This is a genomic window from Streptomyces lateritius (assembly GCF_014649715.1).
Lineage (GTDB): Bacteria > Actinomycetota > Actinomycetes > Streptomycetales > Streptomycetaceae > Streptomyces > Streptomyces lateritius.
This window is the reverse complement of the sequence record NZ_BMTO01000001.1, coordinates 515,678-572,342: the sequence shown is the minus strand read 5'-3', so window position 1 is coordinate 572,342 and position 56,665 is coordinate 515,678. Positions and strand designations below refer to the sequence as shown.

Below are 56,665 nucleotides of genomic sequence, written 5' to 3'. Positions count from 1 at the left end.
CGCCGTCCCGAAGGCCCCGATGGTGTCGAGCCTCGGCTTCTCTCCCACCCAGAGCGTCAGCGTGTGCATCACCAGCAGGTGGACCATGTAGAAGGCGAACGACCACTCGCCCAGTTTCACGAGGCTCGGCCGGCGCCACATCGACGGCTGTCCGTTCACATCGGCCACGGCGCCCGCCGCGATCAGGCAGGTGAGCCCGATGAGAGGGGTCCAGGTGAGCCCCGAGCGTACGAGCGGGGCCGCGAAGTAGCCGATCAGCGTCAGGGCCATGGCTCCTTCGAGGCCGGGGCCGCGCCACCTGCCGAGCTGGACGATACGGCCCACGGCGACCCCGAGGACGAACTCGGGTAGCCGCGCGAGGGGGAAACTGTAGAGGAACACGTCGACGTGCAGCGCCTTGTACACGTACGGCTGGACCATCACCGTGAGGACGCAGAGGGCGGCCACCCCGGTCAGCCCCCGCGGCCCGGGGCGGCGCAGCGCCCAGTGGAGCAGCGGGAAGCAGGCGTAGAAGAACACCTCGCAGACCAGGGACCAGCTGACCGGATTCCCCGTCTGCCACCACTCGAACTTCCAGGAGCTCACCAGCAGCAGGTTCGCCGTGACCGCCTTGAGTCCGTCCCGCTCGCCCTCCCGCAACCAGGGGAGCGCGGTGAAGGCGAGTGCGAGGGCGGCAGCCGCCGTGACCAGGTGGAGGGGGTAGACCCGGGCGAGCCGGCGGCGCATGAAGGACAGGTACCGGTCTCCCGGACGGGCCGACCACGCCAGGACGAACCCGGAGAGGACGAAGAAGAACATGACCCCGGCGCTGCCCGACCGTGCGGCCCAGCTCACCAGTTTCTCGTCCTCGGGGCCGTAGTAGCCGAACTTGTACGTGTGGAAGGCGAAGACCAGGAACGCGGCGGCCCAGCGCATGCCCGTCAGCGAGGGCAGCCTGCCTCTGGCGTGTCTCTCCGCCGCGGGGGTAGGGGCAAGGGCGAGGGTCTCGGGCAGGGCGGCCTCGCGTGTCAGCGTGCGCAAGGAAGGACTCCGTTCGACATGGCAGGAAGCGCGCCGCCGCACGCCGTCATCATCACCCTGGCTCAGCCGCGCGTCTTACGCGTCTCCACTCCGGCGTCTCTCACACCCGTCGGTTTCAGAAAGGGTGCGAGCAGGTCCGGCACCGCCTCCGCGGCGAACGCCAGCCCCTCGCCCTCGCCGGCGTCGTGGATGTCGTACGCGCCCTCCCCCGCCGCGGTCGTCGCGGTCAGGGTCAGCACCCCGGCCCGGCGCTGGAAGGAGGACTGCTTGACGGTCCAGCCGATGACGCCACCGCGCTGGAGGGCGACGGTGGTCCTGCGGACGGTGCCGGAGCGGGTCACGAGGTAGTCGCCCGTGATGCCGTGACCCAGGTTGCGGTACGCGTCGAGGGCGAGGAGCACGGCGAGCGGGACCAGGACGAGGGCGCAGCCGGCGGCGGCGTACAGCAGCACGGGGGTGAGGGCGGCGCCCAGGACGGCGAGGACCGCGACGGGGGCGAGCGCGCTCCCCAGCGCCCAGCGCAGGCGGCGGGTGCGGGCGGCGCGGGGGTGGGCGGTGAGCGGGGCTCCGGTGGGGGCCTCGGATTCCCGCAGGACCTGGGCGGCGACCCGGTCGGCGAGGTCGCGGGGCGCGGGCGGCAGCAGGGTCTTGTGGTCGGCGTGCTTGTCCTCGTCGTCCTTGACGAGTCCGGTGGCGACGGCGTCGACGCGGGCCGCCCGGCACATCCGTACGCCCAGCGGCTCGACCAGTTCGACGCCGCGCAGCCGCCGCTCCTCGATGGAGATCGAGCGGGCGGTGAACAGTCCGCGGCGGACCCGCAGCGTGCCGCCCGGCTCGCGCTCCAGGCGATAGTTCCACCACATCTCGACCCAGAGGCCGAGCGCGCCGACGGTGCCGGCGAGGAGCGCGAGCAGGACGAGGACGACGATCATCCCGAGGACGGAGGTGTCCTGGAAGCGGTCGCCTATCCACTCGATCACTTCGCCCTGGGCCCCGAACCACTCGCTGACCTGCATCACGGCGCCGGCCGCCGCGCCTCCGAGGAGCGGGGCGACGAAGGAGGCGGGGGCGTAGCGGATCCAGCCCGGGTCGAGGACGGCGAGCGCGCCGTCGTGCGGGCTGTCCGGGGCGTCGGGGCGCACGCGGTCGAGGAGTTCACGGCGGAGCCGCTCGCCCTCGGCCTTGGTGACCGGGTCGAGTTCCAGGGTGGATTCACCGCCGGCGTTCTCGCCCGTGCCGATACGGACCTTGACCAGCCCGAGGACGCGCAGCAGCGGATGGGCCGTCAGGTCGACGCTGCGGATGCGCTCGCGGGCCAGTGAGCGTCGTTTGACCAGCAGGAGTCCGGTGCGCAGCTCGGCGCGTTCGGCTCCGACGCGGTAGCGGGTACGTCGCCAGCGGACGTAGTCGGCGGCCGCGCCGCCCCCGACGAGGAGGGCGGCGCCGGCCAGCACCCAGGTCACGGCCCGCCACAGCGGCATGGCGCCGGCCAGGCCGAGGACGGTGGGCAGGCCGGCCCCGCCTGCGACGCCCGTGAGGACGGCGGCGGTGACCAGGACCGTACGGCGGTCCAGGCGCCGCCACTCCTCGGACGGATCCGGGACCGGCGTCATGTCGCGTCCCCGGGGGTGTCCTGGGTGATCCGGGTCAGCCGTTCGGCGAGATCCGCGGCGAGCTGGTGGTCCAGGCCCTCGATCCGGATCGCGCCCTTGGAGGACGCGGTGGTCACGGTGACCGTGGAGAGCCGGAAGAACTGCTCCAGCGGCCCGCGCACGGTGTCCACGGTCTGGATCCGGGACATCGGGGCGATCCGCCACTCCTGCCAGAAGGCCCCGGTGCGGACGTAGACGGCGTCCTCGGTGACCTCCCAGCGGTGCACCCGGAACCACCAGGCGGGGAAGAACGCGGTGGCGGCGAGACCCGCGACCGCCACGGCTCCGGCGGTGAGCAGCAGCCAGAAGCGGGCCGGCTGGAGAAGGGCGCCGAGCACTCCGAGGACCACCACGGGCACGGTCGTCGTCAGCAGCAGCTGGGTCCGCCACCAGGTGACGGCCCGCTCGTCCACGGCGTTCCTCGGCGGTCGCAGCCGGACCTCGTCCCGTATCGCGTTCTCCCCCGTCATCGTCTCTACCTTCCGCGCAGCGAGCGGTAGGCGGCGACGAGGGCGGCGGTCGAGCCGTCCAGCTGCTCTCCGCCCTCGCCCCGGCCTTGGTCCCGGTCCTCGGTCAGCACCGGCTCGATCCTCTTGGCGAGGACCTTGCCGAGCTCGACGCCCCACTGGTCGAAGGAGTCGATGTTCCAGATCGCGCCCTGGACGAAGACCTTGTGCTCGTACAGCGCGATGAGCTGGCCGAGGACGGAGGGGGTGAGCGCCTTGGCGAGGATGGTGGTCGTGGGGTGGTTGCCCTGGAAGGTCTTGTGCGGGACCAGTTCCTCGGCCACGCCCTCGGCCCGTACCTCGTCGGGGGTCTTGCCGAAGGCGAGCGCCTGGGTCTGGGCGAAGAAGTTGGCCATCAGCAGGTCGTGCTGGGCCGCGAGGCCGGGGAGCAGGTCGGCGACGGGCTCGGCGAAGCCGATGAAGTCGGCCGGGACGAACTTGGTGCCCTGGTGGATCAACTGGTAGTAGGCGTGCTGCCCGTTGGTGCCGGGTGTGCCCCAGACGACCGGTCCGGTCTGCCAGTCGACCGGCCTGCCGTCACGGTCGACGGACTTGCCGTTGGACTCCATGTCGAGCTGCTGGAGGTACGCGGTGAACTTCGACAGGTAGTGGGAGTACGGCAGCACGGCGTGCGACTGGGCGTCGAAGAACGCGCCGTACCAGACGCCGAGGAGACCGAGCAGCAGCGGCGCGTTCACCTCGGCGGGTGCGGTGCGGAAGTGCTCGTCGACGAGGTGGAAGCCGTCGAGCATCTCGCGGAAGCGGTCCGGGCCGATGGCGATCATCAGGGAGAGCCCGATGGCCGAGTCGTACGAGTAGCGGCCGCCGACCCAGTCCCAGAACTCGAACATGTTGGCCGTGTCGATGCCGAACTCCTCGACCTTCTCGGCATTGGTCGACAGGGCCACGAAGTGCCGGGCGACGGCTTCCTGGCCGGCCCGCAGTTCGGTGAGGAGCCAGTCGCGGGCGGAGGTGGCGTTGGTGATCGTCTCGATGGTGGTGAAGGTCTTCGAGGCGACGATGAAGAGCGTCTCGGCCGGGTCGAGGTCGCGGACGGCCTCGTGGAGGTCGGCTCCGTCGACGTTGGAGACGAAACGGAACGTCAGGTCACGCCGGGTGTAGGAGCGCAGGGCCTCGAAGGCCATGGCGGGGCCGAGGTCGGAGCCGCCGATGCCGATGTTCACGATGTTCTTGACCGGCTTGCCGGTGTGGCCGGTCCACTCTCCCGCGCGGACCTTGTCGGCGAACGCGCTCATCCTGTCGAGGACGGCGTGGACGGCCGGCACGACGTTCTCGCCGTCGACCTCGATCACGGCCTCGCGCGGGGCGCGCAGCGCCGTGTGCAGCACCGCCCGGTCCTCGGTGGTGTTGATCCGCTCGCCGCGGAACATGGCGTCACGCAGCTCGGCCACGCCGGTCGCGGCGGCCAGCTCGCGCAGCAGCGCCAGCGTCTCGTCGGTCACCAGGTGCTTGGAGTAGTCCAGATAGAGGTCGCCGACCCGCAGGGCGTACCCGGTGCCGCGGTCCGGATCGGCGGCGAACAGCTCGCGCAGGGTGGTCCCGCCCACCTGCTCGTGGTGCTTGCCGAGGGCGGCCCATTCGGGCAGCTGGTTGAGCCTCATAGAGCCTTCGGTCTTCATCTCGGACATCGCCTACTTCTTCTCTTCCTGCCTGCTTGCCCCGCTGCCCCTCCAACCTAATTGATCGCTGCGACCGAGCGTGCTTTCCGGCCCGCGCGACTGGCCGGGCTAAAGTGATCACTTCTGACCAACTGGTCTTTTACTTTGGGGGATTTCTTGCGTTTCAAGCACACCGTGGCCGCCTGCGCGGCGGCGCTGGCCGCCCTGCTCGTCCCGCTGACCGCCACGCCCGCCGCCGCTGCCACACCGACCACCTCGGACACCGTGACGGCGACGGACTGGTCGTACGAGGGCCGCGTGGACATCGGGTGGCGAAGCCCGACGAAGCTGGACCCCATCACGATCCGGGCGACCGACATGCGGACCGACGGCTACGCAGTCGGCATCCGCCTGATCACGAACGGCGAGAACGGCCGGATCGTGTGGCGGATGCGGACCGTTCCGACGGGCCAGAACACCGCCACCTGGACGACGTACGCGGCCCCGGGCGGTCACATCAGCTACGCCTACTTCGAGGTCTGCCAGATCAAGGCGAGCACCGGAGCCATCTGGTCCTGCGGGGCCTCGAAGGTGATGCACGCGCCGTTCGACGACTCCTCGATCTGAGCACCGCGCACGGCGGATTCACGCGAACGGGCCCTGCCCGCGAACTCGGTTCGCGGGCAGGGCCCGTTCGTCACACCTTCACACCACACTCAGATCTCGCCGCGCAGCTTGGCGAGCGCCTCCGCGAGGATCGCCTCCCCGTCCGCGTCGCTGCGCCGCTCGCGCACGTACGCGAGGTGCGTCTTGTACGGCTCGGTGCGGGGCGGGTCCGGCGGGTTGTCCCGGTCCTGGCCCGCCGGGAAGCCGCAGCGCGGGCAGTCCCACGTGTCCGGGACCTGCGCGTCACTGGCGAAGCTCGGCTGCGTCTCGTGCCCGTTCGAGCACCAGAAGGAGATGCGGAGGCGCGGTGCCGACTCGCCCCGCTCGGCCTCCCCCATCGGCCCCGCTCCGACCCGGCTTCCCCGGATCGCGTTGCCACTTGCCACGGTCGTAACTCCCTGCGTGATGGTGCTCGAAGATGCCCCAGTCTACGTAAGGCCCAACGCGCGTCCAGTGATTGGAGTTACAAACTGCCGCGCTCAGCCGTCCAGCTTCACCAGAAGAGCAAGTACGACAATGCACGCGAACCACAGCACACCGATCACGACGGTGATCCGGTCCAGGTTGCGCTCGGCGACCGAGGAGCCACCGACGGACGACTGCATACCGCCGCCGAACATGTCGGAGAGACCGCCGCCCTTCCCCTTGTGCATCAGCACGAGCAGCATCAGCAGCGCGCTGAAGACGATCAGGGCGATCGAGAACCCCATAACCACGGCTGGACCCTACTTCCTGGCATTTCCCGGATGGAGACGAACAACGGGGGCCGACAGGCGCTGCACGCCTGCTCGGCCCCCGCAAGGGTACGACGGATCGTCGCTACGGCATACTCACCGGTCGCCGCACCGGCCGATCACGCCGGATCACTGGTCGCGGAAGCGGACGATCTTGACGAACTCGTCCGCGTCCAGCGCCGCGCCGCCCACCAGGGCGCCGTCCACGTCGGGCTGTGCCATGATCGCGGCCACGTTGGAGGCCTTCACCGAGCCGCCGTACTGGATCCGGACCTTGTCGGCCAGCTCCTGCGAGTACAGCTCCGCGAGACGGCCGCGGATCGCGCCGCAGACCTCCTGCGCGTCCTCGGGCGTGGCGACCTCACCGGTGCCGATGGCCCACACCGGCTCGTAGGCGATCACGACGGACTCGGCCTGCTTGGCCGGGACGTCCTTCAGGCCGCCGTCGAGCTGGCTCAGGGTGTGCTCGACCTGCCGGCCGGCCTTGCGGACGTCCAGGCCCTCGCCGACGCACAGGATCGGGGTCAGGCCGTGCTGGTACGCGGCCTTCACCTTGGCGTTGCAGACCTCGTCGGTCTCGGCGTGGTACTGCCGGCGCTCGGAGTGGCCCACGGCGACGTAGGAGCACTTCAGCTTGGCCAGCATCGCGCCCGAGATCTCGCCGGTGTACGCACCGGACTCGTGCGCCGAGAGATCCTGGGCGCCGTACTTGATCTTGAGCTTGTCACCGTCGATCAGGGTCTGGACGGACCGCAGGTCGGTGAAGGGCGGCAGGACCGCGACCTCGACAGCGTCGTAGTCCTTGTCGGTGAGGGCGAAGGCGAGCTTCTGGACGTGCGCGATGGCCTCGAGGTGGTTGAGGTTCATCTTCCAGTTGCCCGCCATCAGCGGGGTACGCGAACTCACTTTTTCTCAGTCCTCCAGAGCGGCGAGGCCGGGGAGCGTCTTGCCCTCGAGGTACTCGAGGCTGGCGCCGCCGCCGGTCGAAATGTGGCCGAATGCGTTCTCGTCGAAGCCCAGAATCCGGACCGCGGCGGCGCTGTCGCCGCCGCCGACGACGGTGTAGGCGTCACTGTCGACGAGGGCCTGCGCGATGGCGGTGGTACCGCCCGCGTAGTCGGGGTGCTCGAAGACGCCCAGGGGGCCGTTCCAGAACACGGTCTCGGCGTCGGCGATCTTCGACGCGTAGAGCTCACGCGTGCGGGGGCCGATGTCGAGGCCCTCCTTCGTCGACGGGATCTTGTCCGCGTCGACGGTCTCGAAGTCGGCCGGGGCCTTGGTCTTCAGGTCGGGGAAGTCGGAGGAGACCAGCACGTCCACGGGGAGGACGAGCTCGACGCCGTTCTCCTCGGCGCGCTTCATGTACTCCTTGACGACGTCCACCTGGTCCTTCTGGAGCAGGGAGATGCCGACCTCGTAGCCCTTGGCGTAGAGGAAGGTGTACGCCATGCCGCCGCCGATCAGGAGGCGGTCGGCCTTGCCGAGCAGCTCGTCGATCACGGCGAGCTTGTCGGAGACCTTGGCGCCGCCGAGGACGACGACGTACGGGCGCTTGACGTCGGAGGTGAGCTTCTTCAGGACGCCGACCTCGGTGGCGATGAGGTAGCCGGCGGCGTGCGGCAGCCGGGCCGGGAGGTCGAAGACCGAGGCGTGCTTGCGGTGCACGGCGCCGAAGCCGTCGCCGACGTAGAGGTCGGCGAGGGCGGCGAGCCGGTCCGCGAAAGCGCCGCGCTCGGCGTCGTCCTTGGAGGTCTCGCCGGCGTTGAAGCGCAGGTTCTCCAGGACGGCCACCTGGCCGTCGGTGAGACCCGCGACGGTCGCGGTGGCGGAATCGCCGACCGTGTCGGTCGCGAAGGCCACGTCGGCGCCGAGCAGTTCGCCCAGCCGCGCGGCGGCGGGGGCGAGCGAGAACGCCGGGTCCGGAGCGCCCTTGGGGCGGCCCAGGTGGGAGGCGACCACGACGCGGGCGCCGGCCTCGGCGAGCGCCTTGACCGTCGGGAGGACGGCACGGATGCGGCCGTCGTCGGTGATGGTGGTGCCGTCCAGCGGCACATTGAGGTCGGCGCGGACGAATACCCGCTTGCCGGCGACGCCTTCGGCGAGAAGCTCGTCGATCGTCTTCATCTTGTCCTGACTCCTTGGAACGCGGTGGAGCACACGAGACAGGGCTCGTACAGCGCGACGTTACGCTGTCCGAGCCCTGCGCTCACATCAAGGGGTGCCTGCCCTGAGGCCTAGAGCTGACCGCCGACGAAGACGGTGAGGTCGACGAGTCGGTTGGAGTAGCCCCACTCGTTGTCGTACCAGCCGAGGATCTTCACCGAGTTCCCCTCCTGGACCATGGTCAGGGAGGAGTCGAAGGTGCAGGAGGCCGGGTCGCTGACGATGTCCGAGGACACGATCGGGTCCTCGGTGTAGAACAGGATGCCCTTGAGGTCGCCGTCGTCGGCGGCCTTCTTGAACGCGGCGTTGACCTCGTCCTTGGTGACCTCGCGCTGCAGGGTCACGACCAGGTCGGTGGCCGATCCGGTCGGGACCGGGACGCGCATGGCGATGCCGTCCAGCTTGCCCTTGAGCTGCGGAAGGACCAGAGCGGTCGCCTTGGCGGCGCCGGTCGTGGTCGGAATGATGTTCTCCGCGGCGGCGCGGGCGCGGCGCAGGTCGGAGTGCGGGAAGTCCAGGATGCGCTGGTCGTTGGTGTACGCGTGGACCGTGGTCATCAGACCCTTGACGATGCCGAAGTTCTCGTCGAGGACCTTGGCCATCGGCGCCACACAGTTGGTGGTGCAGGAGGCGTTGGAGATGACGTGGTGGTTGGCCGCGTCGTACTTGTCCTGGTTGACGCCCATGACGATGGTGATGTCCTCGTCCTTGGCCGGAGCCGAGATGAGGACCTTCTTGGCGCCACCGGCGATGTGCTTCTCGGCGTCGGCCTTCTTGGTGAAGATGCCGGTCGACTCGATGACGATGTCGACGCCCAGCTCGCCCCAGGGGATGTCGGCCGGGTTGCGCTCGGAGAGCACCTTGATGGTGTGGCCGTCGACGGTGATGGTGTCGGCGGTGTGGGTGACCTCGGCCTTGAGGCGCCCCAGGATCGTGTCGTACTTCAGCAGGTGAGCAGTGGTCGCGGTGTCACCCAGGTCGTTGACAGCCACGATCTCGATGTCGGCACCCTGCTCAAGGAGCGCGCGGAAGTAGTTGCGACCGATGCGGCCAAAGCCGTTGATGCCTACGCGGATCGTCACGAACCGATCTCCTCGTTAGGTACGCCGGTTTCGACGCCGGCGAGTTTCTTTTAGGGATGTCCCCGACCGCTTACGACCCTACCTCTCCCGTCGCCTCAGAGTGACATCCTGTGCAGCCGTAAACCCCGGGAAAGCACCGTGGCCCGTGACTACCGACGGGTTCGAGCCACGGTGCGCCTTTCGTCCCGATCACTGACTGTGATCAAAAGGGCGGGTGGCCGCTCAGCCGTGCAACGCGCCGAGCGCCTTTCTGATCAGTGCCGCGCGCTCCGCCGAGCGCGTGACGTGCTCCAGGCCGAAGCCGAGGAGGACGGTGTCACGGGTGGTGACGGCGGCCTGGGAGTGGAAGAGGCCGGTGGAGCGGGCCCACTCGGCGCCGTTCCCGGGGCTGCCGGCCGGCGGACCCGGTACGGACCAGGCGCCGAGCGCGGTCTCGAAGCCCTCGCCGTCGGCCGCCGCGCCGCCCAGGACGAGCCTGGTGTCGTCGACGAAGGCGCCCGTCCCGCCCGTGCCCGGGTCGGAGACATACGCGATCGACAGCTCGACCTTCTTGCCCGCGTAGGCGCTCAGGTCCATCGAGGCGTGCCGCCAGCCGTTGGACGGGCCCGTGAAGGCGTTCCAGGAGCCGGTGGTCCCGTTGGTGGCGCAGCCGTCCTCGCCCACCGTCAGGTAGCGGCCGAGGAAGGGGTGACCGCGGACGTAATAGCCCTCGCCGCAGTCCGCCGGGGCGGCGGTGGAGGTTCCGCCGTTGGTGTCGGGCAGCGTGGTCCAGTCGTCCTGGCCGACGGTGTGCGCCTCGACGACGAGGTTGTCGTAGCCGGGCTCGGTGTCGTAGCTGACCTGGAAGCTCAGGCTCGGCTCCGCTGAGGCGTCGACGCCGGTGAGGTCGACGGTGCGGGTGAGGCGGCTCCAGGTGTTGTCGGCGTGACGCACGGCGGCGAAGTACGAGCCTTCGTAGGGCTCGAAGGGGGTCCGGACGCCCGGGTAGTCGCCTGCGGACGCGCTGTCGCCGAAGTGCGGGAACCGGTCCGGCTTCAGGGTGTCCGAGGTGACGGTGTACGCGCCGGCGTTGTCCAGCGGGTTGTCGGCGACGTGCCCGAGGCCGGCCGAGGCACCCCCGAAACGGCCCGAGCCGGCGAAGCCCGGCGGACTCTTCAGGCCGGCCCGGTGGTAGGCGCCGAGGAAGTACTGGGCGAAGTCGTCGGAGTCCGCGCGGCCGATGTCGACGAGGCCGCCGGACTTCTCTCCGGCGTTGACGAGCTTGCCGCCCTCGTTGAGGTAGTCGCGGACGGCGAGCATGACCGGCCCGGAGGGCTGCTCGGCCCCGGTGTACCAGACGACGCTACGGAAGTGGCTGAGGACGCCGAGGGGGTGTGGGGCGCCCTGGGTGGCGACGTCCCAGACGGCGGCCCGGCGGCCGTTGTCGGCGAGCGCCTTCACATAGGCCGCGGTGTGCTTGGCGGCGGCGGTGCCGCCTTCCTCGGCGAGGACGAGGACGTCCCCGCGGGGCCGCTCGGCCACGGTGTACGTGAACGGGGTGGAGGAGGTGGCTCTGCCCTCGCGCGTGCGGGCGGTGAACCAGACCTCGACGGTGTCACCCGGTTCGGCGTCCTCGACCTCGGCCCGGTACCGGTCGAAGTAGAGGTTGTCCTCCCCGCCGTAGGTCTCGCCGCCCTCCCAGGCCTCAAGGCGCTCGGAATGCGTACGGCCGCCGTTGACCCGGTACTTGAGTTCCTTGGAACCCAGGGACTTGCGGGCGGTGACGGACACCTCCTGGTCGCCGCCGCGGGCGTAGGAGGTGGTGAAGACGTCCGGGGTGAAGTCGGGGGCCTCCTGGCCGGTGACGGAGACGGGCCGGTCCGGGTGGGCGGAGCTCTCGGCGACGGCGAGCGCGAACGGGACGTTCTTGGCGAACTCCGCCTGGATCAGCTTCTCGTCGTCGGGGAAGGTGAAGACGGAGGCACAGTCGGCGGCCTCCCACGCGTCGTTCGGATCGACGCGGGAGGCGGTGGCGCAGGTCGACATCTCCGGGGTGAACATCTGCATACCGTTGACGTTGGCGGCGTGTCCGTCGGCCTCGCCGTTGGTGGTGTAGAGCTCGGAGGAGACCTGCGGGCGGTAGCCGGGCACGGCGGACTTCTGCGGGGTGCCGGCGAGCGACTTCAGGGCCACGTCGTCGGGGGTCTCGGTGGCGACCTGCCAGCCGACGCCGTAGAGCAGCAGCTGGGCGGCGGAGTGGTAGTTGATGCCGTACTGGAAGCCGATGCGCCGCTGGAACGCGTCGAGGGCCCTGGTCTCGGGCTCGGACATGGGGCCGGTGCCGCGGTAGGTCTCGTCGGCCGGGTCGGGCGACGATCCCTCGTCGTCGTAGCCCCACTTGTAGGAGAAGTTGCGGTTGAGGTCGACGCCGTCACCCGCCTCGATCCGCCCGTCGCCGTTGTTGTCGCGGAGGTTCTTGCGCCACTGGCGGTGGTCGGGGTCGGCGTGGGTGAAGTCGTAGCCGTCCGGGTTGGCGGAGAGCACGAACCACAGCTCGGTCGTGTCGACGATCCGGGTGACCTGCTCGTCCCTGCCGTAGCCGTCGAGGTAGTGGTGCATCAGCCGCCGGGTCATCTCGGGGGTGATCCACTCGCGGGCGTGCTGGTTGGAGAGGTACAGCGTGGCGGGCCTGGAGCCGTCCTTCGCCTGCTTGGCGCCCTTGCTGAGCTTGAGGGCGAGGATGTCCTGGCCCTTGACCGTCTTTCCGATGGAGACGACCTTGGTGAGGCCGGGGTGGGCCTGTGCGGTGGCCAGGATCTCCTGCTTGAGACCGTTCGGGCCGCCGTACGGGCGGAAGACGCCGTCCCCCGCGCCGGTGACGCGCTTCTCGGCCTGGGGGGAGAGGGTGTGCTCGGCGAGTTCGACTCCCTTGCCGCGCAGCCGGCCCGCCTGCTCGTCGGTGAGGTAGAGCTCGAGGGTGGCCGAGCCCCTGTCGGGCACCTGCTCGGTCAACTCGTGGGCGTCGGTGCCGGCTTCGAGGAGCAGCGGCACCTGCTCCTTGCTGACCGTGGCGCGCCATACGGAGAGGGCGTCGCCGCCGGCTCCCCCGTCCGTACCGTTCGGTTCCGCTCCGGCGACGGGTGCGGCCGCCAGTCCCGCGATCAGCAGTGAAGCCACGGCGAGGATCGATCTCGCTCTGCGTCTCATGAACCCCCCTTGCTGTTGTCTGTCACGACAGTGAACAGACGACAGGCTCACGGGAGGCCATGACCCTGTCAAGGGCGTCTCCGGCGCGTCGGCCGGGGGATGACGAAGCCGCTGCCGGTGCCTCAAGGGGGCACCGGCAGCGGCCGGTTGAGCGGAACGAAGGGTGGAGGGGGGTTCAGCCGACGAGGCTGTCGTCCAGCTCCTCCGTCAGGTTGGACTCGGTCCCCGGGATGCCCAGGTCCTGGGCCCGCTTGTCCGCCATGGCCAGCAGACGGCGGATCCGGCCGGCGACCGCGTCCTTGGTCAGCGGCGGGTCGGCGAGCGCGCCCAGCTCCTCCAGGGAGGCCTGCTTGTGCTCCATGCGCAGCCTGCCGGCGGCGGCGAGGTGCTCCGGCACCTCCTCGCCGAGGATCTCCAGGGCGCGCTGCACCCGGGCGCCCGCGGCGACGGCGGCACGCGCAGAGCGGCGCAGGTTGGCGTCGTCGAAGTTGGCGAGGCGGTTGGCCGTGGCGCGGACCTCGCGACGCATCCGCCGCTCCTCCCAGGCCAGCACCGACTCATGCGCGCCCAGCCGCGTCAGCAGGGCCCCGATCGCGTCCCCGTCGCGGACGACCACCCGGTCCACGCCCCGTACCTCACGGGCCTTCGCCGCGATGGAGAGCCGGCGCGCCGCGCCCACCAGGGCGAGCGCGGCCTCCGGACCGGGGCAGGTCACCTCCAGGGAGGAGGAGCGCCCGGGCTCGGTCAGCGAGCCGTGGGCCAGGAAGGCGCCGCGCCAGGCGGCCTCGGCGTCGCAGGTGGCGCCGGAGACGACCTGCGGGGGCAGCCCGCGGATCGGACGGCCGCGGCCGTCGACCAGGCCGGTCTGCCGGGCCAGCTGATCACCGCCCGCCACCACCCGCACGACGAAGCGGGAGCCGCGCCGCAGACCGCCGGGAGCCATCACGATCAGCTCGGAGCTGTGCCCGAAGATCTCCAGGATGTCCCGCTTGAGCCGCCGCGCCGCCATCGCGGTGTCCAGCTCCGCCTCGATCACGATCCGCCCGCTCACCAGGTGCAGGCCGCCGGCGAACCGCAGGATCGACGAGACCTCCGCCTTCCTGCAGCAGGTCCGGGTGACGGGAAGCCGGGAGATCTCGTCCTTCACCGCTGCCGTCATCGCCATGGGCCGATCCTTCCATGCATCCGAAAAATACGGTCGTACGCGGCGGCCAACAGCTCCGGATCGTGCTTCGGAGCACCGTCGGCCCGAGCCACCGGTGCCAGCTCGAGCGCGGCACCGAGCCGCTTGGCGGCGTCGACGAGGGGCTCCCTGGCTGACACGTCGGGCACGGCGGCCTCGTCGGCAAGCACCACGTCCAGGGCGAGTTTAGGGGCGTGTCGTCCCAAAACCTCCAAATGACGCTGCGGTGAGAACCCTTCGGTTTCTCCGGGTTGCGGTGCGAGGTTGAGGGAGAGGACCCGGCGGGCCTTGGTCTCCACCAGCGCGTCGTGCAGCTCGGGCACCAGCAGATGCGGGATGACCGAGGAGAACCAGGAGCCCGGACCGAGGACCACCCAGTCCGCGTCCCTGACCGCGGCCACGGCCTCCGGCACGGCGGGCGGGTCGTGCGGGACGAGGTGCACGGACTGCACCTCACCGGGGGTGAGCGCCACCGTGGCCTGGCCGCGGACGGTGTCCACGTCCTCCGGGCGCGCCGGATCGTGCCCCTTGACCAGGGCCTGGAGCTCCAGCGGCACGGCGGACATCGGCAGCACCCGGCCGTGCGCGCCGAGCAGCTTGCCGACCAGGTCCAGGGCCAGGACGTGATCGCCGAGCTGCTCCCAGAGGGCCACGATCAGCAGATTTCCGACCGCGTGCTCGTGCAGCTCGCCCTTGGACTGGAAACGGTGCTGGATGACCCGGGCCCAGGTCTGGCCCCAGTCGTCGTCCCCGCAGAGCGCGGCGAGCGCCTTGCGCAGGTCGCCGGGGGGCAGCACGCCCAGCTCCTCCCGGAGCCGGCCGCTGGAGCCGCCGTCGTCGGCGACGGTGACGACGGCGGTGAGGTCGCCGGTGATCCGGCGCAGGGCGGCGAGGGAGGCCGACAGTCCCATGCCGCCGCCCAGCGCGACGACCTTGGGCTGGGCGCCGCGCCTGCGGAGCGTACGCACCGAGAGGGTGGACGTACGCCGGCGGTACGGCTTCACTCGCGCCCCATGTCCCGGTGGACGACGACGGTCTCGACCCCTTCCGAGGCGAGGCGCGCGGCGAGCTTCTCGGACGTGGCGACGGAGCGGTGCTTGCCGCCCGTGCAGCCGACCGCGATGGTCACGTACCGCTTGCCCTCGCGGCGGTAGCCGGCGGCGATCAGCTGGAGCAGCTCGGTGTAGCGGTCGAGGAACTCCTTGGCCCCGGGCTGGTTGAAGACGTACGCCGAGACCTCTTCGTTGAGACCGGTGAAGGGCCGCAGCTCGGGGACCCAGTGGGGGTTGGGCAGGAAGCGCATGTCGACGACGAGGTCGGCGTCGACCGGCAGCCCGTACTTGAACCCGAACGACATGACCGTGGCCCGCAGCTCCGGCTCCTCGTCGCCGGCGAACTGGGCGTCCATCTTGGCGCGCAGTTCGTGGACGTTGAGGCTGGAGGTGTCGATCACCAGGTCGGCGTCGCCGCGCAGCTCGCGCAGCAGGTCGCGCTCGGCGGCGATGCCGTCGGTGATCCGGCCGTCGCCCTGGAGCGGGTGGGGCCTGCGGACCGACTCGAAGCGCCGGACGAGGGCCTCGTCGGAGGACTCCAGGAAGACGATCCGCCGGGTGACCTGCTGGGCGTCGAGGGCGGCGAGGGACTCGCGCAGGGCGTCGAAGAACTGCCGGCCGCGGACGTCCACGACGACCGCGATCCGGGCCACGTTGCCCTGGGAGCGGGCGCCGAGCTCCACCATGGTGGGGATCAGCGCGGGCGGCAGGTTGTCGACGACGAACCAGCCGAGGTCCTCCAGGCACTTCGCCGCGGTGGACCGGCCGGCGCCGGACATGCCGGAGATGATCACCAGCTCGGGGATGGCCGCCGCGTCGGCGGTCTCGCCGGCCTCCTTCGTGCCCGTACTCACGTGTCCTGCTCCGTCTTCTCGGGGGTACTCGTCGTGCTGATCATGCTCGTCGTGCCGGTCGTGCGCGGTCATGCTGTGCTGCCCCCGTCTTCCATGATCTCTCCTGTTGCCGTGTTCACGGCGGGTGCGGCCGGAGCCGCCTGCGCGAGGGCCACCGCCACGGCCTCGGCCGTCTTGCGGCCCATGCCGGGAACCTCGCAGATCTGCTCGATTGTCGCCCGCCTGAGCCGCTTCACCGAGCCGAAATGCTTGATGAGTGCCTGTTTGCGGGTGTCACCGAGGCCGGGGATCGCGTCCAGGGGGCTGCTCCTGACGCGCTTGTTCCGCTTCGAGCGCTGGTAGCGGATGGCGAAGTCGTGAGCCGTGTCACGTACCCGCTGGAGGAGGTAGAGGCCCTCGCTGGAGCGGGGCAGGACCACCGGGTCGTCGTCGCCGGGCAGCCAGACCTCCTCCAGGCGCTTGGCGAGGCCGCAGACCGCGATGTCATCGATGCCGAGCTCGTCCAGCGCCCGCCGGGCGGCCGCGACCTGCGGCTGCCCGCCGTCGACGACGACGAGCTGGGGCGGGTACGCGAAGCGCTTGGGCCGGCCGTCGTCCACGGGCACCTCGCCGGACGCGAGGGGACCGGTGCCGGTGTCGTTGTCGATGCCGGCGCCGGTGCCGTCCACGGGGGTCACGGCGGTCCCGGGAACCGCGTCGGTCCCGGCGGGGCCGGCGTCGACCGCGTCGCCCTCGGGGCCGACGAGGACGCCCTCCTGGCCCCACTCCCCCGTCTTCTCCTTCTCGGCGAGGTAGCGCTTGAAGCGGCGGCTGATCACCTCGTGCATGGAGCGGACGTCGTCCTGGCCCTCGAAGCCCTTGATCTGGAAGCGGCGGTACTCGCTCTTGCGCGGCAGCCCGTCCTCGAAGACGACCATGGAGGCCACGACGTCCTCCCCCTGGAGGTGCGAGATGTCGAAGCACTCGATCCGCAGCGGCGCGGAGTCCAGGTCCAGGGCCTCGGCGATCTCCTCCAGAGCCCGCGAGCGGGTGGTCAGGTCACTGGCGCGCTTGGTCTTGTGCAGTACCAGCGCCTGCTGCGCGTTCCGCGCGACCGTCTCCATGAGGTCCTTCTTGTCGCCGCGCTGCGGGACGCGCAGCGAGACCTGGGAACCGCGGCGGCCCGAGAGCCACTGGGCGACGGCGTCCAGGTCCTCGGGGAGGGTCGGGACGAGGACCTCCTTGGGGACCGCGTCACCGCTCTCCTCGCCGTACAGCTGCTGGAGCGCGTGCTCGACGAGCCCGGCCGTGGACACGGCCTCGACCTTGTCGGTGACCCAGCCGCGCTGGCCGCGCACGCGTCCGCCGCGCACGTGGAAGATCTGGACGGCGGCCTCCAGCTCGTCCTCGGCGAGCGCGATCAGATCGGCGTCGGTGGCGTCGGCGAGGACGACCGCGTTCTTCTCCATCGCGCGCCGCAGCGCCTCTATGTCGTCGCGCAGCCGGGCCGCCCTCTCGTACTCCATCTCCTCGGCCGCCGCCATCATCTGCTTCTCCAGGCGGCGCAGGTACGTGCCGGTGCGGCCGGCCATGAAGTCCGAGAAGTCCTCGGCCAGTTCCCGGTGCTCCTCGGGGGTGACCCGGCCCACACAGGGCGCCGAGCACTTGCCGATGTAGCCGAGGAGACAGGGGCGCCCCGCTGAGGCGGCGTTCCGGAACACACCGGCGGAGCAGGTGCGGACCGGGAAGACACGGAGCATCAGGTCGACCGTCTCGCGGATGGCCCACGCGTGCGCGTACGGACCGAAGTAGCGCACGCCCTTCTTCTTGTGGCCGCGCATGACCTGGACACGGGGGAACTCCTCGTTCATGGTCACGGCGAGGTACGGATAGCTCTTGTCGTCCCGGTACTTGACGTTGAACCGGGGGTCGAACTCCTTGATCCAGGAGTACTCCAGCTGCAGCGCCTCGACCTCGGTCGAGACGACGGTCCACTCCACGGAGGCGGCGGTGGTGACCATCGTGGCCGTGCGCGGGTGCAGGCTCGTCAGCGGCTGGAAGTAGTTGGCCAGCCGCTGACGCAGGGACTTCGCCTTACCGACGTAGATCACCCGGCGGTGCTCGTCGCGGAATTTGTACACCCCGGGCGAGTCGGGGATCTGTCCCGGCTTGGGGCGGTAGCTGGAGGGGTCGGCCATGTTCCCCACCCTACTGTCGGGAACCGACAGTCAGGGATGCCGCACTCGTTGGCGAAGCGGGGCGGAGGGTGCGGGGCCCGGCGGGGGCTCACCCGCCGTGCCCTACCGTGCCCCGCCGTGCCCTACGTGCCCGTGCGGGTCAGGCGGCCGGCTCCTGGCGGGAGGCCGTGCGGCGACGGCGCCACGCGGCCGTGGCGACGAGACCGAGGGCCAGGACCGCGCCCGCGCCGGCCGTGGCGGAGGCGGCTGTGACCAGTGGCTCCTCACGGTCGGGGGGCGGGGCGTCGTAGCCCCCGGCCGCGCCCTTGCGCGCGTAGCCGGAGCCGGGCAGCTTGTCGCCGTACGCCCGGGTCACCCGCTCCCGGTAGGCGGCCAGGCTCGTCCCGTCGCCGCCGACCGCGCGCACCGCGTCCTCGTCGAGCGGGAGCACCTTCGCGCCCTTGTGGACGTACCAGGCGTCGATCTGCGGCTCACGGAACACGACGCCGCCCGGCAGCGTCCGCTCCCCCTGCGCCGCGTAGCGGGTCTCGTCGTCGCCGGTGGCGATGTTCACGACCCGCCAGCCGCCCGCCTGCCGCACGGTCCACAGCGAGGCGGTCTGCCCGTCCGAGGCGACCGCCTTGCTGGCGTGGAACTCGACCCGGGCCACCGGAGCGCCCGCCTTCCCCGCCACGAAGTCCGGGGACAGGACCCGTACCGGCACCGAGGCGCCCTCGATGCGGGGCCGGGCCGCGGAGCGCGCGAGGGCGCCGTCGCGGGAGAAGAAGCGGGAGAGCGTGTCCAGGGTCTCCGGGGCGGAGGCCGCCTGCTCGGGGCCTGCGGCGGGAGGGGCGTCCGCGGCCTCGGCCGGGACGGAACCGAGGGCGACGAGGGCGAGGGCGGCCAGGAGCCCGGCGCTCGCGGCACGTACGTGGGTCATCGTCGTCACGCCCCTATCCGGTAGAGCGAGTGGGTCCAGGAGAAGGAGCCGTTGTTCACGTACCAGGCGTGCGAGGCCCAGTTGTAGCGGTCGCTGGAGGGCCAGGGGTCGCCCCAGTAGACCCAGCTGTTCGCGTCGTCGTAGCCGTAGATCACATGCATGTGGCCGCCGCCGCTCGACCACTGGATCCGCGTCTCGATCGGGCGGTCGGCGTTGATCTCGTTCTGCACGGTCGCGTAGCGCAGCCAGCCGGTCACGTACGAGCCGGGGTTGACGCCCGCCCAGCGCAGTCCGGTCTGGACGTTGCCGAGGGTGGCCTGGTTGTTGGGGCAGTCGTAGCCCTGCTGGCGGTTGAAGGCGGCGTTGCAGAACTGGTTCTGCGTGTAGCCGCGGCCGAACCAGGTGGCGATGGTGTTGCCGCCGGCGGCCCAGCACCAGTTGGTCTTCTGCTGCGCCTGCATGGTGATGTTCAGGCGCTTGTACGCGAGGGCCGACGCGTCCTCGTACGGGGCGGCGGAGGAGGCCGAGGCCGAGGTGGTGGGGACGAGGAAGAGGGCGGCAGCGGCGAGTGCCGCGAAAGACAGCTTTGTTCTGCGCATCGCGTTCCTCCCGAGGCGGGGGGTGTGTGGGGATGTGGGGAGTCGGAGGAGCGCGTCCGGACGCTGTCGAGGAGCATCGAGCGTTGTGGGGCGCGGGTCAACACGCTTCAATGCGGGGTGACGGCGCGCTGTGAACGCTGTGACCCGGGTGTGAACGGGCTCCCGCGCGCCATCTGCGGGCCCGCCGTCGGCGGCACTGTGGTCCGCCACCTTCGTCGTGAACGTTCACTGAGGAGTCCCCGTGGGGCACACCGAGGCCGATCTGGTGCAGTTGCTGCACACCGGACCGTTCCACCTGGCGCTGCGCACGGCGCTCGCGGTGCGTGGCCTGCCGCTCCAGCGGGTGCAGCACCACCTCGCCCATCGGGGCGTCAAGGTCGGCGTGACCAGCCTGAGTTACTGGCAGCAGGGCGCCCGCCGTCCCCAGCGGCCCGAGTCGATGAAGGCCGTGCGCGCGCTCGAGGAGGTCCTCCAGCTGCCCGGGAACTCGCTGATCCGGCTGCTGGCCGAGGGCTCGGCCGTGCGCGCCGACGTGGAGCGTCCGGCGGGGCGCTCGTACCGCTCGCTGGTCGATGCCTCCGGCGTCGTGGAGGAGCTGCTCGCCGAGCTGGAGTCGCCGGTGGACGGCGGGCTCCACACGGTCGGCCACCTCGAGCGGGTACGGATCGGGGCGGCGCGCGAACTGGTGGGGCGCGACTCGCAGCATGTGGTGCGGGCGCACCGGGACGGGATCGACCGCTATCTGGCCATCCACCACGGCGACCCGGGCTGCGACCCGGCGCGGGTGGAGGTGCGGGCGTCGGAGAACTGCCGTACGGGCCGGGTGCGTTGGCACCGCGAGACGGGGGTGCTGGTCGCGGAGCTGCTCTTCGACGCCCGGCTGCGGGCCGGGGAGACGTATCTCTTCTCGTACGGCTTCGAGGACGGGACGGCCGGTCCGAGCGGGGAGTACGTCCGCGGGTTCAGCTTCGCCGGCGGGCAGTACGTGCTCCAGGTGCGGTTCGACGAGGCGGCGCTGCCGGTGCGGTGCCGGCGCTTCGCCCAGGTCTCGGCCGGAGCGCCGCGCGGCGGCCGCGCGGACCTGACGCTCGGCGGGCGGCACCGCACGGTGCACCTGGTGGAGCAGGGGGTACGGCCGGGGCTGCTGGGGATCGACTGGGACTGGGCGTGACGCGTCGTCCCGCGGGCACCCCTCAGGCTTCGGGGCCCGCGACCAGCCGGCCGTTCTCGACCCGGACGGGGACCTCGGGGAGCGGAACGGTCGCCGGGCCCTGGAGGGCCTTGCCGGTGGTCACGTCGAAGCGGCTGCCGTGGCAGGGGCAGTTGCCCTCGTTGTTCTCGATCTTGTCCAGGACGCAGCCGGCGTGGGTGCACTGGGCGCTGAATGCCTTGTACCGGCCCTTGGCCGGGCAGCTCACCAGGACACGCTGCTCGCGGTAGAGCTTGGCGCCGCCGACCGGCACCTCGTCGGGGGCGCCGAGGGTGACCGGGGCGGTCGGGGTCGGGACCTGGGCGTGGCCGAGCTTGGAGTCGGTGGAGCAGGCGGCGGCACCCAGCCCGGCGGCGCCGGCGAGGGCGGCGCCTTTCAGTACGGTGCGGCGAGTGGACTGGCCGGACATGAGCGCTCCACGGTCGGATCGGGGCATGAGGTGACGAACCGACGATACCGGCGCGGGCCCGGGCGGCTTCGCGGGGGCCGGGCGCGGGGCCGCTGGCAGGTGCCGGGCGGCCGCGGGGGCCGGGCGCGGGGCCGCTGGCAGGTGCCGGGCGGCCGCGGGGGGCTGCCGGGCTGTCGTGGCCAGGCGGGCATGGGTTACGTTCACCGGCGTGATCGTCGTCGCCGGTGAGTCCCTGATCGACCTGGTCCCGGCCGGGGCGCCGGGTCCCTTGTCCCCGCTGGTCCCCCGGCCCGGCGGCGGCCCGTACAACACGGCCGTGGCGCTGGGCCGGCTCGGTGCGGACGTCGCCTTCTGCTCCCGGATCTCGACGGACGCCTTCGGTGGGGCGCTGCTCGACGGCCTGCGGGCCTCCGGGGTGGGTGACGGGCTCGTGCAGCGGGGGCCCGAGCCGACGACGCTCGCGGTCGCCTCGGTGGGGCGGGACGGTTCCGCACAGTACGGCTTCTACGTCGAGGGCACGGCCGACCGGCTCTTCGCCCTGCCGGAGCGGCTGCCCGAGGAGGTCCGGGCGCTGGCCTTCGGCACCTGTTCCCTGGCCCTGGAGCCGGGCGCGAGCGCGTACGAGGCGCTGCTGCGCCGCGAGTCGCGGCGCGGCGCCTTCACGCTCCTCGACCCCAACATCCGCCCGGCCCTGATCCCGGATCCGGCCGCCTACCGGGAGCGCTTCACTGCCTGGCTGCCGTACGTCTCCCTCCTGAAGCTCTCGGCGGAGGACGCGGCGTGGCTGGGCGGCACCCCGCGGGAGTGGCTGGCGCGCGGGCCGTCGGCGGTGGTCCTGACCCGGGGCGGGGCGGGCCTGACGGCCTTCACACCGTCGTACGAGGTGTCGGTTCCGGCCGTACGGGTGGCGGTCGCGGACACGATCGGCGCGGGCGACACGGTGAACGCGGCCCTCCTCCACGGCCTGGCGTACCGCCCGCCGGCCTCGCTGGACGCCGGTGCGTGGCGGGAACTGCTGACCTACGCGGCCAGGGCGGCGGCGCTCACCTGCACGCGTCCGGGCGCGGAGCCGCCGTACGGGCACGAACTGAACGCCTGAGAGCCGGCCGGGAGGCGTGAGAGGGCGGGGGCGCGCGCCGCGCCCCCGCCCTCGCCGTCGTCACGCCTTGCGCGCCCGAGCGGTCGCCACCTTCTTCGCCGGCGCCTTGGCGGGTGCCTTGGCCGCGGTCTTCTTCGCCGCGGCCTTCTTCGCGGCCGTCTTCTTCGCCGCGCCGTTGCCGCTGCGCGCCGCCGGGACGGTCGCGTCGCTGATCCGGTCGCCGAGGATCTCGCGGAGGAACTTGCCGGTGTGGCTCGTCGAGACCGAGGCGACCTCCTCCGGGGTGCCCTCGGCGATCACCAGGCCGCCGCCGCTGCCACCCTCGGGACCCATGTCGACGACCCAGTCCGCGGTCTTGATGACATCGAGGTTGTGCTCGATGACGATCACCGAGTTGCCCTTGTCGACCAGACCGGAGAGGACCTTGATCAGCTTGGAGATGTCCTCGAAGTGCAGACCGGTGGTCGGCTCGTCCAGGACGTAGACCGTGCGTCCCGTCGAGCGCTTCTGGAGCTCGGAGGCGAGCTTCACGCGCTGCGCCTCACCGCCCGAGAGCGTCGGCGCGGACTGGCCGAGCCGGACGTACCCGAGGCCCACCTCGTTGAGCGTGCGCAGGTGGCGGGCGATCGTGGGGACGGCCTCGAAGAAGTCGAGGGCCTCCTCGATCGGCATGTTCAGGACCTCGGCGATGGACTTGCCCTTGTAGTGGACCTCCAGGGTCTCCCGGTTGTACCGGTCGCCGTGGCAGACCTCGCACGGGACGTACACGTCCGGGAGGAAGTTCATCTCGATCTTGATCGTGCCGTCGCCGGAGCAGTTCTCGCAGCGTCCGCCCTTGACGTTGAAGGAGAACCGGCCGGGCAGATAACCACGGACCTTCGCCTCCATGGTCTCGGCGAAGAGCTTGCGCACATGGTCGAAGACGCCGGTGTACGTCGCCGGGTTGGACCGCGGGGTCCGCCCGATGGGCGACTGGTCGACGTGGACGACCTTGTCGACGAGGTCGTCGCCGTCCACGCGCGTGTGCCGCCCCGGCACCGACTTGGCGCCGTTCAGCTCGCGGGCCAGGTGGGTGTAGAGGATGTCGTTGACCAGGGTCGACTTGCCGGAGCCGGAGACTCCGGTGACGGCCGTGAGGACGCCCAGCGGGAAGGAGACGTCGATGTCCCGCAGGTTGTTCTCCCGGGCGCCGTGCACGGTGAGACGGCGCGAGGGGTCCACGGGTCGGCGGATGTCCGGAGTCGCGATGGCCTTGCGGCCCGACAGGTACTGCCCGGTCATCGACTCCTCGTTGGTGAGCAGCTCCGCCAGGGAGCCCGAGTGGACGACCTTGCCGCCGTGCTCGCCCGCGCCGGGGCCGATGTCGACGACCCAGTCGGCGACCTTGATGGTGTCCTCGTCGTGCTCGACGACGATGAGCGTGTTGCCCATGTCCCGGAGCCGGACCAGGGTCTCGATGAGCCGGTGGTTGTCACGCTGGTGCAGGCCGATGGACGGCTCGTCCAGGACGTACAGCACGCCGACAAGACCGGAGCCGATCTGGGTGGCGAGCCGGATCCGCTGGGCCTCGCCGCCCGAGAGGGTGCCGGCCGCGCGGTTGAGCGAGAGGTAGTCGAGGCCGACGTCGACGAGGAAGCGCAGCCGCTCGTTGACCTCCTTCAGGACCCGCTCGGCGATCTTCTTGTCGCGGGCGTTGAGCTTCAGACGGCCGAGGAAGTCGGCGCACTCGCTGATCGACATCGCGGCGACCTCGGCGATGGACTTCTCCATGACCGTGACCGCGAGGACGATCGGCTTGAGTCGGGTGCCCTCGCAGGTGGGGCAGGGCACCTCGCGCATGTACCCCTCGAAGCGCTCACGGCTGGAGTCGCTCTCGGCCTCGCTGTGCCGCCGCTTGACGAAGGTGACGGCGCCTTCGAAGGCCGGGGTGGTGTACGCCCGCTCCCGTCCGTACCGGTTGCGGTAGCGGACCTCGACCTGGGTCTTGTGGCCGTACATCAGGGCCTTCTTGGCCCGCGCCGGGAGTCCGGCGTACGGAATGTCCGTACGGAAGCCGAGCGCCTGGGAGAGTCCGCCGATGAGCCGGCCGAAGTACTCCTTGGTGTGGCCGTGCGACCAGGGGTGGATGGCGCCCTCGTCGAGGGACCGGTCCTCGTCCGGGACGATCAGCTCGGGGTCGACCTCCATGCGGGTGCCGATGCCGGTGCAGTCCGGGCAGGCGCCGAAGGGGGAGTTGAAGGAGAAGGAGCGGGGCTCCAGCTCCTCGAAGGACAGGTCGTCGTACGGGCAGTACAGGTGCTCCGAGTACATCCGCTCGCGCTCGGGGTCGTCCTCGGGGAGGTCGACGAAGTCGAGCACGACCATGCCTCCCGAGAGGCCGAGCGCGGTCTCGACGGAGTCGGTGAGCCGGCGCTTGGCGCTGTCCTTGACGGTGAGGCGGTCGACGACCACCTCGATCGTGTGCTTCTCCTGCTTCTTCAGGGTCGGCGGCTCGGTGAGCTGGACGGTCTGCCCGTCCACCCGCGCGCGGCTGTAGCCCTTGGTCTGGAGGTCGGCGAAGAGATCGACGAACTCGCCCTTGCGCTCGCGCACGAGCGGCGAGAGGACCTGGAAGCGGCTGCCCTCGGGCAGCTCCAGGACCTTGTCGACGATGGCCTGCGGCGACTGCCGGGAGATCGGCCGGTGGCACTCGGGACAGTGCGGCTTGCCGATGCGGGCGAAGAGCAGGCGGAGGTAGTCGTAGACCTCGGTGATGGTGCCGACCGTGGAGCGCGGGTTGCGCGAGGTCGACTTCTGGTCGATGGAGACGGCGGGCGAGAGACCTTCGATGAAGTCCACGTCCGGCTTGTCCATCTGGCCGAGGAACTGCCGGGCGTACGACGAGAGCGATTCGACGTACCGGCGCTGGCCCTCGGCGAAGATCGTGTCGAACGCGAGGGAGGACTTGCCCGACCCGGACAGCCCGGTGAAGACGATGAGGGAGTCACGCGGGAGGTCGAGCGAGACGTTCTTGAGATTGTGCTCGCGAGCGCCACGAACGATGAGACGGTCGGCCACGCCGGTCCGCACCTTTCTTGAGAGAGCGGAGGCACAGGAGTGCGGGTCGCAGATATGCCTGGGGATGCCTGGATGTGCCTGAATACCCAACAACCAAGGATGCCGGATGCTTCCACCGAGCCTATAGCACGCACATTCGAATACCGGCCTCGCGGTGACCGCTTCACCCGAACGAGTGGCAGCGCTAGGGTCGGCGCCATGATCGATCCTGTGCGTGACCTGGTCTCTGTACGCGAAGCGACCGAGCGGCTCCTCGACGCTGCCGCCTCATGGGACAACGCGGCCGTCGCCGAGGCGTCACGGCTTCCCGGCTGGACCCGCGGTCATGTCCTCGCTCACATCGCCCGTAACGCCGACGCCCTGGTGAACGTTCTCCAGGGCCGGCCCATGTACCCGGACGCCGCCACCCGCGACGCCGACATCGCGCGCGACGCCCCTCGCCCGCTCGACGTCCAGCTCGCCGACGTCCGCGAGAGCGCCGAGCGCCTCCAGGCCGCGGGCCGCGAGCCCGCCGACTGGGACCGGACCGTGGAACTCCGCAACGGCGTCACGGACCGCGCCGCCCGCATCCCCTTCCGCCGCTGGGTGGAGGTGGCCCTCCACCACGTCGACCTCGGGGTGGGTTACGAGCTGGAGGACCTGCCCCGGGACTTCGTCGAGAGGGAGATCGACTTCCTCGCGGAGCGGTTCACGGGGCACAAGGACGTCCCGCCGACCACGGTCCGGGCCGACGACGGGCGGGTCTGGACGACCGGGGGCGGCTCCGGGGAGGACGTGCTCGTCTCGGGGCCCGCGCCCGAGCTGCTCGGCTGGCTCGCGGGCCGCCGCGACGGCTCGGCCCTCACGGTCGAGGGCGGGCCTCTCCCCGGGCTGCCGCCGCTCTAGCCGCCCCGCCGCAGCCGCCTGCTGTCGGTGCCCGGCGATAGGCTGAGCCCATGACGTACAGCGGAGCTGTGAAGGTCGGCGGAGCGGCCGATGTACACGAACTGACAGACCTGATGGTCTCCAAGGTCGCGGTCGGTCCGATGGACAACAACGCGTATCTGCTGCGCTGCCGGGCGACCGGCGAGCAGCTGCTGATCGACGCGGCCAACGACGCCGCGACACTGCTCACGCTGATCGGTGACGACGGCATCGCGGCCGTCGTCACCACCCACCGGCACGGCGACCACTGGCAGGCGCTCGCCGACGTGGTCGCCGCGACCGGGGCCCGCACGTACGCCGGGGCGTACGACGCCGCGGGCATCCCGGTCCCGACCGACGTCCGGGTCGAGGACGGCGACACCGTCCGGGTGGGCCGGGTCGAGCTGACCGCCCGCCGCCTGGTCGGGCACACGCCCGGCTCGATCGCCCTGATCTACGACGACCCGCACGGCCACCCGCACGTCTTCACCGGCGACTGCCTCTTCCCCGGCGGGGTCGGCAACACCTGGAAGGACCCGGAGGCCTTCGCCAGCCTGATCCAGGACGTGGAGACCAAGCTGTTCGACGTCCTGCCGGACGAGACCTGGGTCTACCCGGGCCACGGCAAGGACACGACGCTCGGGGCCGAGCGCCCGCACCTCCCCGAGTGGCACGCGCGCGGCTGGTGAACGCGGGCCGGGGCCAGGCCCGCGGCGGGTGAACCGGGGCCGGGACGAAGATCCGCGACAGGTGCGGCGCCGGTGAGGCCGAGGCCCGTGGCCGGGGAACCGCCGACGGGGGCCGAGGCGCACGGCTCCGCGGTCTGCGCTTCCGCACGTCCCCGTAACCCGCGCGGACGCCGGGAAGTTGGCGCGGCATGCGCCACAGTCACCCCCCGCAGCTCCCGGACACCCCGTCCACCCCCTCCGTCCCGACGACTCCGTCCGCTCCCTCCATGGGGCGGCTCGCCGCCGCCTCCCTCGTCGGCACCGCGATCGAGTTCTTCGACTTCTTCGTCTACGGAACGGCCGCCGCGCTCGTCCTCGGCCCGCTCTTCTTCCCGACCTTCTCGCCCCTCGCCGGGACCCTGGCCGCCTTCGGCACGTTCGCCGTGGGCTTCGTCGCCCGCCCGCTCGGATCCGCCCTCTTCGGACACATCGGCGACCGCTACGGGCGGCGACCGGTCATGTTCGCCTCGCTGGTGCTGACCGGCTGCGCCACGGTCGCGGTCGGCTGTGTCCCCTCGTACGCGACCCTGGGCATCACCGCTCCCCTGCTCCTGCTCGTCCTGCGCTTCCTCCAGGGGCTCGGTCTGGGCGGCGAGTGGGGCGGCGCCGTGCTCCTGACGGCCGAGCACGCGCCGGAGGGGCGGCGCGCCCTGTGGGCGAGCTTTCCGCAGATCGGCCCGCCGGTCGGCTTTCTCCTGGCGAACGGTGTGATGCTGGCGCTCTCCGCCGGGCTGACCGACGCACAGTTCCGCGAGTGGGGCTGGCGTGTGCCGTTCTGGGCCGCCGGGCTGCTCGCGGCGGGCGGTCTGCTGCTGCGCTCCTCACTGGCGGAGACCCCGCAGTTCGAGCGCCTGGCCGCGGAGGGGCGTCGGGCCGGCGCCCCGCTGGCGGAGGTGGCGCGCGACCACTGGCGTCTCGTGCTGCTGACGGCGGGCGCCCTGGCGGTCGGCTACGCCGTCTTCTACACGGTCTCCACCTGGGCCCTGGCGTACGGCACCGAACAGCTCGGCATCGACCGGACGGTGATGCTGGTCTGCGTCATGGGCGCGGTGGCGATCAGCGGGGTAGTGACCCCGTTCGTCGCGATCCTCGGCGACCGCCACGGCCGGCGGCCCCTCTGCCTCGCGGGCTGCGCCGCCTCCGCGCTCTGGATGTTCCCGATGGTGGGGCTGTTGCACACGGGACGGCCGGTGCTGATGTTCCTCGGCTTCACGGGCGCGCTGCTGGCGTTCATCACGATGTTCGCGGTGGTCGCCGCGTATCTGCCCGAGCTGTACGAACCGAGGGTGCGCTGCACGGGCGCGGCGGTCGGCTACAACCTCGCGGGGGTCCTGGGCGGGGCCCTGACGCCCATCGTCGCGACGGCGGTCTCCAGTGGCGGCACGGGTGCGCCCTGGGGTGTCGCGGCGTATCTGACCGTGGTGGCGCTGGTGAGCCTGGGCTGCTTCGCACTGCTGCCGGAGACCAAGCCGGCCGCGCGGACCGAGTCACCGGAGGGCGTGCCCGCGTAGCCGCGGAGCGCGCCGGAAGGGGCCGGAGCAGGCCGGGAGTCCCGGAAGACGCCGGTGGCCGGTGCGGACGGCTGTGTGCCGTCCGCACCGGCCACGGTGCGTGGATCGGGCGGGGATCAGACCTCGACGCTGTCCTTCTCGGACTTGCCGGACGCCGCCGGCTTGCCGTCGCCGCTCTCGGCCGCCTCGCGCTCCGCCTGCTTCTTGGAGGCGATCAGGCTGGTGATCGTGGTGATGACCAGGACGCCGCAGATGACCGCCAGCGAGAACGGGATCGAGATCTCCGGGACGTGCACCCCGGACTCGTGCAGGGCGTGCAGCACCAGCTTCACACCGATGAATCCGAGGATCACCGACAGGCCGTAGCTGAGGTGGACCAGCTTCTTGAGCAGGCCGCCGATCAGGAAGTACAGCTGCCGCAGACCCATCAGGGCGAAGGCGTTGGCGGTGAAGACGATGTACGGGTCCTGGGTCAGGCCGAAGATCGCCGGGATCGAGTCGAGGGCGAAGAGCACGTCGGTGGTGCCGATGGCGAGCATCACGACCATCAGCGGGGTCATCACCCGCTTGCCGTTCACCTTCAGGAAGAGCTTCGTGCCGTGGTACTTGTCGGCGACGCCGAACTTCTTCTCGACGGACTTGAGGAGGCGGTTCTCCTCGAACTCGTCCTCCTCGTCGTCGGAGCGCGCCTCCTGGATGAGCTTCCAGGCCGTGTAGATCAGGAACGCACCGAAGATGTAGAAGACCCACGAGAAGCTGGCGATGATCGCGGCGCCGGCGGCGATGAAGATCGCGCGCAGGACGAGGGCGATCAGCACACCGATCAGCAGCACACGCTGCTGGAGGTGGGAGGGAACCGAGAACTTCGCCATGATCAGGACGAAGACGAAGAGATTGTCGACACTGAGCGACTTCTCGGTGATGAAGCCGGCGAAGAACTCGCCGGACGCCTGGCTGTTGCCGAAGAACAGCAGTCCCAGGCCGAAGAGCGCGGCGAGGACGATCCAGACGACCGACCAGGTCCCGGCTTCCTTGATCGACACGTCATGGGGCTTGCGCCCGATGAAGAAGTCGATAGCGATCAGGGCGGACAGACCGAGAATGGTCAGCACCCACAGGGTCATTGAAACGTCCACTGCGCCTCCGGCGTCGTACGGCTACTGATCAGCGTCGTCGCTGCCGGAGGTCTCTTCCACCCGGGCACGCCCTAGGGCGAGCCGGGCCGACGCCCCGGGATCGAACCGCTCAGGGTCCGTCCGTATTGACGGGAACGTCGCACATGGGGAGTACTCCCCTCCGCACCGAGAAGACTACCCGAAGAGCCAAGAAAAGGTAAAGGCCAGGGTAAAGAAAGCCCAAGTGACCAGGTCAACGGTCCCATTGGCGTCGCGCCTCGGCCACCTGGGAGAGAACCTGGCGGAGCACCCCGCTGCCGGGCGGGAACATCGGCGGCTCGTACGTCCAGGCATGGCCGACCCACGGATCGGCGAGGTGATCGTCGGCGACCGGGGTGAGACGCAGCAGGGAACGCCACAGCGGGTCCAGGACCGGCCCATACGCGGAGGCGTCCTCCCGGTCCGCGACCATCAGCAGGTGGACGCCGACGGCCGGGCCCTCGTCCGCGAGGTAGCGGAGCTGGGTGACCGCCCGGTCGTCGAAGCCGTGCGGGAAGTCGTGGACGATCAGCAGCTGCTCCGCGGTGTCCATGCCGGGCGGCAGCGCGTCGGGAGCGCCGGCCCGCATCGCCATCTGGATCAGGTCGACGCGCTCGGTGAGCTGGGCGAGGACGGCGGACACCCCGGCCGCGCCGGCTGCCGGCGGTCCGGCCAGCCCGCCCGCCTCGACCAGCGGCGCCAGCGAGCCGGCGCCGGAGCCCGCCGGGTCGACGACATGGACGGCGAACTCGCCGGGCGGGTGGACGGCGAGCAGCCTGGCCGCGTGCGCGACCGCGGTGTCCATGGCGAGACGCCGCAGCTCGGCCTGGTCGAGGAGTCCGGCCGCCTCGGAGCGCCCTCGTCCGCTGTCCACCCACAGCCCGCGCTCCAGGGGGAGGCGGACCAGCATGGGGATGCGCAGATCGGTGCGCTCGGGGAGGTGGAGGTCGCCCAGGCGCACGGCCATCGGGACCTCCATGGGGACGCGGTAGGCCTGCCAGACCGGGTTGTCCCAGCGGGCGAAGGCGGCGGGCAGCGCCGGTTCGACGACCTCGGACTCGGCGGCCAGCTGGGCGAGGTCCCGGTCCAGGGCCTCCTGCGCGCGGGCGACGAGCTCGTCGTGCTTGGCGCGGGCCGCCTCACGGGCGGCGTCCCCGGCGCCGCCTATGCGGCTGCGCGGGTCGGAGAGCGCGCGGTCGAGCTCCTGGTCGAGGCGGGACTCGGCGAAGTCGCAGGCGCTGCGGTACGCGGCGGTGGTGCGCGCCAGGTCCTCGAACATGCCCCACACCTGGTTGTAGAGCCGCTCGTCCATGGACCAGCCGCCGGCGTCCCCGGCCACGGGAGTGGGGTACCCGGTGGGAGGGAGCGCGGGGCCGGGCTCCGGAGGGGGCTGGCGGCGCGGGTGCGCGTAGTCGATGGGCCCGTCGGCGGCGGGGACCGCCGGCGCGTCCTGGTGGTCGGCGGCGACGGGGGCCGTGTGCCGGACGCGCTCCGCGTCGGGGACGCGCGGGGGCGGGGCGGAAACCGAACGGGCCAGGCCCCGGGCGACGGCGTCCAGGATCGACGCGGCGAGTTCGGCGGGGCGCTCCACGCCCTGGTCGCCGAGCATGGCCGCGAGACCGCCTTCGTACCCCTGGCCCATGGCGCGGACCTTCCAGGCGCCCTGGCGGCGGTACAGCTCCAGGGCGACGACTGCGGACTCGCGGTCGAGGCCGGTGATCGTGTAGCTGGCGATCTCGGTGCCGTCGAGGCCGGTGACCGCGACGAAGGGGGCCGCGACGGCGCCGAAGCGGGCCGGGCCGCCCACGCCGGCGGGCAGCGCGAGGAGGACCGAGACGCGGTGCACGGCGGGCGGGAGCGCTCCGAGGTCGACGGCGAGGCGGTGATCGGCGGCGGCCTGCTGCGAGACCTCCACGCCCGGCAGCGAGGGCGAACCCGGGTGGGCGATCCACTCGGCCCCGCCCATCCTGCCCTGCTCGTCGCAGAGGGTGGCGCCGGCGACGACCGGATGGCCGGCCGACACCCGGATCTCCAGTCGGGTGTCGGGCAAGGGGTGGTTCTGCCCCCGGACCAGCTCGGCCGTCATCGACTCTGTCCCCTCGGATGCGTTGATCGCGTGCGTAGATCGGAAGCGTGGATCGGATGCGTGCGTCGGATGCGTGGATCGCTGCGGACCATGTGGGACAGCTCCCGGCGGCCTGCTGCCTCCGGGAGCTGTGGGTGCCGCCGCCGGGTCCGCCTACAGGTGCGGCAGGATCGACGGCATGAGGTCCTGGAACGTCCGGCCGTTGGCCGGGTTGCCCAGGGCGGTCATCTGCCAGCCGGTGCCGGCCCGGTGCACCTTCGCCATGATCTGCGCGGTGTACTGGCCGCCGCCGTCCAGGGTGTAGCGGGCGAGCTCCTGGCCGTTGGTCTCGTCGACGATCCGGCAGAAGGCGTTCTGCACCTCCTGGAACGTCTGTCCGGTGAAGGAGTTCACCGTGAAGACGATCTGGTCGATGTGGACGGGGACCCGCTGGAGGTCGACCAGGATCGACTCGTCGTCGCCGCCCTGACCCGCGCCGCCCACCAGGTTGTCACCGGTGTGCCGGACCGAGCCGTCGTCACTGACCAGGTGGCGGAAGAAGACCACGTCCACCGGCTGCTTGTCGGCGAAGAGCACCGCGGAGGCGTCCAGGTCGACCTCCCGGGTGCGCGAACCGAACAGGCCACGGCGCGGAGCCGCCTGCCAGCCGAGCCCCATCCGTACCGAGGTAAGGGTGCCCCCGCCCTGCTTCTCCAGGCTGATGGCCTGACCCTTGGTCATGTTGACCGTCACGCGCTGTCCCCTCTCCGTCGTTCCCCGCGGCCGTCTCTGCTGTGCGTGCGGTTGTTCAGCACCCTACGCAGGGGCATCGACCGCGCAGCAGACGCGGTCGCGTTTTGTGTCGGTCTTGCAACACACCCGGCGGAGCCGCGGAGCCGCGCGGTCAGGCGAGTCCACCCTCCTTCATCTGGCGCAACTCCTTCTTCAGCTCTCCCACTTCGTCGCGGAGCCGGGCGGCGACCTCGAACTGCAGCTCCGCCGCCGCGGCGCGCATCCGGTCGGTCATCTCCTCGATGATCGCGGCCAGTTCGGTGGCAGGGCGGTCGCCGAGCTCGACCGTGCCGCCCGCCTTGCCGCCCTTGCCCTTGACCGTGGTGGAGTGGGCGGCGAGGGAGGGGACGGGCGTCTTGGCGCCCTTGCCGTCCTTCGCCTGGCGGTAACCGCTGCCGAGCAGCTGCTCGGTGTCGACCTCCTCGCGCGCGATGGTGGCGACGATGTCGTTGATCTTCTTGCGGAGCGGCTGCGGGTCGATGCCGTGGGCCTTGTTGTACGCGATCTGCTTCTCACGGCGCCGGTTGGTCTCGTCGATGGCCTTCGCCATCGCCGGCGTGACCGTGTCGGCGTACATGTGGACCTGACCGGAGACGTTGCGCGCCGCGCGGCCGATGGTCTGGATCAGCGAGGTGCCGGAGCGCAGGAAGCCCTGCTTGTCGGCGTCGAGGATGGCGACGAGCGAGACCTCGGGCAGGTCGAGGCCCTCGCGGAGCAGGTTGATGCCGACCAGGACGTCGTACTCGCCCGCCCGCAGCTCCCTCAGCAGCTCGATACGGCGCAGGGTGTCGACGTCGCTGTGCAGGTAGCGGACCTGGATGCCGAGCTCCAGGAAGTACTCGGTGAGGTCCTCGGCCATCTTCTTGGTGAGGGTGGTGACGAGGACCCGCTCGTCCTTCTCGGTGCGCAGCCGGATCTCGTGGACCAGGTCGTCGATCTGTCCCTCGGTGGGCTTGACGACGACCTCGGGGTCGACCAGACCGGTGGGGCGGATGATCTGCTCCACGAAGCCGTCGCCGCGCGACAGCTCGTAGGTGCCGGGGGTGGCCGAGAGGTAGACCGTCTGGCCGATCCGCTCCTGGAACTCCTCCCACTTCAGCGGGCGGTTGTCGAGCGCGGAAGGCAGCCGGAAGCCGTGGTCGACCAGGGTCCGCTTGCGGGAGGCGTCGCCCTCGTACATCGCGCCGATCTGCGGCACGGTGACGTGCGACTCGTCGATGACGAGGAGGAAGTCCTCGGGGAAGTAGTCGAGGAGCGTGTTGGGCGCGGAGCCGGGCTCGCGGTCGTCGAAGTGCATCGAGTAGTTCTCGATGCCGGAGCAGGAGCCGATCTGGCGCATCATCTCGATGTCGTACGTGGTGCGCATCCGCAGCCGCTGGGACTCCAGCATCTTGCCCTGCTTGTCGAGCTCGGCGAGGCGGCTCTCCAGCTCGCGCTCGATGCCGTTGATCGCCTTCTCCATGCGCTCCGGGCCCGCCACGTAGTGGCTGGCGGGGAAGACGTACAGCTCGCGGTCCTCGCTGATGACCTCGCCGGTGAGCGGGTGGAGCGTGGAGAGCGCCTCGATCTCGTCGCCGAACATCTCGATGCGGACGGCGAGCTCCTCGTAGACCGGGAAGATCTCGATGGTGTCGCCGCGGACCCGGAAGGTCCCGCGGGTGAACGCCAGGTCGTTGCGGGTGTACTGGATGTCGACGAAGCGGCGCAGCAGCTGGTCGCGGTCGATCTCCTCGCCGACCTTGAGCGGGACCATCCGGTCCACGTACTCCTGCGGGGTGCCGAGGCCGTAGATGCACGAGACGGAGGCGACCACGACCACGTCGCGGCGGGTGAGCAGCGAGTTCGTCGCGGAGTGGCGCAGCCGCTCGACCTCCTCGTTGATCGAGGAGTCCTTCTCGATGTAGGTGTCCGACTGGGGGACGTACGCCTCGGGCTGGTAGTAGTCGTAGTACGAGACGAAGTACTCGACGGCGTTGTTCGGCAGGAGCTCGCGGAACTCGTTCGCCAGCTGGGCCGCCAGCGTCTTGTTCGGCGCCATCACCAGGGTGGGGCGCTGCAGCTTCTCGATCATCCACGCGGTGGTCGCCGACTTGCCGGTGCCGGTGGCACCGAGCAGGACGACGTCCTTCTCGCCGGCGCGGACGCGCCGCTCGAGGTCGGCGATGGCCGTCGGCTGGTCACCGCTGGGCTGGTAGGGGCTGACGACCTCGAAAGGCGCCACCGTACGTTCGATCTTGGAAACGGGCCGCATGCAACCACCGTACGACCCGCCACTGACAGTCGGGCGGCGAACGGCCCACCGGCCGGCCCGGGCGCCCTCCCGGACGCCTTCCGGAGCCTCTTCCGGGGCCGTCCGTCACCAGTCCTGGGAACGGTGTCCGCCCCGGTGGTCCCCCTTGCGGGCCCTCCGCCCGGAGGCCGGCCGGGCGGACCAGTTCGCGGGCTCGCCGTAGGCCGGGGCGCGGCGCGGCGCGGGCACCCCGGGCACCCCGGGCCGGTGCGCGCCCGGCGACGCGGGCCGCTGCGGGTCGGGGTCGCCCATCACGAGCAGCGGGTCGAACATGACGACGACGGCGGCCAGGAGGAGGAAGACGGCCGGGCCGACCAGCATGGGCAGGAGGAGCGAGGTGGCGGTGTCGCCGGGGCCGGGCGCGGGGGTGCCGTGGAGATGGACGTTGACCGCCGCCATGGCGGTGTAGTGCATACCACTGACGGCGAGGCCCATCACCAGGCTCGCTCCGAGGCTGGCCAGAAATCCGTGTACCGACACGGCCGCCCAGAGGGCGGTGGTGGCCGCGACGACAGCGATCACGACGGAGAGGGCGACGGTGAGGGTGTCGTAGTCGATGCGTCCCTGGAACCGCATGCCCGCCATCCCGAGGTAGTGCATGGTGGCGATGCCGAGGCCGGTGATGGTGCCGCCGGTGACCAGGGTGAGGGGGGTGGCGCCGCGGTAGCCGACGATGAAGATCCCGATGCCGACCATCACGACGGCGACGCCCAGGCTGGCGAAGGTGAGGGGCCGGTCGTAGCTGATGGGGGCCCGGTGCACGGAGAAGCCCATCATGGCGATGAAGTGCATCGTCCAGATGCCGGTGCCGATGGAGGTGGCGCCGAGGGCGAGCCAGCCGGCCTTGAAGGTGTCCCGGTGGCGCAGCGACCTGGTCGTGCAGCGCAGGCCCAGGGCGCCGCCGAGGCAGGCCATGAGGTAGGCGGCGACCGGGGTGACGAGGCCGTAACTGAATCCGTCGACCGTGCCCTGCATGAGCGTGTGTCCTCCACCCGTGGTGCAACGTCGTCCGAAAACAGTCGGTACCGCTGAGTAAGTGCTACCGGGCCGAGATTATGGCGCGCGGAGGGCCGCACGACCATGTGGTCCGGGAATTGGCACCCGTGAGACCGATACGAGACCGCCTCGTGATGTCGGGCCGGGGTGCGGGCGGCGATGACCCCAGGGCGGCGAGGGCCGGGCGGACCACGTTGTCGGTGGGTGGTCGTACCGTGATCGGTATGGACTCCAAGGTGGAATGGGCGGTCGTGGACAGCGACATCGGCCCGCTGCTGCTGGCCGCGACGGACCGCGGCCTCGTGAGCGTGGTCTTCCACGCGCGCGAGGCGGTGCGGGACCGGGCGCTGGACCGGCTGGCGGCGCAGCTCGGCGCGGACCGGGCGGAGCTGACGGAGAGTGCCTCGGGGCGGCTCGCGGAGCCGATACGGCAGCTCGCGGAGTACTTCTCGGGCGGCCTGCGGGAGTTCGACGTCGCTCTCGACTGGAGGCTGACGGCCGGCTTCAACCGCCAGGTGCTGCGCGAGCTGGCGGACGGCGTGCCGTACGGAGCGGTCGTGGGGTACGGAGACCTGGCGAAGCGGGTCGGGCAGCCGGGGGCGGCGCAGGCGGTCGGGGCGGCGATGGGCGCCAACCCGCTGCCGGTGGTCGTGCCGTGCCATCGGGTGGTGGAGAGCGACGGCGGGCTGGGGGGCTTCGGGGGCGGTCTGGAGACCAAGCGGATCCTGCTGGCCCTGGAGGGCGTGCTCCCCCAGCCGCTCTTCTGAAGACCGCTCCGGCTCTTCCGACGGCCGGGGTCCGTCGCTCCCACCGCGGCTCCGCCCCCGCTCAGGCTTCGCGCACCCCCTGGAAGGTACGCGGAGCGTTCCCCTCCGGCCGTACTGCTGGCACACTCCCGTAAGTGACCAACACCTCCAGCGCCCCTGACGCCACCTCCCCGCCGGAGACGCCCTCCCCCGTCGCGGCCGCCGAACTGCCGGCGCTCCGGCGGCGGATCCAGGCCGTGCTGATCGCCAGCCAGATCCTCGGCGGCCTGGGCATCGCCATCGGCGTCGCCCTGGCCGCCGTGCTGGCCAAGGACGTGAGCGGCACGGAAGCGCTGTCGGGCCTGGCCTCGACGGCCTCGGTCGCCGGGCCCGCGCTGCTCGCCATGCCGCTGGCGTCCCTCATGGGATCTCGCGGGCGGCGGCCCGGGCTCGTGCTTGCCTATCTGGTCGGGGCGCTGGGCGCGGGGGTGGTCGTGCTCGGCGCGGTGGTCGACAACTTCCCGCTGCTCCTCGTGGGCCTGGTCGGCTTCGGCGCGGGGTCCTCGGCCAACCTGGCGGCCCGGTTCGCGGCGGCGGACCTGGCCCCACCGGACCGCAGGGGCCGGGCCATCTCCACCGTGGTGTGGGCGACGACCATCGGCGCGGTCCTCGGCCCGAACGTCGCCGCGCCGGCCGGGGAGAGCGTGGCGGGCTTCGGCGTACCGGCGACTGCCGGACCGTTCGTGTGGGCCGCGGGCGTGTTCCTGATCGCTGCGGGCGTGGTGGCGTTGCTGCTGCGCCCCGACCCGCTCTTGACCGCCCGCGCCCTGTCCGGCCCGGCCGGGTCCGAGGAGGCGGCCGGCCGCTCGCTCCGTGCCGGGCTGAAGGCCGTACGGGAGTCCTCCCGGGCTCGCCTCGCCCTGGTCACGGTCGCCGTCTCCCACACCGCCATAATCTCGATCATGTCGATGACCCCGGTGGCGCTGAGCCATCACGGGGCCGGCATCCAGTTGATCGGCCTGGTGATCAGCGGCCACATCGCGGGCATGTACGCCTTCTCGCCGGTGATGGGATGGCTCTCGGACCGGCTCGGGCGGCTGTCGGTGATCGGTCTGGCCGCCGGGCTCCTCTCGGTCGCGGCGCTCCTCGCCGGCACCGCGGGTCCGAGCCACGCCCGAACCGCCGCGGGCCTCTTCGTGCTGGGCCTGGGCTGGTCAGCCGGGCTGGTCTCCGGCTCGGCCCTGTTGACGGACTCCGTCCCGCAGGCGGCGAGGGCGGCGGTCCAGGGTCTCTCGGACTTCATCATGAACACCGCGGCGGGCGTCGGCGGGCTCGCCGCCGGACTGATCGTGGCCCGGGCAGGCTACGGCTGGCTCAATTTCGTGGGCGCGTGCCTGCTGCTGCCGATGGCGGCGCTGGCGGTACGGGGCGCGCTGCGCCGCGCCTGAGAGCCCGTCCGGCCGCCTCACGACGAACGGTTCGGCGGGCCCTTCAGCGCAGGACCGCCGGGGACGTCGCACCGGACACCGAGCGTCGTGGCGTGCCCGTGCCGTCGGCGGGGACGGTCCACACGGATCCCTCGTGCCCGTACGCCAGCGTGCGGTCGTCCGTCCAGGCCGCCTGGTCGTCGATGCTCCGCTCCTCGGCGACCGCGTGTTCCCGCAGGGTGCGCAGGTCGAGGACGTGCAGGCGCCAGGGTGCCTTCGGGTCGTCGGAGACCTTCTTCTTGAACGCGATCCGGGTGTCGTCCGGCGACAGGGAGGGGCATTCGACGTTCCCCCTCAGCGTCCGTGCCGACCACCTCCGCATGTCCCCCTCCACCAGGTAGGTACGGCCCTTCGTCGCGACCGTGGCGTAGAAGCGGTTGTCGTCGCGGGCGAAGGTGACGCCCCAGTAGTTGACGTCCGGGGCGTGATACCGGCGGCCGTGGAGGGTGAGCGGAATCTGCTCCATGTTCTTGACGAGATAACCGGTGCGCAGATCGAGGATCGAGGTCCTGGTCGAGAACGCCGAGGTCGCGTACGAGTCGCCCGTCGCGAACATCGTCCAGGAGAGCATCTGCCCGGAGGCGGAGACCCGGGCCCGGTTGGGGATCCCGGGCAGCGCGATCCGGCGCAGCTCGCGCAGCCGCCGGTCGAGCACGATCGCATACGAGCGGGTCGGCACGCCCGGCCGTCGTTGCAGGCAGAGGGCGGTGGGCCCGGCTGCGTGGAAGCGGTCGCAGCGGGGGCCGCCGACGGCGCGCGGTCCCGGCGCGCCCGGGTCGTGGCGGCCGACGCGGCCGGTCACCGTGTCGCGGAAGAGGAACCCTCCCGCGGGCCCTTCGAGGGTGAGCGCCGGGCCGCCCGGCGTCTCGACGGGCAAGGCGGTGCGGTCGGCGGCCCGGAGCGTGTAGGCGGTGGCCCCGCCACAGAGCAGGACGACGGCGAGCACCAGCGCCCAAAGTCGCCCACGGGTGAGGCGGCCGGTGACGGTGCCGTGGCCGTTGCCGGTCATGAGGAGTGCCTTTCGGTGGACGGGTGCCCTTCGACGGGTGGGTCCTCGGGCAGCAGGAACCGGGCTCCCCCGAGGGCGGCCGACAGCCCGGCGGCGGCGAGTACGAGCGCCGTCGACGGCCCCCACACCGTCCAGGCCGCCCCGAACCCGGTCGCCGCGAGCAGCCGGGCCAGCGCCTGGACGGTCTGGACGAGGGCCAGCCCGCTCGCCCGTCGCCCGGCCGGCAGCAGGGGGCCGGTCAGCGCCATCAGGACCCCGTCCGTGGCTGCGTAGAAGACCCCGAGCAGGCCGAGGACGACACCGAGCACGAGCAGGTCGGGGCCGGGGGAGAGGAGCAGGGCGTACGCGAGGAGGATCGCCCCGTGCCCGTACAGGAAGGGGCGGCGGCGTCCGATCCGGTCGGCGAGCCGGCCGGCCGGGACGGCGAGCAGCAGATAGCCCGCCGCGGCGCCCAGCGGCAGGAACGGGAACCAGGTGACGGCCAGGTCGAGACGCCGCTGGAGCAGCAGGTAGACGAAGGCGTCGCCGACGGTGACGGCGCCGAGCAGCGCGGTGGCGCCGAGGATCCGCCGGTAGGGGGCGGAGCGCAGGGGTGCGAGCAGCGTGGCCGTCCTCGGCCGCGGCTCACGGCCGGCCGCACCGCGGACTGTCGCCGCGCCCGCCGCCCCGCCCGGCACCAGGACCGCGAGGAGCAGCACGCCGAGCACTCCGACGCAGAAGCTGACGACGAACACCGCGTCGTACGCGTCCGCCGTCGCCCACAGCAGGGCGAACGCGGCCAGCGGTCCGAGCAGGGCGCCGGTGGTGTCCATCGCCCGGTGGACGCCGAAGGCGCGGCCCAGGTCCTCGGGCGGGCTGCTGAGGGTGATCAGCGCGTCGCGCGGGGCGGTGCGGATGCCCTTGCCGAGCCGGTCCCCGGCCAGCGCCGCCGCTATCCAGCCCGTCGCCCCGCCCGCGAGGAGCAGGCCGAGCCGCGAACACGCGGACAGGGCGTAGCCGATCCCGGCGACGCGCTTGTGCCGCCCGCCGCGGTCCGCCGCGTGGCCGCCGAGCAGCCGTACGAGCGCGGTGGCGCCGTTGAAGAGCCCGTCCAGGAAGCCGAACTGGAGCGGGGAGAGGCCGAGTCCGAGGACGAGGTAGAGGGGCAGGACGGCCGTCACCATCTCGGAGGAGATGTCGGTGACGAGGCTGACCGTGCCGAGCGCGAGGACGGTGCCGCCGACGCGCCGCCGGGCCCCGGTGCGGGGCGGCGGCGCGTCGGGGCGACCGGTGGTCGCCAGGTACATCAGTGGCAGGTGTAGGTCGGGCCGGTGTCCTTGACCTGGCCGTCGGTGCCGACGTACTGCCAGGTGTAGGTGGTGTCGGTGAAGTCGAGCTTCAGGACGCCGTAGGTGCCGCTGATCCGCTTCTGGCTGTTCGGCTGGACCGTCTCGATGGGATAGGGCTCGGCCCCGCCCATGCCGCCGACGATCTCGACGATGCCGCCGGGAGTGGCCCGCCCGGACGGGTCCTGCGGTGCGAACCGCTCGTAGTGGTGGTCGTGCCCGTTGAGGACGAGGTCGGTCCCGGCCCCGTACAGGATCTGCCAGACGGGTTTGGAGACCGGGTCGTTGCCGTGGCCGCCGGAGGAGTACAGGGGGTGGTGGAAGTAGGCGGCGACGCAGCCCTTGGTGTTCCGGGCCAGGTCGTCCTTGAGCCACTGGATCTGCGCGGGGTCGTCGAAGGAGTTGGAGTCGAGGGCGAGGAAGTGCCAGTTGCCCTCGTCGTAGCTGTAGTACGGCTTGCCCTGCGGGTAGGCGAGGGCACCGAAGTAGGACTTGTAGCCGGCGAGGGGGCCGGCCGGGTCGTAGGTCTCGTGGTTGCCGGGGACGGGACGCGTCTTGGCCTTGAAGACGCCCCAGGTCTTGTCGTAGTAGGCGCGGAAGTCGGAGAGCAGGGCGTCGTCGTACTGGTTGTCGCCCATCGTCAGATAGAACTTCGGGTTGATCCGCTGTGCCAGGGCGGCGGTCTTGGGGTGGGCGCACGAGCTGCTGGAGGCGGTGCACCGGTCGGCGATGTCGCCGGCGGCGACGACGGTGAACGCGCCCGAGGGCGGTGGGCCGCCGTCCAGGGTTCCGTAGACCTCTACCTCGTAGAGGGAATAGCCGTACGACGTGCCGCGCGCCGTCCCGTAGACGCGGAGATGGCGGCCTTTGCCGCTGAGCCCGGTCCAGTCGTCGGTGCCTCCGTTGCCCGCCGTCTCGGTGGCGAGCCGGCTCCAGGTGACGCCGTCGGCGGAGATCTCCACGCGGTAGGCCTTGGCGTAGGCGGCCTCCCAGGAGAGGCGTACCCGCGAGACGGTTGCGGTGGATCCGAGGTCGACCCGGATCCACTGCGGGTCGGAGCCCTCGGCACTGGCCCAGCGGGTGGCCGGGTCGCCGTCGAAGGCCTTGCCCGGAACGAAGGTGGAGTCCTCGACGGACGACGAGGTGGCGGGCCTGCCGTGGGAGATCAGCGGGTCGGCGGCCGCTCCGGCACGGCCCGGGTAGGCGAGCAGGAGGCCGCCGACGAGCAGGAGCACGGCGGCGAGGACAAGGGAGGGGGTGAGCGGGAGGGTGCGGCGTGGTGGGACGGAGGCGTACAGGCGCATACCTGGGCTCCCTGCGACGGGGGCGGCGAGAGCTGGACACCGGTGCGGCGCACCGCACCCCTGGCCCTGGGACATCCGCACGGGGGACGGATCGGGGCAGAGGGCGGTACTCGGCGGCCGGGTCAGAGCTCTCGCTGAGCGCGTCACGCCCACGTTGATCGGGCGCCGCGCCGAGCCGCTGCCCGGGAGAATAGCTGACAGGAAACCTTCCTACCAGACCTTCGGCCAGCCGTTCAGAGGCTGATGTGGTACGCCTTGCGCAGCGTCTCGTGGACGGTCCAGGTGGTCCGGTCGCCCTCGCGCAGCACACAGGCGTCGCCCGGCCCGATCTCCATCGTGGCGCCGCCCTCGACGGCGACGGTGGCACGGCCGCTGACGACGACGAAGAGTTCGTTCGCCTCGGTGTCGGTCACCACTCCGGGGGTGATCTGCCAGATCCCGCGCACCTGCGTGCCGTCGGCGGACTCCCAGAGGACCTTGCCGGTCACCTCGGGAGTGCCCGAGACGATCTGGTCGGGCGCGAGCGGCTCCGGCTCCAGCTCCGCGTCGGGAATGCGGACGGCGAAGGAGGGCCGATCATGTGTCGTCATGGGCGGTGACTGTAGCGGGGCGCCGGCGGCGCCCCACGGCCAGGACCTGGAAGCACCTCTCCCGCGCGAAGCGCCCGCACCCCGGTCGGCCTACATCAGGTCGTCGGACGCCCCGCGGTCGTCGTACAAGTGACGAATGGACACCTCGGCCCCTTCGGGGGCGGAATCGCTCATACGCGCACGTCGTCCAGGTCGACCATCGGGCGCCGCACGGCCGGAAACCGGGCCGCCGGCGCATGGTGCCGGCAGATGTCCCCGCTGGTCGCGGGCGGCGCCTTTGGTGCGCCCAATGTTGGTTCGGGGGAATACGCCGAGCCCCCTGTCGAGCATGGCGTGCGCGCGTCAAACTCGCCGTGAACTCCTCCCCCACCTCCGACAGGAGAGTGCCATGCCAGCGTCAGCCTTTTTCCCCCGCACCGCCGCCCTGACCGCCGCCACCCTGCTCGCCACCACCGCCGCCACGACGGTCGTCGCCCCCACCGCGCACGCCGCCGAACCGGTCGCGCCGGGCGCCGCCCACAAGGCCGCGTACGACACCCTCGGCCCCCAGCGCCTCACCCCCGCCCAGCGGAGAACGACCGCCGCCAAACAGGCCGAGGCGGCGAGACGGTACGAGGGGCTGCGCACCCGGGGCGCGCTCGCCGGCTACAAGGTCTCCGGCGGACTCCACCAGTCGCAGAAGACCTCCTACTGGTGCGGCCCGGCCACCCTCGTGATCACCCAGTCCGCCCACGACGAGGTCGGCGGCCGGTCGCAGCAGGACGCCGCGACCCTCCTCAGGACGACCACCAACGGAACCGCGTGGTACGGCATCAACATCAACGTGCCCAACCCCACCGGCTATCCGATGGCCGACGCGCTCAACCACCGGCTGCCCGGCGCGGGTTACGTCCCCAAGGCGCTGCCCTACACCCCGACCGCCACCGACAAGGCGAACTTCAAGAAGCACATCACCCACAACACCGACAACGACTACGCCATCGCCGGCAACGCCTGGGAGGTGCCGGGCGGTCCCCATCTCGTCGGCCACCCCAACATCGAGATATTCCACTGGGTCTCGATCGACGGCTACAACACCGACACCGCGGCGGGGCAGGTCAACTACCTCGACCCGGTGGGCGGGGTGAGCACGAGCGTGATCTCGTGGGCGGGCTCCGTACCGAAGTCGGCGCACATCTCCTCCGACACCCTCACCACCATCATGGGCGGCCGTGGGTACGTCTGGTAGGGCTCGCCGGACCGGCTCGACCGTGGTCCTGCTGCTGACGGGCGCCCTGCTGGCAGGGTGCTCGTCGGCGGAGTCCGTTCCGGAGCCGACGACCGGTCCACCCACCGGCCGAGTCACCGACCCCGCGTCCGCCCCGGCGTCCCTTCTCGCCGGCGCCTGCGAGGTGGGGCTGCCCGACGCCTGGCGGTCCGCGCTCCACAAGGGCGAATTGCGGACACCGGCCGGTGAGCGGGCCGTCCTCACCGACACCGGCCCCGGCTGGACCGCCGTCCAGCTCACCGGCGCGAAGCACCGGCGCGCCGCCCTGATGCTCGGGCGCGGCGCCCCGCGCACCCTGCTCACCCTCGCGGACCCCGTCGAGCACCAGTTGCTCGCCGCCGACTTCGACGGCCGGCGGTGGGCCGCGTTCGCCGTCCTGGAGGGGCGGACCCTCGACAGCCCCTGGAGCCTGTACGTCTGGGACGCCACCACGGGGAAGGCCAGACGCCTGGCCCGCGCCGACCGGCCCGGCCCGCTGCCCCAGCCCGTCGTCCGCGCCGGAACCGTCCACTGGGCGCAGGGCGTCGGCGGTGGAAGGGCCACGGTGTACGCGGCCCCGGCCGTGGGCGGCGCGGCGCGGGCCCTGCACACCGGCGTGATGGACGCGCCGTTCGTCGCGGGCGACCTGCTGGTGTGGCGCGAGTCGGGCAGCGGGTCGGGGGGCTCCGGGACACGGCTGGCCGCCGTCTCCCTCACCGGCGCGGCGTCGCCCGCCGCACTGCCCGGACCCCTTGCCGCACTGCGGGACCTCCGGTCCGTGGTCTCCGACGGGACGACCTGGGCGTGGGTGGAGGGCGAGGCCGCGCCGCGGTTGATGGTGTGGCGGGCGGGGGACGCCCGGCCGGTCGCCGCCGTCGCCACGTCCCCGGCGGTGGACGGCATGGACCAGCTCCGGATAAGCGGGCGTCTCGTCACCTGGCGGACCCCGGAGACCTCCTACGCCCTGGACCTCGGCTCGGGGTCGTACGCGCGGATCACGCCGGCGTACGGATACGCGCAGGCCAGGGGTGGTGCGCTGGCCGTCGCGTACAGCGTGGGCAATCCCAAGACGGCCGGCTCCCGGCCGGTGATCCAGGTGGTCGACGCCGACCGGCTGCCGGGCCTGGCCGCCTGTGGCAGAAGGTAGCCACCGAGGTTTGGGCGGCTCCTGGTCGCGCCAGAGATGGGACATGTCCACACACGTGTCCGAAGAAGTGCGGGAGGCGCTCCACGAGGGGCGTCCCGTCGTCGCGCTCGAGTCCACGATCATCGCCCACGGCCTGCCGCGCCCGCGCAACCTTGCCGTGGCGACGGAACTGGAGACGCTGGTGCGGGACGAGGGCGCCGTTCCCGCCACGATCGCCGTGGTCGACGGCACGGCCCACATCGGCCTGGACGAGGCCCGGTTGACGCGGATCGCCGAGGATCCGGCGGTACGGAAGCTGGGCCACCGCGATCTGGCGCCCGCGCTCGCGACGGGGGCGACCGGGGCGACGACGGTCTCCGCGACGGCGTGGCTGGCCGATTCGGCCGGCATCCGGGTCTTCGCGACCGGTGGGCTCGGCGGTGTGCACCGCGAGTGGAGCGAGACGCAGGACGAGTCGGCGGATCTGCGGCTGCTCTCCCGGGTGGGGATCACGGTGGTCTGCGCGGGGGTCAAGTCGATCCTGGACGTCCCGGCGACGCTGCAGCGCCTGGAGACCCTGGGCGTGACGGTGGTGGGGTACGGGACGGCGCACTTCCCCGGCTTCTACCTGGCCTCCTCGGGCGAGCCGGTCGACTGGACGCTGCGGACGCCCGAGCAGGTGGCCCGCGTCATACGGGCTCAGGACGAGCTGGGCGAGCCGTACGCGGCGCTGGTCGTGGCCAACCCGGTTCCGGTCGAGGACCAGTTGGAGCCGGCGCTGCACGACCGGGTGCTCACTCAGGGACTGGCCGCGGCGAAGGAGAAGGGGATCACCGGCCAGGCCGTGACCCCCTTCCTCCTGGAGTATCTGACGGTGCACACCGAAGGGGCGTCTCTGGAGGCGAACCTGGCGGCGGTGCGCGGCAACGTCCGGCTCGCGGCACGGATCGCGGCGGCCTACCACGGCACGCCGTGACCGGGCTCCTGGTGGTGGGGGACGTGGTCACGGACGTCGTCGCCCGGCACCGGACCCCGCTCGCGCCCGCGACCGACACGGCTGCGGCGATCCGTACGCTCCCGGGCGGCGCGGGTGCCAACGCCGCCTGCTGGGCCGCGCGTTCGGGGTGCGAGGACGTGCGGCTGCTCGGCCGGGTCGGCACCGAGGCGGCCGACTGGCACACCCGCGCCCTGCACCGGGCGGGGGTGCGGCCCCTGCTGGTCAGGGACCCGGAGGCAGCGACGGCGACGGTGATATCCCTGGTGGACGCGAGCGCCGAGCGCACCTTCCTCACCGACAGCGGGGCGGCCCTGCGCCTCTCCCCCGCCGACTGGTCCGACGAGCTGCTCCGGGGTGTCGCGCATCTGCATCTGTCCGGGTATCTCTTCTTCGCCGCGCCGAGCCGGGAGACCGCGCTGAGGGCGTTGCGGGGCGCGCGGGAGGCGGGGGTCGCGGTGAGCGTGGACCCGGCCTCGACCGGGTTCCTGAAGGAGTTGGGGGTGGACCTGTTCCTGGCGGCGGCGCAGGGCGCGGAGGTGCTGTTCCCGAACGCCGACGAAGCCCGGCTGCTGACCGGCCGCACCGATCCGGTGGCGGCGGCGGAGCGGCTGAGCCGTATGTTTCCGCTGGTCGCGGTCACCTTGGGCGCGCGGGGCGCGCTGGTCGCCGAGGACGGGTCGGTGACAGGCCGGGTCGCTGCCGCGGGGGTCCGGCCGGTGGACTCGACAGGCGCCGGCGACGCGTTCGCGGGCGCTTTCCTGGCGGCCCGTCTCGCGGGGGCGGACCCGGTGACGGCGGCGGAGGCGGGCTGCCGGGCCGGCGCGGAGGCGGTGACGGTGGTGGGCGGCCGCCCGGAGAGCGGGGCCTGGCCGCCGCGCGGGGTCCGGCCGTAGAGCAGGGTCCGGCCGTAGAGCAGGGTCCGGCCGTAGAGCAGGGTCTGGCCGGCGCGCGGGGCCTGGCAGGCGTGGCCGGGCCTAACCGTCGAGGCCGGTCCAGGCGGGGTGGCGCGGATCGTCGGTGCGAACGACCACATCGGCGACGTCGGAGGGGCCGACCTCGTCCTCGTACCGCGCGAAAGCGGGCAGGGTCCAGGGCTCCTCGGTGCGGCGCGCGAGGGCTGCGGGCGACAGCCGCAGATGGACGGTCACGTCGAACGGGAACCAGTGTCCGAGCAGGAACGGTCCGTGCACCACCAGCACACCGCCCGGCGGCAGTTCCACGTACGGACTACGGGTGGCGCGGTCGGTGACGGGGTCCCACAGGTCGGGCAGCACGCGCCCGCTCCCGCCCGCCTCCAGCGGTCCGAACACCTCGCGCCAGAGCGCCCCGGTGTCGAACCAGCCGCTGTAGTACGCGTCGGGGTCCTGCTTCCCGTACTCGAAGCGGAGCGAGGCGGGCCGCAGAAAGCCTCCTGTCCCGACGACGAGGACGGACCTGCCCCGCAGCCGCAGCGCCTCGGCGATCCGCTCGGCCGTCTCCCCGGTCGGCGCCGCGGGCGGCCCGTCGACGCCGACCTTGAGCCAGTCACCGCTGTCGCCGGGTGTGGCCCGGTCGACGTGACCGGCCAGGATCCGGGCCAGGCGCTCCCAGGTGATCGCTTCATAACGCAACGGACGTGACCCCGTTCCCATCCTCGGTCTCGGCTCGCACGGAACAGGATCATTGTCGCCACCGGAGCCGGGCGGGGCTGAACGCCCACGCACCGACTCACGCGACGGGTGCGGTTTCCGCCCTCGCCGCCCGGTCCGTACGGTCGGCCCGGCCCGCCGCGACCGCCTCGGCGAGCGTCAGCTCCCCGCTCGCCAGGGCGCGGCAGGTCGCGAGGTCCGTCCGCAGCCGCACGTCGGCGTCGTCGGCCGGCCCGTCTCCGTACTCCGGCGGGCCCTCCGCCCCCCTCCGTACGTGGAACTCGCCCTCGTCGAGCGTCACCTGCACCACCACCCCGGCGCTCTCGGCCTCCAGGGCGCGCAGCAGCGGGATCGCCAGCCAGTGGGCGCGTACGGCGTCGGTGGGCCGGGGTTCCTCCAGTGCGGGCGCACCCCACTCCGCCAGGGCTCGCAGGACGGGCAGCAGGCCGCGCCCCCGCTCGGTGAGTTCGTACACGGACGCCGAGGCGGGCGGAGGCAGCCGGCGGCGGGTGAGGAGTGCGGCGCCCTCCATGTCCTTGAGGCGGCCGGCCAGCATGTCCGTGCTGACGCCCGGCAGATCGGCGTGCAGGTCGGTGTAGCGGCGCGGCCCGGCGAGGAGTTCACGGACGATCAGCAGAGTCCAGCGGTCGCCGACGACGTCGAGGGCGCGAGCGGCGGCGCAGTACTGGTCATAGCTTCGGCGGCGTGGCATGCGACGCAGTCTAGACAAGTTGTTGGACTTTCCAAGCTCGAACTTGGTAAAACCAAGTATCAGTTCTTCTGGGGAGGTCGTCGCATGGAGTTCCGGCAGTCGAGCAAGTTGAGCGAGGTCTGCTACGAGATCCGTGGCCCGGTCATCGAGCACGCCAACGCCCTGGAGGAGGCGGGCCACAGCGTGCTGCGCCTCAACACCGGGAACCCGGCGCTCTTCGGCTTCGAGGCGCCCGAGGAGATCGTCCAGGACATGATCCGGATGCTCCCGAAGGCCCATGGCTACACCGACTCCCGCGGCATCCTCTCCGCCCGGCGCGCCGTCGCCCAGCGCTACCAGGGCATGGGTCTTCCGGACGTCGACGTCGACGACGTCTTTCTCGGCAACGGTGTCTCCGAACTGGTCTCCATGGCCGTCCAGGCGCTCCTGGAGGACGGCGACGAGGTCCTGATCCCCGCCCCCGACTTCCCCTTGTGGACGGCGGTGACCACGCTCGCGGGCGGCAAGGCGGTCCACTACCTCTGCGACGAGTCGGCCGACTGGTATCCGGACCTCGACGACATGGCCGCGAAGATCACCGACCGGACCCGGGCCGTCGTCATCATCAACCCCAACAACCCCACCGGTGCGGTCTATCCGCGCGAGATCGTCGAGGGCATCCTCGACCTCGCCCGCCGTCACCAGCTGATGGTCTTCGCCGACGAGATCTACGACCAGATCGTCTACGACGAGGCCGTCCACCACCCGGCCGCCTCCCTCGCCCCCGACCTCGTCGTCCTCACCTTCGGCGGTCTGTCGAAGACGTACCGCGTGGCGGGCTTCCGCTCGGGCTGGCTCGTCGTCAGCGGCCCCAGGCAACACGCGAAGAGCTATCTGGAGGGCCTGACGATGCTCGCCTCCATGCGGCTGTGCCCCAACGCCCCCGCGCAGTACGCCATCCAGGCCGCGCTCGGCGGCCGGCAGTCGATCCACGAGCTGACCGCCCCGGGCGGCAGGCTGCGCGAGCAGCGCGACAGGGCGTGGGAGAAGCTCAACGAGATCCCCGGGGTCTCCTGCGTGAAGCCGAAGGGCGCGCTCTACGCGTTCCCCCGCCTCGACCCGAAGGTGCACCGGATCCACGACGACGAGAAGTTCGTCCTCGACCTGCTGCTGCGGGAGAAGATCCAGGTGGTGCAGGGCACCGGCTTCAACTGGCCCCGGCCGGACCACTTCCGCATCCTGACCCTGCCGTACGCCGACGACCTCGACGCCGCGATCAGCCGCATCGGACGCTTCCTGAGCGGCTACCGGCAACAAGGCCCCGAAACGGGAGCGGGTCCGAGGGCGTAGCCTGCCCCCGGACCCTGTCGATGCCGCTCACATCACACGCCGGCACACTTGAGAACCCGGGTCAGTCGTCATTGCGTCGCGTCCTGCCGTTGGACCACCGCCGATCGAGCTCGGCGGACCAGATTCGAACTGGCATTTCGACGCACCAGGGCCCGGGCCCGGTCGATCCGGCGATGAGCGGCGCATGCTGAATCTGGAGCAATAGTCTGAGTCTGATCGCGACCCTCGTCAGAAGGGCCGCGGATTCACGACAAGCCTCATTTTCAGCTTTGCGCTCCTCGCGCACCCCGGCCGTGTTCTGTGGCCGGGGAGTCTGTGTGGTGTCTCCCCGCTACCCGAAGAGGTAGCCGAAGACGGCGTCGCCGACGCGCTGATCGGTGACCTCGGCGCTGTTCGCCTCCTCCCGGGCGAACTTCACCGCCTGCTGGAGCTTCTCCACCCGCTCCAGGAGTTCGTTCACCCGACGGGCCGGCAGGGCGCCGGAGAACTTGACCGTAGTCCAGTAACCGACCGGCACGTCCTCGTAGTACACCTCGACCTGCGCCGGGTGCTTGTCCGTCGCCTCCGCCTTGACGTGGTTGCGCGGCACCTTCTTCGTCCGGACCGTACGGACGACCTCCGTCTTCCACGCGTCGGTCGACGGGTCCTGCGTCCAGGACTCGGCCGCGTCGAGGACGGGCAGCTTGCGGACGAAGGTGTTGATGTCCGTCAGCTGCTTCTCCAGGAAGAGGAGGTACGCGACGGGCACCCGGCTCACCAGCACGCGGCCGTCGACCGTGATGTCGGCGCGGGCCTCGCAGTTGGCCCAGTCCTTGGTGGCGGTCACGTCGAACAGCCGGGTCAGCGCCCGAGCCGTGTCGCGCAGCACGTCCTCGGCCTTCACCTGCACCAGCGTGGACTCGGGCGGAAGCTGCTCGCCCTCCTCGTCCTTCGGCTGGTACGTACGGGAGATGCCGGCGAGCAGCGCGGGCTTCTGCAGCCCGTGGTGCGCCGTGGTCAGGTCCTGGTGCGCCCGGGACTTGACGCCCTTCTCCACCGCGATGATCTGATTGAGTTTCGTTGCCACGCGACGGACCCTAGCCGTGGGTGGCATGCCCGATCGAACGATTTTTCACGGTCGTTCACGGATCCGGAGGGTGGGAGACCGCCATGGACCTGGTCGCACCCGTCGTCGTCGAACCGCTCAAGCGGCGCCGCTGCTCGGAGTGCCGTCAGGGTCCGCTGGAGCGGATGATCCTCGAGTTCAACGCCCCGGTCTGTCTGGACTGCGCCGATCTCGGCCACTTGGTGTTCCTGCGGCGGGGGGACACGGCTGTCACCCGCCGGGCGCGCGAGGGCAGTGCGCTCTGGGCGGTGGTAGTACGGCACAACCGGCGCCGTACCCGGTACGAACGTCAGGGGCTGCTCGTCGAGGAGGCGGCGCTGGCCCGGGCCGAGGCTGCCTGCCTGGCGGACGCGGAGGCGCGGACGCGGAGACGGGCTCGGGACGCGGTGCGGCGGGCGGCACGGGACGCGGAGGTCACGGCGGCGCTGGAGGCGGAGATCCTGCGGCTCTTTCCGCGCTGCCCCGCGGAGCGGGCCACGGAGATCGCGGCCCACGCCTCGATGAAGGGCAGCGGCCGGGTGGGGCGTACAGCGGCCGGGCGGTCGCTGGACCGGGGTGCGGTCACGGCCGCCGTGCGGGCGGCCGTCCGCCATGTCGACACCGAGTACGACACGCTCCTCATGCGGGGCGTCCCCCGCCACCAGGCCCGGACGAGGGTGGCACCGGCCATCGAGGCCGTGCTCCGGGCCTGGCGTCGAACGTGAGGCCTGTGGGCCTCAGCCCTCCGTACCCGCGCGGCGTGCGCGGCGGTACATCAGCGCGCCACCGAGCAGCAGGGCCGCTCCGGCCGGGGCGGCGTAGCCCACCAGGTCCGCGCCCGTCTCGGCGAGCGCGCCCGAGCTGTCCTGGGGGGCGTAGTCGGGCGCCGGCTCTTCGGCGTCGGTGCTCGGCTGGGGCACGCTCTTGCCGGGAACCTCAGGCCTCGGCTCCTCCTCCGGCTCCTCGGGGTTGTTGACCGACTGGTTGCCGCTGGCCGGGTTGCCGATACCGACGACGTTGACCGAGTTGCCGCTGATGTTCACGGGGAGATGGATCGGCAGCTGGACGCCGTTGCCGGAGAGCAGGCCGGGGGAACCCTGCGCGACACCCTCGGCGGCGGCTCCGCCACGCTGGGAACCGCTGCCGCCGCTGCTGCCGCCCGAGCCGCCCGCGTGGGAGCCGCCGCCGCGGGAGCCGCCGGGTGCCTCGCCGTGCGGGGTCCCCGGCAGGTCCTTGTGCTTGCCGCCGCCGTCCCGTTCCGAGCCGTACCCGCCGGACGCGCCGGAGCCGTTGGCGCACTTGTTCCCGTAGGCCGGGTTGAGCAGTCCGACGACATTGACGGTGTTGCCGCAGACGTTGACCGGTGCGTGCACCGGCAGTTGGACGGTGTTGCCGGAGATCACACCCGGCGAACCGACCGCGGCGCCCTGTGCACCGGAGCCGGCGTGCGCGGCGCCCGCCGAGAGCGCGAGCGCGCCACCCGTGACCATCAATGTGGCCAGACCACTTCGGCGAATCTGCCTCATGGCTTCCTGCCTTCCGGAGGTATTCACGGGCAGGTGCCCGTACCGCGATTAACGCGACCCCAACCCAGCTGGATCACGCCACCGGCGTGTTTCACTCCATCGTGTGGCGGGGCTTCGAACGCGCGCGGCACGGCTGTGCTACCCGCCCCCACGCTCCGGCGGTGTGCCCCGGCCGTACCGGTCAGAGGCCCAGCAGGTCGGTGAGTGCGCCGACGGGGTCGGGGTCCGGGGTGCCGCGGGGCCACCAGTCCTCGCGGTCGGCGTCCGACTCATAGCCGTACCACAGCCCGTCACGGCCCAGGCGGAGTTGGAGCGTCCGGGTCGACAGCCGGTTCCGCCAGGGGCGGAAGGACGGGTAGTCGGCGGCGAGCAGCGCGGGCCGGGCCCGGTCGAAGGGGCCGGCCGGCGGGTCCCAGGGCTCTTCCAGGACGGCGAGTCCGGCCAGGCCGCCCTGGCGCCAGGCGGCGACGGCGCGGGCCAGGTCGGTGGGGGTGCGGTCGAGGGCGTACGCGAGGTCGCGGTAGAGCGCGCGGGTGGACGCGGTGAGGCCGGAGCCGGGGTGCGCGGCGGCCAGCCGGACGGCGTCCTGCCACGGCGTGAGGGCGGCCACGGGGTCGTGGCCGGTGACGAGGAAGGTGTGGGCGCGGGAGGCCGCCTCCGTCGCGAGGAGGTCCAGGGCGAGCGGGTCGGGGGCGTCGGGGTCCGGCGGGTGGACCGGGGGCCGCCCGGGGCGCGTGGGGACGGAGAGGGGCGGCGGAAGGGTTGGCAGGGCCCGGGTCCCGGCGCCGCCGGGGGCGGTCTCGAGCACGAGGCGGGCGGGGACCGTGGGCATGAGCGAGGTGCCTGTGCTCGCCTCGGCGGCGGACCGTGCCGCGTTGCGGTGGGTGAGCGCGGCGAGGATCTCCTGTTCGCCGCGGCCTCGCATGAGGAAGAGAACGAATGGGTCCTCGTCGAGGAGCCGGGCCGACTGATAACAGAGGGCGGCGGCGTGCTTGCAGGGGTAACCGTCGTCGGGGCAGGAGCAGTCGGGGATCAGGTCGCCGGGCGCCGGCAGCAGACCGGTGACGGCTTCGAGGGCGTGCGGGACGTCCTTGTCGAGCAGGGCGGCGATGTGGTCGGGCCGGGCCGCCGCCTCGTCGAGGAACCGCTCCCAGTCGTCGTCCCCGAGGGTGCGGAGCCGGATCTCGGTGCGGTACGGGCGGGCGCGGCTGCCGTGGACGTAGGCGACGACCCGCCCGGGCGTGACGGTGATCGCGTCGACGTGGCCGCGGCCCGCGTAGGCCTTGCCGCGGGCCAGGCGGGCGGCGTCGAGGGCGGTGTCCTCCAGGGCCTCCACCCAGGCGTTACCCCACCAGGTGGCGGCGAAGCGCCCGTCCGGCGCCTCGCGCGGCGCGAGGGGCGGGAACGTGCGGCGGCGGTCGTCGTGGAGCGGGCCGGCGTACCGCGCGGCGGCCGTTCGGCGGCCCGCGGCGGGACGGCGGTTCATGACGGCCTCCTCAGCGACACCAGGTCGGCCAGCTCGCGGTCGGTCAGCTCGGTGAGCGCGGCCTCGCCGGAGCCGAGGACGGCGTCGGCGAGGGCCCGTTTGGCCCGCAGCATCTCGGCGATGCTGTCCTCCACCGTGCCCTCCGCGATCAGCCGGTGGACCTGGACCGGCTGGGTCTGGCCGATGCGGTAGGCGCGGTCGGTGGCCTGCTCCTCGACGGCGGGGTTCCACCAGCGGTCGAAGTGGACGACGTGCCCGGCCCGGGTCAGGTTGAGACCGGTGCCCGCCGCCTTCAGCGACAGCAGGAAGACGGGCACCTCGCCGGACTGGAAGCGGTCCACCATCCGCTCGCGCTCGGCCACGGGTGTTCCGCCGTGGAGCAGTTGGGCCGGGATCGCCCGGGCGGACAGGTGGTCGGCGAGGAGCCGGGCCATGGAGACGTACTGGGTGAAGACGAGCACGGAGCCGTCCTCGGCGAGGATCGTGTCGAGGAGTTCGTCGAGCAGGGTCAGCTTCCCGGAGCGGCCGGCGAGCCGGGCGGTGCCGCCGCCCTTCGGTGTCTGTTCCTTGAGGTACTGGGCGGGGTGGTTGCAGATCTGCTTGAGGGAGGTCAGCAGTTTCATGATGAGACCCCGGCGTGCGATGCCCTCCGCGCCCTCGATCCGCGCCATGGTCTCCCGCACCACCGCCTCGTAGAGCGAGGCCTGTTCACGGGTGAGGGCGACCGGGTGGTCCGACTCGGTCTTGGGCGGCAGCTCGGGGACGATGCCGGGGTCGGACTTGCGACGGCGCAGCAGGAAGGGCCGCACGAGGCGGGCGAGCCGCTCCACCGCCTCGTCGTTCGCGATCTCCTCGCTGTTCTCGACGGCGCGTGCGTGGCGGGCGCGGAACGCCTTGAGGGGGCCGAGGAGACCGGGGGTGGTCCAGTCGAGCAGCGCCCACAGCTCGGAGAGGTTGTTCTCCACGGGGGTGCCGGTGAGAGCGACCCGGGCCGCTGTCGGGATCGTGCGCAGCGCCTTGGCGGTCGCGGAGAAAGGGTTCTTGACGTGCTGTGCCTCGTCGGCGACGACCATGCCCCACTCCAGCGCCGCCAGTCGGGGCGCGCTGGTGCGCAGGGTGCCGTACGTGGTGAGGACGAATCCGCCGGTGCCGGAGCCGCCGTCGAGCCCGTCGAGGGAGCGGTCGGCACCGTGGAAGCGGCGCACGGGGACGCCCGGGGCGAAGCGCTGGATCTCCCGCTGCCAGTTGCCGAGCAGGGAGGCGGGACAGACGACGAGGGTGGGCGCCCGGCGGGCGCGGCGCAGATGGAGGGCGATGAGGGTGACGGTCTTGCCGAGGCCCATGTCGTCGGCGAGGCAGCCGCCGAGGCCGAGCGAGGTCATCAGATCCAGCCAGGCGAGCCCGCGCAGCTGGTAGTCGCGCAGGGTCGCGTCCAGGCCGGCGGGGGGTGCGACCGGGTCGGGGCCGGCGACGAGGCGGTCCCGCAGAGTCGCGAGCGCGCCGACGGGTACGGCCCGGACGGTCTCGCCGTCCACCTCCGCGGTGCCGCTGAGGGCGACGGCGAGGGCGTCGACGGGCTCCAGGAGGCCCAGTTCGCGCTTGCGGGCCTTGCGGACCAGGTCGGGGTCGACGACCACCCACTGGTCGCGCAGCCGCACGATGGGCCGGTGGGACTCGGCGAGGGCGTCCATCTCCCGCTCGGTGAGCGGGTCGCCGTCCAGGGCGAGCTGCCAGTTGAACCGGAGCAGCTCCTCGCTGTCGAAGAAGGCGGTGCCGTCGGTGGCGGAGCCGGGGGCGGCGACGGGCGGCCGGACCACGGCGGAGGCGCTGAGCGAGCGGGCCAGCTCGCGGGGCCAGTGGACGGCGACCCCGGCGTCGGCGAGGCGGGCGGCGGCGGGTCCCAGGAGTTCGTACAGCTCCTCCTCGGTCAGGGCGACGACGTCCGGTACGTCCCGCTCCAGGAGCCTGCCGAGGGGTGGCCAGACGCGGGCGGCGCGGCGCACCGCGAGAACGGCGTCGACGCGGGCGCGCGGCCCGAAGTGCTCGTCGCCGTCGCCCGCCCAGAGGGCCGCGGCGTCGATGACGAGGGTGGGGTCGGCGAGGCTGTGCACCTGGAGGAGGGCGGCGGCCGCCTGCCGCTCGTCGCCGCCTTCCTCGGCGATGTCGAAGAGTTCGTATCCGGCGAGGTCGAGGCGGAGCGAGACCCGGACACCGGCGTCCATGCCGGCCGCGGCCTCGGCCGCCCAGGCACGCGCGCGGGGCAGGTGCTGTGGCGCGCGGGCGGCGAACGGCGCGCCGGCCGCGTGGGCCGCGGCGGGGGTACGGGGCAGAGTGTCGGCGACGGCGTCGAGGAAGGCCCGTACCAGCGCCTCCGGCTCCGGCAGCTGGAGGGGGCTGCGGCCGGGGACGGGCACGGCGTGGGCTTCGTACGGCATGGCGGCGGCGACGGCCCGCAGGTGGGCGATGTCGTCGGCGTCCAGCGGCCCCGCCCGCCAGGCGTCCAGGTCGTCGGCGGTGAGCCCAGGCAGCAGCCGGCCCCGCGCGGTGAGGTGCAGGGCGTGCAGGGCGGCGGCTCCCCAGCAGGCGGTGGCGGGGTGGGCGGCCGGGTCGTGTCGGGCGGCGACCAGATGGGGCAGGGCTTCGGCGACCCCGAGGATCACCGCGGGGACCTTGCGGCCCCGGACCCCGGCGCCATGACGGCGTACCACCGTGAGCTCGCCGGGGCGCGCTCCGTCGGCCTCGCCCGCCTCCCCGCTCGGCCCCGCCGTCGGAACCGAGGGCAGCTCCCCGCCGTCCGGGGACCAGAAGGCGACCCGTCCCTCGCGGGGCAGGGCGGCCGGAAGGAAGACGGCGGCGCAGCTCTGCAACCTACGGCTCACGGCGCTGCTCACCTCCCCTGTTCCGCGACGGATTCCGACTGGACCTCCGACCTTACGGGTGGGGTGTGACAACGGGCCTTCGCCGTGCTTCGCCCGGGCGGCCCAGCAGCGGGTGACAGCCCGCCCGGCAGACGGCAGGGTGACGGGGAACAGGGCTTCCGCCGCCTTCGCCCGACAGACGAGGATCCGCCATGTCCGTTCACCGGCGTCTCGGCACCGCCGCCGGGGCCGTCCTCCTGACGCTCACCGTCGCGGGCTGTTCCGACCTCGGCCGCACCGCGGTGGGCACGATCACGTACGAGACCGGGCACGAGAACGAGGTCATGGTCACGAGCCCGTCGGTCAAGGGCTGCCACGAGCTCGGTCCGGACGGCGCGAGGAAGGTCGAGAACGAAACGCTGGTCGACATCATCATGTACCCGACCGAGAACTGCCGGGGCGAGGAGTCCGTCTACGTCCCCGCCAACTCGGGCAACGAGATCGTGCCCGGAACCCCGCCCTGGCGCAGCTACAGCGTCGTCCACTAGGTCGTGTCCGGATGGTGGCGCCGTCTGCCCGCAGGGCA

48 protein-coding genes (1 of these 48 only partly in view) are annotated in these 56,665 nt (G+C 72.0%); 15 read left to right on the top strand and 33 right to left on the bottom strand.

The features are described 5' to 3' along the window. From IE136_RS02645 to pgi, 4 genes are all read right to left on the bottom strand, one after another. Positions 1-1,020, bottom strand: the 5' portion of a protein-coding gene (locus IE136_RS02645; protein ID WP_229818599.1) for an acyltransferase family protein. It extends 114 nt beyond the left edge of the window; the window shows 1,020 of its 1,134 coding nt (coding positions 1-1,020); the start codon lies at positions 1,018-1,020; its stop codon lies off the left edge, out of view. A 62-nt stretch (positions 1,021-1,082) separates the two neighbouring features. After that, positions 1,083-2,633, bottom strand: coding sequence for a PH domain-containing protein (locus tag IE136_RS02640; RefSeq protein ID WP_189599281.1), 1,551 nt, complete (start codon positions 2,631-2,633; stop codon positions 1,083-1,085). Then, on the bottom strand, positions 2,630-3,142 hold the full coding sequence (locus IE136_RS02635) for a PH domain-containing protein (RefSeq protein WP_158986197.1): 513 nt from the start codon (positions 3,140-3,142) through the stop codon (positions 2,630-2,632). The genes IE136_RS02640 and IE136_RS02635 overlap by 4 nt, the downstream gene beginning before the upstream one ends. 5 nt (positions 3,143-3,147) lie before the next feature. Next, complete coding sequence (pgi, locus tag IE136_RS02630) at positions 3,148-4,827, bottom strand: glucose-6-phosphate isomerase (RefSeq protein WP_189599280.1); 1,680 nt, start codon at positions 4,825-4,827, stop codon at positions 3,148-3,150. 147 nt (positions 4,828-4,974) lie between these two features. Between pgi and IE136_RS02625 the strand changes: the two genes are divergently transcribed. Next, the gene (locus tag IE136_RS02625; RefSeq protein WP_158986199.1) at positions 4,975-5,424 is read left to right on the top strand and encodes a hypothetical protein; all 450 of its coding nucleotides are present in this window, start codon (positions 4,975-4,977) and stop codon (positions 5,422-5,424) included. Positions 5,425-5,513: 89 nt separating this feature from the next. On the opposite strand, the gene IE136_RS02620 is transcribed toward IE136_RS02625, so the two are convergent. The 12 genes from IE136_RS02620 to IE136_RS02565 form a co-directional block, all read right to left on the bottom strand. Beyond that, the gene (locus IE136_RS02620; protein WP_003957010.1) at positions 5,514-5,849 is read right to left on the bottom strand and encodes an RNA polymerase-binding protein RbpA; all 336 of its coding nucleotides are present in this window, start codon (positions 5,847-5,849) and stop codon (positions 5,514-5,516) included. Between the two features lie 93 nt (positions 5,850-5,942). After that, positions 5,943-6,173 carry a preprotein translocase subunit SecG gene (gene secG / locus IE136_RS02615; protein WP_158994141.1) on the bottom strand — a complete coding sequence of 77 codons (231 nt, stop codon included), beginning with the start codon at positions 6,171-6,173 and terminating at the stop codon, positions 5,943-5,945. 153 nt (positions 6,174-6,326) lie between these two features. Next, a complete protein-coding gene (gene tpiA / locus IE136_RS02610) occupies positions 6,327-7,103 on the bottom strand; it encodes a triose-phosphate isomerase (protein WP_189599279.1) in 777 nt (258 codons plus the stop codon). Positions 7,104-7,109: 6 nt separating this feature from the next. Beyond that, entirely contained in the window at positions 7,110-8,321 is a 1,212-nt protein-coding gene (locus tag IE136_RS02605; RefSeq protein ID WP_189599278.1) for a phosphoglycerate kinase, read from the bottom strand. A 110-nt stretch (positions 8,322-8,431) separates the two neighbouring features. Continuing rightward, positions 8,432-9,442 (bottom strand): type I glyceraldehyde-3-phosphate dehydrogenase, encoded by a 1,011-nt coding sequence (gap, locus tag IE136_RS02600; protein ID WP_158986205.1) that lies wholly within the window; start codon positions 9,440-9,442, stop codon positions 8,432-8,434. 222 nt (positions 9,443-9,664) lie between these two features. After that, the gene (locus IE136_RS02595; RefSeq protein ID WP_189599277.1) at positions 9,665-12,628 is read right to left on the bottom strand and encodes a M14 family metallopeptidase; all 2,964 of its coding nucleotides are present in this window, start codon (positions 12,626-12,628) and stop codon (positions 9,665-9,667) included. Between the two features lie 175 nt (positions 12,629-12,803). Beyond that, on the bottom strand, positions 12,804-13,793 hold the full coding sequence (gene whiA, locus IE136_RS02590) for a DNA-binding protein WhiA (protein WP_030205188.1): 990 nt from the start codon (positions 13,791-13,793) through the stop codon (positions 12,804-12,806). Next, a complete protein-coding gene (locus IE136_RS02585; protein ID WP_189599276.1) occupies positions 13,784-14,815 on the bottom strand; it encodes a gluconeogenesis factor YvcK family protein in 1,032 nt (343 codons plus the stop codon). Before IE136_RS02585 ends, whiA begins: the two co-directional genes overlap by 10 nt. Next, the gene (rapZ, locus tag IE136_RS02580) at positions 14,812-15,789 is read right to left on the bottom strand and encodes an RNase adapter RapZ (RefSeq protein ID WP_189599275.1); all 978 of its coding nucleotides are present in this window, start codon (positions 15,787-15,789) and stop codon (positions 14,812-14,814) included. Before rapZ ends, IE136_RS02585 begins: the two co-directional genes overlap by 4 nt. After that, positions 15,786-17,894 carry an excinuclease ABC subunit UvrC gene (gene uvrC / locus IE136_RS02575; protein WP_189599274.1) on the bottom strand — a complete coding sequence of 703 codons (2,109 nt, stop codon included), beginning with the start codon at positions 17,892-17,894 and terminating at the stop codon, positions 15,786-15,788. The genes rapZ and uvrC overlap by 4 nt, the downstream gene beginning before the upstream one ends. Before the next feature lie 139 nt (positions 17,895-18,033). Continuing rightward, positions 18,034-18,813, bottom strand: a complete 780-nt coding sequence (locus IE136_RS02570) for a hypothetical protein (RefSeq protein ID WP_158994143.1) — start codon at positions 18,811-18,813, stop codon at positions 18,034-18,036. Positions 18,814-18,818: 5 nt separating this feature from the next. Further along, complete coding sequence (locus tag IE136_RS02565; RefSeq protein ID WP_158986213.1) at positions 18,819-19,412, bottom strand: papain-like cysteine protease family protein; 594 nt, start codon at positions 19,410-19,412, stop codon at positions 18,819-18,821. Positions 19,413-19,653: 241 nt separating this feature from the next. Here IE136_RS02565 and IE136_RS02560 point away from each other — a divergent pair, with 241 nt between their 5' ends. Further along, entirely contained in the window at positions 19,654-20,583 is a 930-nt protein-coding gene (locus tag IE136_RS02560) for a hypothetical protein (RefSeq protein ID WP_158986215.1), read from the top strand. A 22-nt stretch (positions 20,584-20,605) separates the two neighbouring features. Here IE136_RS02560 and IE136_RS02555 read toward each other — a convergent pair whose 3' ends face one another. Then, positions 20,606-21,031, bottom strand: a complete 426-nt coding sequence (locus IE136_RS02555) for a Rieske (2Fe-2S) protein (protein ID WP_158986217.1) — start codon at positions 21,029-21,031, stop codon at positions 20,606-20,608. A 208-nt stretch (positions 21,032-21,239) separates the two neighbouring features. Here IE136_RS02555 and IE136_RS02550 point away from each other — a divergent pair, with 208 nt between their 5' ends. Next, positions 21,240-22,130, top strand: coding sequence for a carbohydrate kinase family protein (locus tag IE136_RS02550; RefSeq protein WP_158986219.1), 891 nt, complete (start codon positions 21,240-21,242; stop codon positions 22,128-22,130). Between the two features lie 60 nt (positions 22,131-22,190). Here the strand turns inward: IE136_RS02550 and uvrA are convergent, their stop codons facing one another. Continuing rightward, positions 22,191-25,187 (bottom strand): excinuclease ABC subunit UvrA, encoded by a 2,997-nt coding sequence (gene uvrA / locus IE136_RS02545; protein ID WP_158986221.1) that lies wholly within the window; start codon positions 25,185-25,187, stop codon positions 22,191-22,193. 198 nt (positions 25,188-25,385) lie between these two features. Between uvrA and IE136_RS02540 the strand changes: the two genes are divergently transcribed. The 3 genes from IE136_RS02540 to IE136_RS02530 all read left to right on the top strand — a co-directional run bounded on the left by IE136_RS02540 (position 25,386) and on the right by IE136_RS02530 (position 28,329). Then, positions 25,386-26,072: a maleylpyruvate isomerase family mycothiol-dependent enzyme gene (locus tag IE136_RS02540; protein ID WP_189599273.1), complete on the top strand. Its 687-nt coding sequence runs from the start codon at positions 25,386-25,388 to the stop codon at positions 26,070-26,072. A gap of 50 nt (positions 26,073-26,122) precedes the next feature. Then, on the top strand, positions 26,123-26,779 hold the full coding sequence (locus IE136_RS02535) for an MBL fold metallo-hydrolase (RefSeq protein ID WP_189599272.1): 657 nt from the start codon (positions 26,123-26,125) through the stop codon (positions 26,777-26,779). 266 nt (positions 26,780-27,045) lie between these two features. Then, positions 27,046-28,329 (top strand): MFS transporter, encoded by a 1,284-nt coding sequence (locus IE136_RS02530; RefSeq protein ID WP_158994145.1) that lies wholly within the window; start codon positions 27,046-27,048, stop codon positions 28,327-28,329. A 116-nt stretch (positions 28,330-28,445) separates the two neighbouring features. On the opposite strand, the gene IE136_RS02525 is transcribed toward IE136_RS02530, so the two are convergent. From IE136_RS02525 to IE136_RS02505, 5 genes are all read right to left on the bottom strand, one after another. Next, on the bottom strand, positions 28,446-29,465 hold the full coding sequence (locus tag IE136_RS02525; protein ID WP_189599271.1) for a TerC/Alx family metal homeostasis membrane protein: 1,020 nt from the start codon (positions 29,463-29,465) through the stop codon (positions 28,446-28,448). A 232-nt stretch (positions 29,466-29,697) separates the two neighbouring features. After that, positions 29,698-31,569, bottom strand: a complete 1,872-nt coding sequence (locus IE136_RS02520) for a TerD family protein (RefSeq protein WP_189599270.1) — start codon at positions 31,567-31,569, stop codon at positions 29,698-29,700. A gap of 153 nt (positions 31,570-31,722) precedes the next feature. Further along, a complete protein-coding gene (locus IE136_RS02515; protein ID WP_158986231.1) occupies positions 31,723-32,301 on the bottom strand; it encodes a TerD family protein in 579 nt (192 codons plus the stop codon). A gap of 151 nt (positions 32,302-32,452) precedes the next feature. After that, positions 32,453-34,591 (bottom strand): excinuclease ABC subunit UvrB, encoded by a 2,139-nt coding sequence (uvrB, locus tag IE136_RS02510; RefSeq protein ID WP_158986233.1) that lies wholly within the window; start codon positions 34,589-34,591, stop codon positions 32,453-32,455. A gap of 105 nt (positions 34,592-34,696) precedes the next feature. Next, positions 34,697-35,605 (bottom strand): MHYT domain-containing protein, encoded by a 909-nt coding sequence (locus IE136_RS02505; protein ID WP_189599269.1) that lies wholly within the window; start codon positions 35,603-35,605, stop codon positions 34,697-34,699. Between the two features lie 245 nt (positions 35,606-35,850). Between IE136_RS02505 and IE136_RS02500 the strand changes: the two genes are divergently transcribed. Both IE136_RS02500 and IE136_RS02495 read left to right on the top strand, forming a co-directional pair. After that, positions 35,851-36,393, top strand: a complete 543-nt coding sequence (locus tag IE136_RS02500; protein ID WP_158986237.1) for a methylated-DNA--[protein]-cysteine S-methyltransferase — start codon at positions 35,851-35,853, stop codon at positions 36,391-36,393. A 134-nt stretch (positions 36,394-36,527) separates the two neighbouring features. Then, on the top strand, positions 36,528-37,820 hold the full coding sequence (locus tag IE136_RS02495) for an MFS transporter (RefSeq protein ID WP_189599268.1): 1,293 nt from the start codon (positions 36,528-36,530) through the stop codon (positions 37,818-37,820). 43 nt (positions 37,821-37,863) lie between these two features. Here the strand turns inward: IE136_RS02495 and IE136_RS02490 are convergent, their stop codons facing one another. The 4 genes from IE136_RS02490 to IE136_RS02475 all read right to left on the bottom strand — a co-directional run bounded on the left by IE136_RS02490 (position 37,864) and on the right by IE136_RS02475 (position 42,087). Further along, complete coding sequence (locus IE136_RS02490; RefSeq protein WP_158986241.1) at positions 37,864-38,868, bottom strand: TolB-like translocation protein; 1,005 nt, start codon at positions 38,866-38,868, stop codon at positions 37,864-37,866. Continuing rightward, positions 38,865-40,154 (bottom strand): MFS transporter, encoded by a 1,290-nt coding sequence (locus IE136_RS02485; protein WP_158986243.1) that lies wholly within the window; start codon positions 40,152-40,154, stop codon positions 38,865-38,867. Before IE136_RS02485 ends, IE136_RS02490 begins: the two co-directional genes overlap by 4 nt. Beyond that, entirely contained in the window at positions 40,154-41,497 is a 1,344-nt protein-coding gene (locus IE136_RS02480) for a discoidin domain-containing protein (protein ID WP_158986245.1), read from the bottom strand. Before IE136_RS02480 ends, IE136_RS02485 begins: the two co-directional genes overlap by 1 nt. Positions 41,498-41,730: 233 nt before the next feature. Then, positions 41,731-42,087 (bottom strand): cupin domain-containing protein, encoded by a 357-nt coding sequence (locus tag IE136_RS02475; RefSeq protein ID WP_189599267.1) that lies wholly within the window; start codon positions 42,085-42,087, stop codon positions 41,731-41,733. 388 nt (positions 42,088-42,475) lie between these two features. Here IE136_RS02475 and IE136_RS02470 point away from each other — a divergent pair, with 388 nt between their 5' ends. Genes IE136_RS02470 through IE136_RS02455 form a run of 4 tightly spaced genes read left to right on the top strand, consistent with a single transcriptional unit; the run spans position 42,476 to position 46,349 of the window. Continuing rightward, complete coding sequence (locus tag IE136_RS02470; RefSeq protein WP_229818598.1) at positions 42,476-43,315, top strand: hypothetical protein; 840 nt, start codon at positions 42,476-42,478, stop codon at positions 43,313-43,315. Beyond that, positions 43,299-44,480 (top strand): hypothetical protein, encoded by a 1,182-nt coding sequence (locus IE136_RS02465; RefSeq protein WP_229818597.1) that lies wholly within the window; start codon positions 43,299-43,301, stop codon positions 44,478-44,480. The genes IE136_RS02470 and IE136_RS02465 overlap by 17 nt, the downstream gene beginning before the upstream one ends. Positions 44,481-44,523: 43 nt before the next feature. Continuing rightward, positions 44,524-45,435 (top strand): pseudouridine-5'-phosphate glycosidase, encoded by a 912-nt coding sequence (locus tag IE136_RS02460; RefSeq protein WP_158986247.1) that lies wholly within the window; start codon positions 44,524-44,526, stop codon positions 45,433-45,435. After that, complete coding sequence (locus IE136_RS02455; RefSeq protein WP_189599266.1) at positions 45,432-46,349, top strand: carbohydrate kinase family protein; 918 nt, start codon at positions 45,432-45,434, stop codon at positions 46,347-46,349. The genes IE136_RS02460 and IE136_RS02455 overlap by 4 nt, the downstream gene beginning before the upstream one ends. An 81-nt stretch (positions 46,350-46,430) precedes the next feature. Here IE136_RS02455 and IE136_RS02450 read toward each other — a convergent pair whose 3' ends face one another. Further along, complete coding sequence (locus IE136_RS02450) at positions 46,431-47,066, bottom strand: nucleoside/nucleotide kinase family protein (RefSeq protein ID WP_158986251.1); 636 nt, start codon at positions 47,064-47,066, stop codon at positions 46,431-46,433. A gap of 97 nt (positions 47,067-47,163) precedes the next feature. Further along, entirely contained in the window at positions 47,164-47,796 is a 633-nt protein-coding gene (locus tag IE136_RS02445; protein ID WP_189599265.1) for a winged helix-turn-helix transcriptional regulator, read from the bottom strand. 84 nt (positions 47,797-47,880) lie between these two features. Here IE136_RS02445 and IE136_RS02440 point away from each other — a divergent pair, with 84 nt between their 5' ends. Further along, on the top strand, positions 47,881-49,125 hold the full coding sequence (locus IE136_RS02440; RefSeq protein ID WP_158986255.1) for a pyridoxal phosphate-dependent aminotransferase: 1,245 nt from the start codon (positions 47,881-47,883) through the stop codon (positions 49,123-49,125). A gap of 331 nt (positions 49,126-49,456) precedes the next feature. Here the strand turns inward: IE136_RS02440 and IE136_RS02435 are convergent, their stop codons facing one another. After that, positions 49,457-50,218 carry a DUF7873 family protein gene (locus IE136_RS02435; RefSeq protein WP_158986257.1) on the bottom strand — a complete coding sequence of 254 codons (762 nt, stop codon included), beginning with the start codon at positions 50,216-50,218 and terminating at the stop codon, positions 49,457-49,459. 56 nt (positions 50,219-50,274) lie between these two features. Between IE136_RS02435 and IE136_RS02430 the strand changes: the two genes are divergently transcribed. Next, positions 50,275-50,934 carry a DUF2293 domain-containing protein gene (locus IE136_RS02430; RefSeq protein ID WP_189599264.1) on the top strand — a complete coding sequence of 220 codons (660 nt, stop codon included), beginning with the start codon at positions 50,275-50,277 and terminating at the stop codon, positions 50,932-50,934. Positions 50,935-50,946: 12 nt separating this feature from the next. On the opposite strand, the gene IE136_RS36540 is transcribed toward IE136_RS02430, so the two are convergent. From IE136_RS36540 to IE136_RS02415, 3 genes are all read right to left on the bottom strand, one after another. Then, positions 50,947-51,735 carry a chaplin gene (locus tag IE136_RS36540; RefSeq protein WP_189599263.1) on the bottom strand — a complete coding sequence of 263 codons (789 nt, stop codon included), beginning with the start codon at positions 51,733-51,735 and terminating at the stop codon, positions 50,947-50,949. Positions 51,736-51,916: 181 nt separating this feature from the next. Continuing rightward, positions 51,917-53,221, bottom strand: a complete 1,305-nt coding sequence (locus IE136_RS02420) for an SWIM zinc finger family protein (protein WP_189599262.1) — start codon at positions 53,219-53,221, stop codon at positions 51,917-51,919. Continuing rightward, positions 53,218-56,133 (bottom strand): SCO1167/SCO6262 family helicase, encoded by a 2,916-nt coding sequence (locus tag IE136_RS02415; RefSeq protein ID WP_189599343.1) that lies wholly within the window; start codon positions 56,131-56,133, stop codon positions 53,218-53,220. Before IE136_RS02415 ends, IE136_RS02420 begins: the two co-directional genes overlap by 4 nt. A 158-nt stretch (positions 56,134-56,291) precedes the next feature. On the opposite strand from IE136_RS02415, the gene IE136_RS02410 reads away from it, so the two are divergent. Beyond that, positions 56,292-56,627: a hypothetical protein gene (locus IE136_RS02410; protein WP_189599261.1), complete on the top strand. Its 336-nt coding sequence runs from the start codon at positions 56,292-56,294 to the stop codon at positions 56,625-56,627. Positions 56,628-56,665: the final 38 nt, after the last annotated feature.

What these genes read in the sequence shown, in the direction of transcription:
- IE136_RS02640 (WP_189599281.1), bottom strand. Translation starts at nt 2,633, where the DNA reads ATGACGCCGGTCCCGGATCCGTCCGAGGAGTGGCGGCGCCTGGACCGC.
- IE136_RS02635 (WP_158986197.1), bottom strand. Translation starts at nt 3,142, where the DNA reads ATGACGGGGGAGAACGCGATACGGGACGAGGTCCGGCTGCGACCGCCG.
- pgi (WP_189599280.1), bottom strand. Translation starts at nt 4,827, where the DNA reads ATGTCCGAGATGAAGACCGAAGGCTCTATGAGGCTCAACCAGCTGCCC.
- secG (WP_158994141.1), bottom strand. Translation starts at nt 6,173, where the DNA reads ATGGGGTTCTCGATCGCCCTGATCGTCTTCAGCGCGCTGCTGATGCTG.
- IE136_RS02605 (WP_189599278.1), bottom strand. Translation starts at nt 8,321, where the DNA reads ATGAAGACGATCGACGAGCTTCTCGCCGAAGGCGTCGCCGGCAAGCGG.
- IE136_RS02595 (WP_189599277.1), bottom strand. Translation starts at nt 12,628, where the DNA reads ATGAGACGCAGAGCGAGATCGATCCTCGCCGTGGCTTCACTGCTGATC.
- whiA (WP_030205188.1), bottom strand. Translation starts at nt 13,793, where the DNA reads ATGGCGATGACGGCAGCGGTGAAGGACGAGATCTCCCGGCTTCCCGTC.
- rapZ (WP_189599275.1), bottom strand. Translation starts at nt 15,789, where the DNA reads ATGACCGCGCACGACCGGCACGACGAGCATGATCAGCACGACGAGTAC.
- uvrC (WP_189599274.1), bottom strand. Translation starts at nt 17,894, where the DNA reads ATGGCCGACCCCTCCAGCTACCGCCCCAAGCCGGGACAGATCCCCGAC.
- IE136_RS02570 (WP_158994143.1), bottom strand. Translation starts at nt 18,813, where the DNA reads ATGACCCACGTACGTGCCGCGAGCGCCGGGCTCCTGGCCGCCCTCGCC.
- IE136_RS02565 (WP_158986213.1), bottom strand. Translation starts at nt 19,412, where the DNA reads ATGCGCAGAACAAAGCTGTCTTTCGCGGCACTCGCCGCTGCCGCCCTC.
- IE136_RS02555 (WP_158986217.1), bottom strand. Translation starts at nt 21,031, where the DNA reads ATGTCCGGCCAGTCCACTCGCCGCACCGTACTGAAAGGCGCCGCCCTC.
- IE136_RS02540 (WP_189599273.1), top strand. Translation starts at nt 25,386, where the DNA reads ATGATCGATCCTGTGCGTGACCTGGTCTCTGTACGCGAAGCGACCGAG.
- IE136_RS02535 (WP_189599272.1), top strand. Translation starts at nt 26,123, where the DNA reads ATGACGTACAGCGGAGCTGTGAAGGTCGGCGGAGCGGCCGATGTACAC.
- IE136_RS02530 (WP_158994145.1), top strand. Translation starts at nt 27,046, where the DNA reads ATGGGGCGGCTCGCCGCCGCCTCCCTCGTCGGCACCGCGATCGAGTTC.
- IE136_RS02520 (WP_189599270.1), bottom strand. Translation starts at nt 31,569, where the DNA reads ATGACGGCCGAGCTGGTCCGGGGGCAGAACCACCCCTTGCCCGACACC.
- uvrB (WP_158986233.1), bottom strand. Translation starts at nt 34,591, where the DNA reads ATGCGGCCCGTTTCCAAGATCGAACGTACGGTGGCGCCTTTCGAGGTC.
- IE136_RS02505 (WP_189599269.1), bottom strand. Translation starts at nt 35,605, where the DNA reads ATGCAGGGCACGGTCGACGGATTCAGTTACGGCCTCGTCACCCCGGTC.
- IE136_RS02500 (WP_158986237.1), top strand. Translation starts at nt 35,851, where the DNA reads ATGGACTCCAAGGTGGAATGGGCGGTCGTGGACAGCGACATCGGCCCG.
- IE136_RS02490 (WP_158986241.1), bottom strand. Translation starts at nt 38,868, where the DNA reads ATGACCGGCAACGGCCACGGCACCGTCACCGGCCGCCTCACCCGTGGG.
- IE136_RS02485 (WP_158986243.1), bottom strand. Translation starts at nt 40,154, where the DNA reads ATGTACCTGGCGACCACCGGTCGCCCCGACGCGCCGCCGCCCCGCACC.
- IE136_RS02480 (WP_158986245.1), bottom strand. Translation starts at nt 41,497, where the DNA reads ATGCGCCTGTACGCCTCCGTCCCACCACGCCGCACCCTCCCGCTCACC.
- IE136_RS02475 (WP_189599267.1), bottom strand. Translation starts at nt 42,087, where the DNA reads ATGACGACACATGATCGGCCCTCCTTCGCCGTCCGCATTCCCGACGCG.
- IE136_RS02470 (WP_229818598.1), top strand. Translation starts at nt 42,476, where the DNA reads ATGCCAGCGTCAGCCTTTTTCCCCCGCACCGCCGCCCTGACCGCCGCC.
- IE136_RS02460 (WP_158986247.1), top strand. Translation starts at nt 44,524, where the DNA reads ATGTCCACACACGTGTCCGAAGAAGTGCGGGAGGCGCTCCACGAGGGG.
- IE136_RS02445 (WP_189599265.1), bottom strand. Translation starts at nt 47,796, where the DNA reads ATGCCACGCCGCCGAAGCTATGACCAGTACTGCGCCGCCGCTCGCGCC.
- IE136_RS02440 (WP_158986255.1), top strand. Translation starts at nt 47,881, where the DNA reads ATGGAGTTCCGGCAGTCGAGCAAGTTGAGCGAGGTCTGCTACGAGATC.
- IE136_RS02435 (WP_158986257.1), bottom strand. Translation starts at nt 50,218, where the DNA reads ATGCCACCCACGGCTAGGGTCCGTCGCGTGGCAACGAAACTCAATCAG.
- IE136_RS02430 (WP_189599264.1), top strand. Translation starts at nt 50,275, where the DNA reads ATGGACCTGGTCGCACCCGTCGTCGTCGAACCGCTCAAGCGGCGCCGC.
- IE136_RS36540 (WP_189599263.1), bottom strand. Translation starts at nt 51,735, where the DNA reads ATGAGGCAGATTCGCCGAAGTGGTCTGGCCACATTGATGGTCACGGGT.
- IE136_RS02420 (WP_189599262.1), bottom strand. Translation starts at nt 53,221, where the DNA reads ATGAACCGCCGTCCCGCCGCGGGCCGCCGAACGGCCGCCGCGCGGTAC.
- IE136_RS02410 (WP_189599261.1), top strand. Translation starts at nt 56,292, where the DNA reads ATGTCCGTTCACCGGCGTCTCGGCACCGCCGCCGGGGCCGTCCTCCTG.